This window comes from Paraburkholderia sp. GAS199 (genome assembly GCF_050436585.1).
In the GTDB taxonomy this organism is placed as follows: domain Bacteria; phylum Pseudomonadota; class Gammaproteobacteria; order Burkholderiales; family Burkholderiaceae; genus Paraburkholderia.
Genome location: NZ_JBNDMM010000008.1, coordinates 400387 through 456311, shown reverse-complemented (window position 1 = coordinate 456311; position 55925 = coordinate 400387). Strand labels below are relative to the sequence as shown.

Sequence of the window (55925 nt, the reverse complement as noted above, 5' to 3'; positions counted from 1 at the left end):
CGCACAACCACGCGCTCGACCTCGAACTGGCCGAGCGCATCCTGCGGCGTGGCGATTTCGCGTTCTTCGGCATGATCGGCTCGCACAGCAAACGCAAGCAGTTCGAGCATCGGCTGGCCGCGCGCGGCATCGATCCGTCGCAGATCGCGCGCATGAAGTGTCCGCTCGGCGTGGACGGTATCGTCGACAAGTCGCCGGAGATCATTGCGATCTCGGCGGCGGCCCAGGTGTTGCAGGCCGTGGAGGCGAATGCGCCCGCGCATACCGCGCAGGCGGTCTGATCCGCCACGCGCCGTCGCTCCAGCAAGCGGATCACGCTATCCGGCATCCGGCGCGAACGTACTCCAATGAACTCTTGACCGACCATGACTACAACGACCCTCACCCCACTACTGGAAAAAGCCGCACGCGCTCCGAAGGCCGAGTTGCATATTCACATCGAAGGCTCGCTCGAACCCGAGCTGATCTTCGCACTCGCCGAACGCAACGGCGTGAAGCTCGCCTACGACTCGATCGACGCACTGCGTGCCGCGTATGCGTTCACCGACCTTCAGTCTTTCCTCGACATCTATTACGCCGGCGCGAGTGTGCTGCTGCACGAGCAGGATTTCTACGACATGACCACCGCGTATGTCGAACGTTGCCTCGCCGATAACGTCGTGCACAGCGAGATTTTCTTCGACCCGCAGACGCACACCGAACGCGGCGTAGCGATCGCCACCGTGGTGGCCGGCATCGAACGCGCGCTGGCCGACGCGGAAAAGCGCGGCATGACCAGCAAGCTGATCCTGTGTTTCCTGCGCCATCTGTCGGAAGAAGATGCGCTCGCCACCTTCGACGAGGCGCTGCCGCTGTTCGAGCAGTACAAGCATCGTCTGATCGGCGTGGGCCTCGATTCGTCGGAGCGCGGCCATCCGCCGTCGAAATTCGAGCGCGTGTTCGCCAAAGCGCGCGCGCTCGGTCTGAAGCTGGTCGCCCACGCGGGCGAAGAAGGCCCGCCGTCGTACATCTACGAGGCGCTCGATCTGCTGAAGGTGGATCGCGTCGATCACGGCGTGCGCAGCATCGAAGACCCGGCGCTGGTCGCGCGGCTCGCCGATTCGCGCGTCGCGCTGACGGTCTGTCCGCTGTCGAACCTGAAGCTCTGCGTGTTCGACGACATGACCAAACACACGCTCAAGGATCTGCTGGATCGCGGCGTTGCCGTGACGGTGAATTCCGACGACCCCGCCTATTTCGGCGGCTACGTGAACGCCAACTATTTCGCCACCATCGACGCGTTGAAACTCGACGATGCCGAGGTCTACACGATCATCCGCAACAGCTTCGAAGCGTCGTTCGTGACGCCCGGACAACGCAGCGAACTGATCGCCAGGCTCGACGCGTACTGGCATCCACACGGCCCGCACTGACGGGCCGATAAAGAGCAGCCGGCGGCGGCAAACGGTTCCGCGAGGAACCTGCATCGAGCCGCCGTCTGCGCTGTTTAGCTTCCCCATATCGGAGACGGTTTCACCCATGACTCAATCGGCTTACCGCGCACAACTGCTGACCTTCAACGGCGATCCCGCGCAATCGTCCAACGCGGCGGTCTTCAACGAGGACGGCCTTCTGATCGTCGAAGACGGCCATGTCGTCGCCGCGGGCGCGTATGCCGCGCTGGCGGCGCAACTCGCGCCCGGCGTTCAGGTGCAGGACATGCGCGACAAGCTGATCGTGCCCGGCTTCATCGACACGCACATCCACTATCCGCAGACCGACATGATCGCGTCGCCGGCGCCGGGTCTGTTGCCGTGGCTCGATACCTACACCTTCCCGACCGAGCGCCGCTTCACCGATCCCGCCTACGCGCGCGACACGGCGAGCTTCTTCGTCGAGGAACTGCTGGCTTGCGGCACCACCACCGCGCTGGTGTATTGCACCGTGCATAAGGAATCCGCCGACGCACTGTTCACCGAGAGCGAAGCACGCAATCTGCGCATGGTGGCGGGCAAGGTGCTCATGGATCGCAACTGCCCCGAGTTCCTGCGCGACACCGCGCAGTCGGGTTACGACGACAGCGCCGAACTGATCGGCCGCTGGCATAACCGTGGGCGTCAGATGTACGCGCTCACGCCGCGTTTCGCGCCGACTTCGACCGAAGCGCAACTCGAAGCGTGCGGCGTGCTGGCAAGCCAGCATCCGGACATCTTCATCCAGAGCCACGTCGCCGAGAACACCGACGAAGTGAAATGGGTGGCCGACCTTTTCCCCGGCCATCGCAGCTATCTGGACATCTACGATCACTACGGCCTGCTGCGTCGCCGCGCGGTGTACGGTCACTGCATTCACCTCGACGAGGAAGACCGCAAGCGCATGGCGCAAACCGGCACGGTGGCCTCGCATTGCCCGACGTCGAATCTGTTCCTCGGCAGCGGCCTGTTCGATTTCGACAAGGCCGACGAAGCCGGCATGCCGATCGCACTCGCCACCGACGTCGGCGGCGGCACCTCGTTCTCGATGCTGCAAACCATGAACGAGGCGCACAAGGTCGCGCGTCTCACGGGCCATCATCTGACCGCGACGCGCATGTTCTACCTCGCCACCGCGGGCGCGGCCGAAGCGCTGGATCTCGCCGACAAGGTCGGCACGCTCAAGCCGAAGTCCGAAGCGGATTTCGTCGTGCTCGATCCGCAGGCCACGCCGCTGCTCGCGCGCCGCACCGCGCGCACCGAGTCGCTCGAAGAACTGCTGTTCGCGTTCGCGCTGCTCGGCGACGACCGCGCGATCTACGAAACGTACGCGGCCGGCAAGCGCGTGCATCGCCGTGACGACGTGCGCCAGCACGCGCCGCGCGCCGCGAAGATCGCGGCTTGATCGACCGGTCGATCCGCCGGCCGCACTGAGCGTTTTGCCCGGCGGCTTAAGCTCATCGAATTCGGACCCATAAAAAAACGGCGCTTCAGTACGAAGCGCCGTTTTTGTTTTCGCTCGACACACCGGTCAGCCGTGCGTGCAAACCTCGTGCAACGCGTTCAGCCGCCGCACGGGATCGGCCACATACGGATTCGATTCGTCCCACGCATACCCTGCCAGCACCGAACTGATCATGCGGCGAATCGACGGCGTCTGCTCGGGATAGAAGATGATGTCCTGCAATTCGCCCGTGTACCAACGCTCCACGAAGGCGCGGAACGTGTCGATGCCCTTGCGCAGCGGCACGTCGTATGCCGACGACCAGTCGACCTGCTCGCCGTCGAGTTGACGGTTCAGCGTTTGCACGGCGAGATGCGCCGAGCGCAGCGCGATGGTCACGCCGGACGAAAACACCGGATCGAGAAACTCGCCGGCGTTCCCGAGCAGCGCGTAACCGGGACCATGCAAACGCTCGACGTTCGCCGCATAGCCGCCAATGTGACGCACCGGCATCAGGAACGGCGCGTTGCCGATCAACGGCCCGAGCGTCGGTTCCTGCTGGATCAGCGCGCGCAGTGTCGCGTCGCGCTCCGCATCCGGCACGTCGAGGAAACTCGCCTCGGCCACACAACCCACCGACGAGCGGCCGCCCGCCAGCGGAATCATCCAGAACCACACGTCGCGACGTTCGGGATGCGTCGCCACGCAGATCTTGTTACGGTCGGTCCTGCCGGTCGGAATGCCGTCCAGCACGTGCGTGAAAATCGCGGCGCGCGTGGGCATGCGGGTCGGCGCTTCGAGATCCAGCAGACGCGGCAGCACGCGGCCGAAGCCGCTCGCGTCGAACACAAATCGCGCTTCGACCTCGTACGCGTTCTGCGCTTCGTCGAGTACGTCGAGCAGCGGAAGTTTGCCCGGCGCAGCGGGGTGCATCGCGCGGACCGTGTGACCGAAGCGCACGTCGGCACCCTGCGCGGCGGCGCAGCGTATCAGCAGATCGTCGAACACCGCGCGCTCGACCTGATACGTCGTGCCCCATCCCGCCGAATGCTTGTCGCGGAAATCGAACGCCGACGACTGATCGCGATACACGAAGTGAGCGCCGTTCTTGTACTGGAAGCCGGCCTCGACCACCGCCTGCAGCATGCCGGCCTCTTCGAGGTAAGCCATGCTTTGCGGCAGCAGACTCTCACCGATCGAAAAACGCGGAAAGTGCTGACGCTCCAGCACCAGCACCGAGCGGCCGGCCTTGCGCAAAAGCGCGGCGGCGACCGCGCCTGCCGGACCCGCTCCGATGATCGTCACGTCGACGGCGATGCGCATTGAATTTGTACTCACGTTTGCCTCAATCGTTTGCTTGCTCGGAACAGCAATACGCTGCATCCTTACGTCTCGTTACAATCACGCGCACATCAACTGGTGCATCAGTGCGCGTGTTACAGCACAGCACGACAGTCCGACGGGGAGCCCAGCGTGTCGCCATCCGAATCATCCAGTGTGCCTTTCGTGCCGGAAACGGCGTTCGGCATCTGGTTCCTGCGTACTCATACCTGGGAACATCATGTCCTGCGGGTCGCGATCAACGACCTCAAGCGCCTGATCGACGCACCGCTGCCCGCCGCACCGGTGATCGTCGACGCCGGCTGCGGTCAGGGCATTTCGTTTCGCCTGCTCGCCCAGGCTTTCGCGCCGCGCCGCATCGTCGGCGTCGATTTTCACGAGCCCTCGCTCGCGCTCGCGGCCAACGCAGCGCGCGCCTGCCGCGATGCGCTCGCGGACGTGGAACTGCTGCACGGCGACTGCGCGAACCTGCCCTTGCCCGATGCCAGCGCGGATATCGTGTTCTGTCATCAAACCTTCCACCACCTCGTCGAGCAGGACCGCGCGCTCGCCGAGTTCCGCCGCGTGCTCAAACCGGGCGGCGTCCTGCTGTTCGCCGAATCCACCGACGCGTACATCAAGTCGTGGGTAATCCGTCTGCTGTTCCGTCACCCGATGCACGTGCAAAAAAGCGCCGACGGCTATCTCGACATGATTCGCGGCGCCGGCTTCCGCTTCGGCCTGCGTAACGTCTCCCTGCCCTACCTGTGGTGGAGCCGCGCGAAAGACTTCGGCCTGCTCGAACGCATCGGCCTGTACCGTCCGCGGCCCGGCAAGCGTCGCGAGACGCTCGTCAATGTCGCGGCGGTCAAGGCCGATTGAGCCGGCTTACTTGCGCAACGTCACCACGTCGCCCTTCAGTGCAACGCCAGCAATCACCGCACCCGCGCCGCACGTGAACTCGGTCGCGCTCTCGCGCACTTCGTTCTTGTAGTTACTCTTGATGTTGATCACGGCGTTGCCGCCTTCCTTGCGCGCGCGTTCCTGCAATTCGATCACCGCCGAGAGGAACACGTGCTGGCACGCTTCCAGATCGCTCTTGCCGAACGCGTTGGTCTTCTTGTTGGTAGCGAATTCGCCGATCGTGTTCTTCACCGGCGGATGCTTCTGGCCCGCGAAATACAGATCGATATCGTCGCTGACCTTGCCCGGCTCGCTGTGCAGCGCCGGCTCGACCGGATAGTTGGCCACCGTGTCGCGCGCGAAGGCGGGCGCGCTGGCAAGCGTGGCAAAAGAAGCAAGCAGTGCAGCAAACATCAGGTGGCGTTTCATTGAGACTCCTTGGTGGTTTTTGTTGCTCTAGTGAGTTCTGTCAGTTACGGCTCGATTCTGCTTCGCGCACTTTGTCGCAATCCGGTGCGCCTACGTTTGCCTCAGTTCGCTTCCAGCACGACCAGTTTGCCGCTCACCGCGATCGCGGCGGCACTCGGGCTCACGCCGCAGGTGAAGTCGGTGGACGAATGGCTGTCCGTGCTGTGAAAACGCGTGGACACGTCGATCACCGCGTTCGCATGACGCTCGACGGCCGCGGCGCGCAGTTTCTGCACCGCCTCGCCGAGCGCTTCATGGCAGGCGTCTTCCGGACTCGACACCTTGCGCGCGATCCGCACCGAATACGACACATTGCCTATCTGACTCTGCACGGCCGCATGCGGCTGCTCGCCGAAGTACACCGGCACGCCGCCCCGCGACTGACCACCGGCGGCCGCGAGCGGCAACGATTTGACCTGCGTCGCGCACCCCGCCTGCGTCAACGCCACAACGACCAGCACGCCCAGCATTCCTGTTCTTTTCATTCGTAGTGCCCTCGATTTTTAGAATTGTCCCGCCCGGACGACGACCGCTTCAACGGTCCCGCCACCCTTCGAACATCAGGCTCGCGCAACTGCCGCCGAACCCGAATGAATTCGACATCGCCGACCCGATCTCGGCCTCGCGCGCCGCGCGCACGAGCGGCATGCCCGCGACGCTGTCGTCTTCCGTGCCGACCGGCGCCGTCGCCGCGATGAAACCGTCGCGCATCATCAGCAAGGTGTAAATGGCCTCGTGCGCGCCGCTCGCGCCGAGCGGATGCCCGGTCATGCCTTTGGTGGACGAAAACGGCGGCACGTTTTCACCGGCCACGGCGCCGAATATGTCGTTGATCGCGCGCAGTTCCTCGACGTCGCCGAGCGGCGTCGAAGGCGCATGCGTGTTGAGATAATCGGGCCGCCTCGTCGCGCCGTTCAGCGCGCCACGCATCGCGCGCGCGATGCCCGCCGCGCCTGGCGAGACCATGCCGGCCGCGTCGGTGCAGTCGCCGAAACCGGTCAGTTCCGCGTAGATGCGGGCGCCGCGCGCCAACGCATGATCGAGCGATTCGAGCACCAGCACGCCGCCGCCCGAGGCGATCACGAAGCCGTCGCGCGCGGTGTCGTAAGGACGCGAAGCCAGATGCGGCGTCTCGTTGAAGCGGCGCGACAAGGCGCCCATCGCGTCGAACATCAGGGTCATGTTGTCGTGCAGCGCTTCGGCGCCGCCGGCCAGCACGATCTGCTGACGGCCGGTCTGGATCAGTTGCATCGCCTGGCCGATTGCCAGCGCCGAAGTCGTGCACGCAGACGACGGCGAGTAGCTCGTGCCTTCGGTGCCGAACACCTGCGCGACGTTCGCCGAGGCGGTGCTGCTCATCGCCTGCGGCACGACATAGGGCGGTGTGCGATCGACGCCGCGCGCGTTGGCGATGGTCATGGCGGCGTCGTACGCGGACATCGTGCCGACGCCCGAGCCGATCACCACGCCCGCGTGCGGCGAACGCAGCGCGGCGGACGTGAGCGCGGCGTCGTCGATGGCCTTGCGCGCCGCGTGACAGGCAAAGCGCGCCGTGTCGCCCATGAAGCGCTCCAGCTTGCGCTCGAACGGCGTTTCGTTCGCCACCGACGCCACGCCCGCCACCTGCGTACCGAAGCCGCGCTCGCGCCACGCGTCGACACGCGTGATACGCGAGCGGCCCGCGCGCAACGCGGCCGAGACCTCGTCGAGCGTATTGCCGAGACAGGACACGATACCCATGCCGGTCACGACCACGCGTTGCAGCGTCACGCTCATCGAGCGCGCCGGAAAATCAGCGACGTGTTGATGCCGCCGAACGCGAAGTTGTTGCTCATCACATATTCGGCGTCGATCTCGCGCCCCGTACCGGTGATGTAGTCGAGCGGCGCGCAGGCCGGATCGACGTTCTGCAGATTCAGCGTAGGCGCGTACCAGTTGCGCTTCATCATTTCGATGGTCCACCAGGCTTCGAGCGCGCCGCATGCGCCGAGCGTGTGACCCACGTAACTCTTGAGCGAACTGATCGGCATGCGCTCGCCGAAGATCTGCGCGGTGGCGTGACTTTCGGCCACGTCGCCGCGATCCGTCGAGGTACCGTGCGCATTCACGTAGGCGATCGCTTCGGGCGCGAGACGCGCGTCGTCGAGCGCGAGGCGCATGGCGAGCGCCATGGTTTGCGCGGTCGGCTGCGTCATGTGCGCACCATCCGAGTTGCAGCCGAAACCGACGATCTCCGCGTGAATCCGCGCGCCACGCGCCACGGCATGTTCGTATTCCTCGAGCACCAGGGTGGCCGCGCCCTCGCCGACCACGAGACCGTCGCGCGCGGCGTCGAACGGACGCGGCGTGAGATGCGGCTCGTCGTTACGGGTGCTGGTGGCGTACAAGGTGTCGAACACGGCAACCGCCGGGCCGGACAGTTCTTCCGCGCCACCCGCCAGCATCAGCGTCTGCTTGCCGCTCTGGATCGCTTCGAACGCGTAGCCGATCGCCTGGCTGCCCGACGCGCACGCGCATGAGGTTGGGATGATGCGGCCTTTCAGATCCCAGAACAGGCTGACGTTGACGGCCGTGGTGTGCGGCATCATCTGCACGTAGCTGTTCGAGGTGACGTCGCTCATCGAGCCGGTTTCGAGCATCGTGCCGAACGCGCGGATCGGCTGCACCGAACCCGACGACGAACCGTACGCGACACCCATGCGGCCGTCCTTGATGCTGGCGTCGTCGGCGAGACCGGCATCGGCCAGCGCGAGTTCGCTCGCGCGCACCGAGTACATCGAGACCGGTCCCATCGACCGCGTCTTCTTGCGCGGATAGTGCGCGGGCGTGGCGAAGCCGGGCAGCGGACACGCGAGCCGCGTATGCAGCGACTCGAAGTAGTCCCACTCCGGCATGCGCCGCACGGCGTTCACGCCGCGCCTCAGGCGCGCTTCGATTTCGTCCCAGTGGTCGCCCAATGCGGTGACGCCACCCATGCCGGTAATGACGACGCGTTTCATCACACCATCCCGCCGTTGACGCCGATCACCTGACGCGTGACATACGAGGCCGCATCCGACATCAGGAAGCTGACCACGGACGCCACTTCGGCAGGCTGACCGACGCGGTTCATCGGCACCGTCTTCAATGCGTGTTCGAGCGGCATTTCGTCGAGCATGCCGGTTTCGATCAGACCCGGCGCCACGCAATTGACGGTGATGTTGCGCGTCGCCAGTTCGACGGCGAGCGCCTTGGTTGCGCCGATCAACCCGGCCTTGGCGGCGCTGTAGTTGACCTGACCGCGATTACCCATCACGCCGGACACCGACGCGATGGTGACGATACGTCCGCCCTTTTTCGCGCGCACCATCGGCATGGTGAGCGGATGAACGACGTTGTAGAAGGCGTCGAGACCGGTTTCGATCACGATGTCCCAGTCTTCCTCGCTCAGCGCGGGAAATGCGCCGTCGCGGGTCACGCCCGCGCTGCACACGATGCCGTAGTACGGACCGTGCGCCGCCACGTCCGCTTCGAGCACCTCGCGGCACACGGCACGCTCGCGCACGTCGAATTGCAGCACGCGCGCCGTGCCGCCCTGCGCGGCGATGCCCGTCGCGACCGCGTCGGCTTCGGCGCGTCCCGTGCGGCAATGCACGGACACCGCGAAGCCATCGGCGGCCAACTTGTACGCAATCGCGCGGCCGATGCCGCGGCTTGCGCCGGTAACGAGAACACGCCGGCTCATGAACTGAAACTCCCTTCGATGAAAGACTGGAAATTGGGCGGTTGAAAAACCTTGATGACGGCCTCGGCGCACCGCACGTCGCCATGCTGGATCGTGCATTCGTACGCGCCGTGACCTTCTTCGCTGCGCAGCAATTCGACGGTGCGGATCACCAGCGACGCACCCGCCGCGAACGACGGCTGCAAGGCCTTGTAGCTGCGCGAGCCGAGCAGCACGCCGGGCCGCGCCTGACCGCCGCCGCGCATCGCCAGCAACGCCACGTGCGCCGCGATGGCCTGCGCCATCAGTTCGATGCCGATCCACGCGGGCATCGCGCCCTGGGCGTCGGCATACCAGGCGTCGGCGCGGACGGTGGCGCGCGCGTCGAGCGTTTCGTCGTCGAAGCGGTCGATGCCGTCGATCAGCAGCATGGTGCCGCGATGCGGGATGATCGCTTCGATCGGCTGGCTCACGAGGTCCTGGACGGTTCGGGTCATGCGCGTCACCGTCCGAGGATCAGGCTGACATTGCTGCCGCCGAAGGCAAACGAATTGCTCATCACGTATTGCGGGCCGGCCGGCAAGATGCGCTCGCTTTCCACGAGGTCCAGCTTCGGCAGCGCCGGATCGGCGTCGCCGTCCCACACGTGACGCGGCAACGCGTGGCGTTCCTGCGCGAGCGTGAGCCACGCAAAGCCGAGTTCGGTCGCGCCCGCCGCGCCGAGTTGATGACCCGTCAGCGGCTTGGTGCCGCTCGTCGCCACGCCGTCGGGAAACACGCGCGCCATCAGATGCGCTTCCATCTCGTCGTTCTTGCGCGTGGCGGTGGCGTGCAGGTTCACGTAGCCGATCGCAGACGGCTCGATGCCGGCGTCGGCGAGCGCCGCGCGCAAGGCAAGCTCGCCGCCCGCGCCGGTCGGATCGGGCGACGAGATGTGGTGCGCGTCGCTCGATTCGCCGACGCCGGCGAGCCGCACCGCCGCTTCGTCGCGGCTCATCAGAAACACGGCGGCGCCTTCGCCGACGTTGATGCCGCAGCGATTGCGGCTCATCGGATTGCTGCGCACGTTGCTGGTCGATTCGAGCGAGGCGAAGCCCTGCACTGTCAGCTCGCACAGGGAATCGACGCCGCCGACCACCACCGCGTCGCACAGGTTCAGTTGCAACAGGCGCCGCGCGGACGCAAACGCCTTCGCACTCGACGTGCAGGCCGTCGAGATGGTGTACGCCGGGCCGTGCAGGTCGAGCGCGGCGGCGGCGAACGGCGCGGCCGTGCCGATCTCCATCTGACGGTAGTTGAAGCTGGCCGGCAAGCCGCCCGCCTGCGCCTGATAGACGAACGCGGCCTCGGCGGCTTCGATGCCCGACGTGCTGGTGCCGAGCACCACGCCGATCCGATGCGCGCCGTAGCGCTCGCGCGCGGCTTCGACTTGCGGCGCGATCTGCGCGAGCGCGGCGAGCAGCAGCCGGTTGTTGCGGCAGTCGTAGCGCACGAGTTCCGGCGACGGCGCCAGATCGAGCGGCGCAAGCACGCTGCCGACGAACGCCTCGCCGATACCGCTATGCGCGCTCGCCATACCCGGCGCGTGCGCGGCGGCCAGCGCCGGCACGATGCTTTGCAGGCCGCTGCCGAGCGCGTTGATCATGCCGAGCGCGTGCAAATAAACTGATGGCGCCTTCATGCGGCCCTCCTTGATTCCGATGGCATGCCGATCGGCGCGAGCAACACCGATACCGCGATGCCGAGCGCGAGCGTCGCGCCGAAACTCTTCAGCGCGGGCATGTCGCTCATGCCGAGCATGCCGAACGACAGCAGCGTGGTAGCGGCCGAAAGCAGCACGCCCGTCCACACTGCGCCGAGATCCGCGTCCGCGCGCAGGCAGCCTTCGCGCAGAAACACGGCATAGTTTGCGCCCACGCCGAGCACCAGCATCAGCGCAAGCCAGTTGAACAGATTGAGCGGTACACCCGCATAGCCGAATACCGCGAGCGTCACGCCCACCGCGAGCAGCACCGGCAATGTGACGGCCACGCCGCCGCGCACACGATCGAGCAACGCCGGGCGCGCGACGCGTTTCGGGGAATATCTCAGCGTCAGCAGCAACAGCACCAGCGCCAACGCGCCGCCCAGCCACCAGCCGCTATCCACGCGATATTCGCCGAACAGCTTCGACACGCTCGCCGCCTTGTCGACGAACGCCACGCCGGGCACCGAAGCGGCCATCGCGATCAGCGCCGGCTCGTTCTGCGGCGTCACGCCTTGCGGAATCACCACGGCTGCGTAAGCCTTGTTTTGCGGGTCGACGTCACCGCCAACCTCACCGAGCCAAAGATGGCGGTACGGTTGCGACCAGGATGCGGCCAGCCATCGGTCGACGGTGAACGGCGGTTGCGGCTGGGCAAACGCGGCAATCCAGGCGTCGGCGACGTCGTCCTTGAAACCGGCTTGCAGCAGCGTGGCGCGCAAAGCGGCGGGATCGGCGAAGACGTGCTGCGCGAGCAAGGCGCGGTCGCTCTGTTGCCGTTGTGCCGACGGCACGAACTGCGTCACCGACTGATAGCTGCCCACCTTGCCGGCTGTGTCGTTCAACGCATCCAGTTTCACGCCGAGCGCTTCCGCGCGCTGCAATACGTTCTCCGGCGTCTCGCCGCGCACTACGAAGAATTGCGCGCTGTTGTCCACGCCGACGGCGTCGCGCGCCTTGTCTTCCTGCGCCACCAGCGACGCATCGCGCTGGATCAGCAGGTGAACGTCGTCGTCGCTGGTCAGACGCAGCCAGCCCGGAATCGCGACCACCAGCAGCAGCGCGGCGACGAGCCACGCGCGCCGTCCGCCGATGACGCGATGCCACACATCGAGCAAACGCGCCGCAGCCGCGAACAGGCGACGCGGATTATGTTTCGGCGCACGCGTGAGCAGCGCGGGCAGCAGCCACAGCACGGAAGCGAAGGCGGTTCCGATACCGACCATCGCAAAGCACGCGATCTGCTTGAGCGCGGGGAACGGCACCCAGGTGAGGATCGCGTAACCGAGCAGGCTGGTGGCGAGCGCCACCGTCAACGCGGGACGCACCTCGCGCGCGCCGCGCCGTGCGTCCCAGTCACGCGCCGCGCCGAGATACACCACGAAATACTGAATCGAATAATCGACCGCCTCGCCGATCAGACTCGCGCCGAACACGAGCGTGAGCAGATGCAGCTTGCCGAACACGAGCAGCGTGGCGGCAAGCGCGCAGACAATGCCGAGCGCCGTCGAAACGAAGCCGAGCAGGATCAGACGCGGCGAGCGGAACACCCACAGCATCAGCAGCGCAATGCCGCACAGCGACGCGACGCCGATCAGATGTACCTCGTGCTCCGACGCACTGCGCGCGGCTTGCGCGTAAAACACCGCGCCGGTTCGCGCGACGCTGACATCGGGAAACGACTGCTTCAGCGCGCTTTCGCCGCGCGCCAGTGCATCGAGCACGGCACGCTGCGTTTTCGATTCATACGCCGAGCCCGGCAAGGTCGCGACGATCAGCACGCTGGTGTCGGCGCCGCGATGAGCGACCAGCAGGTTGTCTTCGAGTTCGAGATTCGAGGTGGCGAGCGGCAGGCCGCCGAGCCAGTGTTGCAGCCAGCCGAACGGGTCGTCGGCGAGCGGCGTGGTGAGACCGCCCTGCAACGGACTGTAGAGACGTTGCGCGAGCGCGTTCTTCAGATCGGCATTCGCGGCGTTCGCATCCGGCTTCGCCAGCGCGGCGCGGTCGGCGGACGCGAGCAGACCAAAGCGATACGGCAGATACAGCGCCGCGATCTGCGAAAGATCGAAGGGCGGCAATTGCGCCGTCACCGAGCCGAATGCCCCGCTCTTTTGCAGCGACGCGCCGAGCTGGATCGCAGCGGCTTTGGCGTGCGCGTCGTCGTGGCTGGTGACGAGAAACACCGTGCGGTCGCCGAGCGCGCTCGCCAGCGTATCGACCGCCTTTTCGGCGACCGGGTCCGCTTCCGTTGCGGGCAACAAGGCCAGCAGGTTGGTCTGCAACGGCGAAGGTCCGGCGAAACGCCAGCCGCAATAAAGCGCCGCGACCAGCGCGAGCGCGAGCCACGCCACGCGGATGCCCCACGTTTGCGCGACCCGGCGCTGTTGCAGCACCTGCATTACGGCGCTCCGAGCAGGCTGCGCTCGGCCGGCGTCGGTTCGGTCACGACCGCGCTTTTCGCAAAGTCGAGTCGGGTGATGTCGCCGTTCGCGAGCGTGATGCGCAGACTTTGCAGGAATTCGCCGCCTTCCATCTGCAGGCCTTTGATGGACTGCGCGATCTGCGGCTGATTCGGCGTGAGCTGCATGCGCCATTGCGCGGCGCTGCCTTCGGCCTGCACGTCGAATTGCGAATACAGCGCCGAGAGATCGCCTCCGAGCATGGCGCGCATCATCTTCGAGACTTGCGCGACGCCGCGCGTGCCCTGCGCGCCGTGCGTCGTCACACGATGACCGTTGGCGTCCGCTTCGCTCACACCCGCGTCGGTGATCACGTAGGTCGCCTTGTACGGCGTGTCGATCTGCCAGACCACGCCCCGTTCGCGAAAGAACAGCAGCGAGCCGGTGCTCACGAGCGGCTGCTTCATCGCGGCCAGCGTCTGCGTCTGCGTGAATTGCGCACGCACGCCCTTGGCCTGCGCGAGATGCGCGACGATCTGCGAGACCAGCGCGGGATTGCCGGCCGCGGGCGCGGCCTGCGCGGCTTGCACGTTGACGGGTAATGCACCAGCCAAGGCACCGCCCAACGCGCTCATCATGCTCAACGCGAACACGCCGCCCGACAGACGACGGCGCAGCATCAGCGTGACCATACGCGCTCCAGTTTCTCGAACACGACCGGCGGCGACACGAACTGCAATTCCTGGGTTGCCGCATGCACCGCGACCTGAATCGTGTAGCCTTTGGTGAGCCGCGTGCCGGAAGCGCAATCGACGATTTCGTAGCCTATTTTCAGGCGATTTTCGTGTTCCAGCAGTTGCGTGCGTACTTCGATTTTCTGGCCGTACGTGGCGGGCCGCACGTATTTCAGATGCGCCTCGACGATCGGCCAGAGATAGCCCGAGGCCTGCATCTCGCGGTAGTCGTAATCGAACGCGCGCAACAGCGCGGCGCGGCCGATCTCGAAGTACTTCAGATAGTGGCCGTGCCAGCACACGTTCATGGCATCGACATCGTGAAACGGCACCTCGACCTCGGCGCTCGCGCTCAACACCTGATGGGGCGCGCTCATGCATTCGCTCCGCTGCGGTAGTCGTCGAGCAGGTCGCACGCGGCGATGCGCGCGGTCAGTGCGCGCAGGTCGCTTTCGAGCGCGCGGTCTTCGTCCACGAAAGGCGAAGCGGCGCTCACGCTTTCAATGAACGACTGCAAGGGCGCGGGAACCGGCGTGGCGCTGTCGAGCTTCAGACGCAGACGCGCGGCCTGCACGGTGGCCAGCGTGTGCGCCGCCGCCACCTGTTCGGTCAACTCCAGCACGCGCAGGCAGTCGCGCGCGGCGATCGTGCCCATGCTGACTTTGTCCTGATTGTGCGCTTCGGTCGAGCGCGAAAACACGCTGGCGGGCATGGTGTTCTTCAACGCTTCGGCCGTCCATGCCGACGAGGAAATCTGCACGGCCTTGAAGCCGTGATTGATCGCGGCACGCGCCGGCGCCGCGCCCGACAGATTGCGCGGCAAGCCGTTGTTGAAGTTCACGTCGACCAGCAACGCAAGCTGGCGGTCCATCAGATCGGCGAGATTGGCGACGGCCACCTTCAGCGAATCCATCGCGAACGCGATATGGCCGCCGTAGAAGTTGCCGCCGTGCAGCACGCGTTCGTTGTCGGGATCGATCAGCGGGTTGTCGTTGGCGCTGTTCAGTTCGTTTTCGACGTCGCGGCGCACCCACGACAAGGCGTCGCGCGCGACACCGATCACATGCGGCGCACAACGGATCGAATAACGATCCTGCAAGCGATGCCCCGGCGTGTCGTCGCGACCGGCGAGATCGTCGCGAATCCATGCGGCGGCTTCGGCCTGGCCGGCGTGCGGTTTGACTTCGAACAGCATGGCGTCGAAATGCGCGGCGCGGCCGTCGAGCGCGACCGTGCACAAGGCCGTGAGACGCGCGGTGAGGCGCGTCAGGTGATCGGCACGCGCGAAGGCGAGACAGGCGAGGCCCGTCATCACGGCGGTGCCGTTCATCAGCGCCAGCCCTTCTTTGGGCGCCAGCGTGAGCGGCGCATGACCGAGTTCGCGCCACACGTCGCGCACATTGCGCAACTCGCCGCCGAACATCACGTCGCGTTCGCCGGCAAGCGCCGCCGCCACGTACGACAAAGGCGTGAGGTCGCCGCTCGCGCCCACCGATCCCTCGGCGGGAATGCGCGGCAACACGCGATGATTGACGAGGTCGGCGAGACGTTCGAGCAGCACGGTGCGCACGCCGGAAAAACCGTAGGCCAGCGAGTTGAGACGGGCGGCGATCACGGCGAGCGTCTGTGCGTCGTCGAGATACTGGCCCATGCCGCAGCCGTGGTAACGCGTCAGTTGCAAGGGCAGCGCTTCGACCAGTTCCATCGGCACGTCGACCACGCAGGAGTCGCCGTAACCGGTGTTGACGCCGTACACGGTTGCGCCGGATGCGAGATGGCGGCGCAGGAAATCGGCGCCGCGCTGGATGCGTGCGCGCCACGCCGGATCGGCACTGAGCGCGACCGGCACGCGACGCTGCGCGATCGCGACGACCTCTTCGATCGTCAGTTTGCGTCCGCCGATCACCACGGTTGCGGCAGTGTGTGCAGCACCGGCAGACGCGGTGGCAGACGCGGTGTCGATCAGATCATGTTCGGCCATGTGCGCCTCGCTTGGGGCTGGCCCAGAAATCGAAGAAATTGAACCATTGATAAGGAGCCTTGCGGCAATAGTGCTCGAGACGCGCGGCATAGCGCTGCGCCCACGAAGCCAGATGTTGGGCGCGCTCACGGCGCGGCAGTTCGATGCGCTCGGCGAACGGTTCGAAATACAGCTGGTAGCCGTCGCGCTCTTTCAGGCAAAAGAACAGGTAGACCGGACAGCCCAGCGCATGAGCGAGCACGTAAGGACCTTGCGCGAACGGTGCGTTCGAACCGAGAAACTGCGCCTCGGTGGTGCGGCCCGTCTCATGAGCCGGCACGCGGTCGCCGACGATCACCAGCAACTCGCCCGCGTCCACGCGCTCCTGCATCATCATCGCGGTCTCGGGACCGAAGTCGCGTACTTCGAGCAGATGCCGCGCGAACTCGCTATTCGCGGACGCCAGCACGCTGTTGAAGCGCCGCGCATGCTCGGTGTAGACCACCGCCGTGACCTTCGCCAGGCCGCTCTGCGCGGCCAGCGCGCGGGTCATTTCCAGATTGCCGAGATGCGCGCCGATCACGAGCGCGCCCTTGCCGCTCGCCACCAGCGCCTTGAACGCGGACGGGTCGTCGAAGGCGATGTCGGCGTTGTTCACGCGACCCGACCACGCGGCGAGTTTGTCGAAGCCCGACTGCGCGAACGCCAGCATGTGGCGGTACGCGGACAACCAGCCCGGACGCGGCGTGCCGCCTTGCGGCGCACTCTCGCGCAAATGCCGGAAATAGTTGCCCGACGCCTCGCGCGCGGCGCGTCCGGTCAACAGAAAATACGCGACGATGGGATGCAGCCACAGCGCCGTAAAACGCCGGCCGAACAGCTTGCAACTGAGTGCAAGCAGCGACATGCCGAGATGGCTGCCGCGCTCGGCGATACGCCACCAGTCCTGGGTGGACGCCGTACGGCGCGGCATGAACTTGTGCGCGAGCAGCAAGGGCAAGCGGCCGAGCATGCCGAACACGAGCCGCGTATGACAGCGGCTGATACGCACGTTGTCCCACAGCACGTCGAAATGCGACACGCCGTCGGCGGCGTACGTCACGCGCGTGGCGATGGAGCGGAACGCGGCGCGACGCCAGTAGAGCCGCACGAGGATCGCGATATCGAAGTCCATGCGGGTCGGCAGCTGCACGCTGTCGATCAGGCCGCAGGCCAGCGCGAGCGGATACATCCGGAAGCCGCACATCGAATCGCGGATGGTCAGCGAAAGCGTTTCGATCCAGACCCACACGTGCGTCAGATAACGGCCGTAGAGGCGCGCTTTGGGCACGCTCTCGTCGTACACCGGACGGCCGAGAATCACCGCCTCCGGCTCCGCCTGCGCGGCGTCGACGAAGCGCGGCACGTCGGCGGCGTCGTGCTGGCCGTCGGCGTCGATCTGCAAGGCGTGCGTGTAGCCCGCCGCGTATGCCGCGCGCAAACCCGCCATCACCGCCGCGCCCTTGCCGCCGTTGACGGCGAGACGCAGCAACGTGAGCTGGCCCGCGTACTGTTGCGCGAGCGCGGCGAGCACCTGCTGGGTCGGCGCGTCGCTGCCGTCGTCCACCACGAAAATGGGCAGGCGATGCACCGCCAGATTCGCGACGGTCGCGCCGATCGCGTCTTTATGGTTGTAGATCGGAATGACGATGCATGGAACGAAGCGCGTCATGCGGGCTCCCCATACACGATCACACCGGACGCGCACTCGCGTTCGCCCAGCCGGTAAGAGAACTGCACGCGACGGCGCGCGGCTTCGTGAGCCAGCGTGAGATTCATGAGCGCGCCGGGCGTGACGGGCGCCATGAATTTGAGGCGGTCGACCGAGGCGAGCGTGCGCACCGCCGGCAGATGCTCGGCCGCCAGACGCATGGCCCAATCGACCTGCACCACGCCCGGCAGGATCGGCAAGCCGGGAAAGTGGCCGGCGAAATGCACGAGCGTGGGCGGCACGCGCAGTTCGTAATGCAAGGTGTCGCCGCTACGGCCTTCGGCCAGCACTTCCATGCCTTCGCTACGCGGTTCGAACGCCGCGGCCACGGCGGCCACCGGCAGCTTGCCGCGCGCGTCGAACGGCAAGGCGATGCGGAACCGCCAGTGGCGCGGCAGCACGACCAAGTCGAAAAACGCGGCGAGGTGACGGCGCAGCGTTTGCGCGAGTTGCACGCGGCCTTCGTCGCGCAGCGCGGCGCTGCCCGCTTCCGTCAGCGCGACCACGGCGCCGACGCGCTCGCGCGAGGCGCCTTCCAGTGCGACGACCGCCGCCTGCGCGACGAACGGATGCAGCGCGAGACGCGCTTCCAGTTCCGGCAACGACACGCGTTTGCCGTCGAGCTTGAGCACGCGGTCGAGGCGGCCTTGCAAACGAAAACGGCCGTCGGCGTCGAACGCGATTTTGTCGTCGGTGCGATGCCAGCCTGTGTGATCCAGATGCGGCGAGCGCACGTTCAGGGCGCCGTCTTCGTCACGACGCACTTCGATGCCCGCGACCGGCTGCCACGCGTCGGTCTCGTCCTGACGCCGCCACGCGATTCCGCCCGTCTCCGTGCTGCCGTAGATTTCCAGCGGCGCGGCGCCGTAGGCCCGGGTGTATTCGAGCGCGGCGTCCAATGCGAGCGGGCCGCCCGACGAAAAGATCGCGCGCGGCCGCGGCACGAGCGCGGCGAAGCCGGGCAACGCGGGCCAGCGCGACAACTGCGCGGGCGTGGAGACGATCACCGCCGCGCCGCACTGTTCGATCTGCGTCTGCAGATGCAAAGGCTCGATGCTGACGGCGCGGTCGAACGCGCGGCCGGCGGCCAGCGGCCACAGCACGCGAAACAGCAAACCGTAGATGTGATGATGCGGCACGCTCGCGAGCATCGTCGCGTCGCCCACCAGCGCGCCCCACTGCTTTTCGAGCGTGTGCACTTCGGCGTTGAATTGCGCGAGCGTCTTGCGGATCGGCTTGGGTGTGCCGCTGCTGCCGGAGGTGTAGAGCGTCAGCGGCGCGTGCGGATCGATCGCGCCGGTGCGCGTCGCGAAGTCGCGTGTGCGCGCGGCGTCGCGCGAGAACGGCGGCAGATCGGCGTCGCTCAGAATCGTGTCGAAGGCGTCGGCGAGATCGGCCAGATAACCGGGCGTGGCGTTAGCCGGAATCACCGGTTCCTTGCCGCACACGAACAACGCGAAAAGCGCGCAGGCGAAGTCGAAGGGGTCGTCGATACACAGTGCGTAACGCTGCGCCGGTTGCGCACGCAATGTGTCGGCCAGCAGCCACACGCGCTCGCGAAACGCGGCGCGATCGAGTACGGCGGCGCCGTCGCGGCACACCGGCGCGTTGGCGACAACGTCAGCGCCGGGCAGCGACAGCAGATCGTGCAGCGCGATCATGCCGCCTCCGATCGCGCGGCCCGCGGCAACACCACCAGGTAACGCCAGATCACCTCGACCACCAGCAGCAGGCCGATCAATCCGTAGGCGATCGCGCCGTTGTAGAGCGACCAGCTGGCACGGCTCCAGTACAGCGCCGTGTACGCGGAAAAGATGCCGTTCAGCACGAAAAAACCGCACCACACCTGAGTGACGCGCCGCGTGTGGCGCACGGCGCCGGGCGGCAGATCCGGATTGCCGAGCCGCGCGAATTTTTCGATCATGGACGGCCCGCGCACCAGCGTCGCGCCGAATGCGATCAGCAGACCGAGATTGACGAGCGACGGATAAAGGCGCAGCAGCAGTTCGCTATTGGTCGCGACGATCGCGGCCGACGCGCAACTCAGCAGACCGACCACGGCCCAGTCGATCGAGGACAGTCTGCGCAGCGACGTGGCGACTGGACCGCTGCCGGCCCAGCGCTGCAGCCACAGAATCGCGAACAGCATGCAACCGACGTAGCGCGGCGTGTCCCACCGCCACGCGCACAGAATCAGCGCGGGATACGTGAGCTTCAACAGCACCTGCACGACGGTCTTGATCCAGCTGCGTTCAGCGCCGGCTTGCGTGACGGCGGGCTGCGCCGCTGCCGCCTGTATTCGCGAGCGCGCGGATGGCATCAGCCCTGCGCCGCCAGCAAGGACTCGACGGCACCGATCACATCGCCGACCGTGCGCACCGACTTGAATTCTTCCGGCTTGATACGGCGGCCAGTCATTTCCTGCAGTTTGATCGCGAGATCGACGGCGTCGATGCTGTCGAGATCGAGGTCTTCGAACAGATTCGCGTCGACGGTCACACGTTCCGGCTCGATCGCGAAGTTTTCCTGGAAAATGGCGCGGATACGCTCAAGAATCTCTGCCTCGGACACGGTTTATTCCCCCTTCTTGGTTTCGTTCGCAGCATGCGCCGCTTCGCGTTGACTCGCGACCAGCGCGGCCAGCGTGCTGATCGAGCGGAAGTGTTCGCGCGTGCGTTCGTCGTTGGCCGCGATGGTCAGTTGGTATTGTTTGCGCAGCACGATGCCGATCTCGAGCGCGTCGATCGAATCGAGACCGATGCCGTCGGTGTCGAACAGCGGCGCGTCGTCGTCGATATCGGCGGGACTCAGGTCTTCCAGATCGAGTGCTTCGATCAGAAGCTGTTTAATTTCCAGTTTTAAAGAATCCATAAGCGAACAGGTGCTCGGTAATGTGTGCTTCGATGGCGCTGGTTACGCTGCGCGCCGCGAGAGAAGGTGTCGAGTCATGGGCCGCGAGTTGCTCGATGCCAAGCGGCTCGAGCACGTTCACGCGCATCCGGAAAGCGCGCGCGGGCACGTCGTACCAGCGCATCTGTTTGGTGAAGGCCGGCGGATCGCAATCCATCAGCACCGGCACGATCGGCGCGCCGACCTTCAGCGCCATATGCGCGAAGCCGCGTGAAAACGCGTGCAGCCGGTTCGGCGCGGGACTGCGCGTGCCTTCGGGAAAAATGATCATCGTGTAGCCGGCCGCCAGCTGACGCGCGCCCGCTTCGACGAGTTGCGCGGGGTCGGCATTGCTCACGTATTCCGCCGAGCGCACGATGCCCCAGAAACACGGATTACCCCAGTGCGCGTTTTTCACGACGCAGCAGGCGCGCGGCGTGAGCGAGAGCAGCACCATCACGTCCAGATAGGTGGGATGGTTCGCCACCACGATCGACGGGCTGCCCGAGCGCAATGCCGCGGCGCCGGCCACTTCGAGTTCCATCACGCCGATGACGCGCAACACCGCCACCAGCGCGCGGAAAAACCAGTGAATCACGGTGGTCACCGCGAACTGACGCGAGGCCCGGTGCGGCCACAACCATGCGAACGGAAACACCAGCACCGAAAACAGCACGCCGCAAATGCCGAACACGACGAAGGCCATGCCGGTCGCGCAGAAACGCCAGGCGTAATCAAGCCGCGAGATCATGCCAGCTCCAATGCCACGTGGCGTTCGCGCCTTGCCAGACGGCGGGCTGGGCGGTGGCGAGACAATGCTGGAGCGCTTCGCTCTGGGTCGGAAAGCACTCGGCGCCGGCGGCTGCGTCGGCTGCTGCATGAGCCGTGCTGGACTGCGTGCAGGTCAGTCGGCCAGTTGCCGTGTCGTTCAGCAGAATCGCGAGCGCGCCGCCCTGCACTTCGTCTTCGATGGTGCCGTAGGCGGGATCGGCGGGTTCGTCGGCGTAGACGAACAACACCGGCGCGTCCGGCTGCTCGCTGTATTGCGCGTACGCTTCGAGCAACGCGTAGCCGAGCGTCTCGGCGCCGGCCGAGATTGCGCTGGCGGCGGAACGGTCGCCACGGGCAATGCCGAAGATGCCGGTCATGGCGTTCAGCACCGACAGGCTGAAGGCCGTAGGCGACACCGGTTCGCCCGCGCTGATGCTGCGCAGGATGTCGGTAGTGCGACGCAATTCGCCGTGACGCGACGCGAACACGACGCGCGCCGCGTCTTGCGCGACGCAATCGTGCGCGACCTTCAGTGCAACCTTGGACAAAGTGCTCAGACGACGCCGCACGATCGGCTCGATAAAGCCAATGTCGGGTGCGGCAGATGCGGCAGCAGGCCAGCTAGACCAGCGAGCGACCGGGATGGTCCAGTGCAGATCGGGCATTTCGGTGTTCGCGCGTAGAAGCGAGAAGAGGCTGAGGGCGCCTGACGGAAAACACAATCGCCATAACGTACGGGCGCCGTGCCGACGGCAATCTCAAGCCGCAGTCAATCCTATCTTCTTATAAGGGTCAGGATTTTAACGGCACTTGTCCCCGATTATTTAGGGTACCGGCACAAATTAATCGGAGGATTACCTGTGCGTCCTCAGGTCGCCGGAATCATACTGAATATTCTGGATTAAATCAGCCACAAAAGACGTATCCATCTGTATCCGTATCTGATAGGCGACGAATGCCGGAGCGGCCGGCCCGCACGGCTAAGCCTGGACCGGCAAGCCTCGACGTAACACCCCGAAATGAAACAAATTCCTTTCGAATTACTTTCACAAATGGCGGCGGGCAAGAGCCGTCCCAGAATGTAAAAAAGCCCGCCAGGGTGACCTGACGGGCTTTTTTTGCCCCACCGCTCGCGCCGGACGCGCGGCGCCGACGCGTTATTGCACGACCTTGGCGCCCGGCGCGGGAGCCGGCGCGGCCGCCGGCGCCCCGCCGGTTGCGGCCATTTCGTTCGGCGCACCGCCGTTCGGCTCGACCGGCAGCTTGACCGTATGCACCACGCCGTTGCCGAGCGGGAAATCGGATAGCGCGCTGCGCGCCAGATACGGCATGGCCCGCACCAGCGACGACTCGCCGCCCGAATTGCGCGCCGTCACGTTATAAACCTCCTTGCCCGACGCCCGTTCGGTAATACGCACTCCGAGCAAATGGGTGTAGACCGGATAGCTCTGGCTGACGTAACCGCCGCCGTACGGACCCCACGGTCCCCACGGATCGAAGGGGCGGCCCCATCCCCAGTAGGGAGCGGGCCACGGGTTGTAGTACACCGGCTCGGAGACCGTCACCATATCCGAACGAATGCCGTAGGAAAGACCCACGAGATAGCGGGCCTCGTTCGCGTCGACCTGACGGAACGCGTGCGTCGCGAGTTCGTTGGCGACCACGCGTTCATACGTGGAGAGTTCGAGATTGTTCTGCTGATCGGGCGCGCGCGTGAACGCGTAAGTACGGGTGGCGTCGCTGCCGCTCCAGTCGGAGAAAGCGGTGACCTGCGTGTTGACGTACGTCGTGCAGCCGGACAGCAGCACCGTCAGCGTCGCGAGCAGCAGCGCGGCGCGACGGGTCCATCGGTTCATGTTCATGGTCTACCTCGTAATGCCGGTCATCGCGGCCCGGCCGGCCGCTTCGCGGACCTGACGCGCTTCGTCCAGTCGCTTTGCTGAATAATACGCTGACCAGGCGAGCCGGTAAAAAGTTCGGGCCGCACGATCGGCCGAGGCTTTGTACAATGGCTCGACAAGCCCGCCTCGCGTGCCATGAGCGCGCGTGACGGCTCGAGTCCCATCACTACTGAACGCCATGGCCGATACCGCAACGCCCAATGTGATCCGCCGCGCCGACTACGCGCCGCCCGCCTTCCTGATCGACACCGTCGCACTGGAGTTCGATCTGGTTCCCGAACGCACGGTCGTCAGGAATACGATGCGCGTGCGCCGCAATCCGGACGCGTCGCGCGCCTCGAATCTCGAACTGATGGGCGAACAACTCGAGTTCGTCGGCGCCACGATCGACGGCGCGCCCTTCGCGGACGCCCACGCTCACGAGCACGGGCTGACGCTCGCGAACGTTCCCGATAATTTCGAGCTCACGCTCACCAGCATCTGCAATCCGGCGCAGAACACCACCTTGTCGGGCCTGTATGTGTCGGGCGGCAACTTCTTCACGCAGTGCGAGGCCGAGGGCTTCCGCCGCATCACCTACTTCCTCGATCGCCCGGACGTCATGGCGACCTTCACGGTCACCCTGCGCGCCAGCAAGGCCGATTATCCGGTGCTGCTGTCCAACGGCAATCTGCTCGAAGAAGGCGACTTGCCGGACGGCCGCCATTTCGCGCGCTGGGAAGATCCGTTCAGAAAACCGAGCTATCTGTTCGCACTGGTCGCGGGCAAGCTGGTCGCGCTCGAAGAACGCGTGAAAAGCGGCTCGGGCAAGGAAAAGCTGCTGCAGGTGTGGGTCGAGCCGCACGATCTGGACAAGACGCGTCACGCAATGGACTCGCTCGTCAACTCGATCCGCTGGGACGAGCAACGCTTCGGCCTCGAACTGGATCTGGACCGCTTCATGATCGTCGCGGTGAGCGATTTCAACATGGGCGCAATGGAGAACAAGGGGCTCAACATCTTCAACACGAAGTACGTGCTGGCGAACCCCGAGACCGCCACGGATACCGACTTCGCCAACATCGAGGCAGTGGTCGGCCACGAGTATTTCCATAACTGGACCGGCAACCGCGTGACCTGCCGCGACTGGTTCCAGCTGAGCCTGAAAGAAGGTCTGACGGTGTTCCGCGACCAGGAATTCTCCGCGGACATGGCCGGCGGCGCCACCGACGAAGCGGCGCGCGCCACCAAGCGGATCGAAGACGTGCGCGTGCTGCGTCAGATGCAGTTTGCCGAAGACGCGGGTCCGATGGCGCATCCGGTGCGCCCGGAGAGCTACGTCGAGATCAACAACTTCTACACGATGACGGTCTACGAGAAAGGCTCGGAAGTCGTGCGCATGTATCAGACGCTGTTCGGCCGCGACGGCTTCCGCAAGGGCATGGACCTGTACTTCAAGCGTCATGACGGACAGGCGGTGACGTGCGACGATTTCCGTCATGCGCTGGCCGACGCCAACGGCCGCGACCTGGCGCAGTTCGAACGCTGGTACAGCCAGGCCGGCACGCCGCGCGTCTCGGTGCGCACCGCGTACGACGCCGCGCAGAAGCGCTACAGCGTGACGCTCAAGCAAGGTTACGGCGACGCCGCCCCCGCCGCGCGCGAAACCCAGAAGGGACCGCTGCTGATTCCGTTCGCGATCGGTCTGATCGGCAAGGACGGCGCCGATCTGCCGCTGCAACTGGAAGGCGAATCCGCGCCGGGCGCGTCGACCACCCGCGTGCTCGAATTCACGCAGACCGAGCAGACGTTCACCTTCGTGAATGTCGCGCAGGAACCGCTGCCTTCGCTGCTGCGCAATTTCTCCGCGCCGGTGATCGTCGAGTACGACTACCCGGCGGAACAACTGGCCTTCCTGCTCGCTCACGACAGCGATCCGTTCAACCGCTGGGAAGCCGGTCAGCGCCTTGCCACGCGCGAATTGCTGACGCTCGCCGGGCGCGCCGCCACGGGCGTGCCGTTGCAACTGGACGATTCGGTGGTCGAGGCGTTCTCGCGCGTGCTGACCGACGAGTCGCTCTCGCCGTCGTTCCGCGAACTGGCGCTGATGCTGCCGTCGGAAGCTTATCTGGCCGAGCAGATGGCCGAGTCGAATCCGGCGGCCGTGCATGCCGCGCGTCAGTTCGTGCGCAAACGTCTTGCCAACGCGCTGAAAAACGAATGGCTCGCCGTGTACGAGAAGCACCGCACGCCGGGCGCGTACGAAGCCACGCCCGAGGCCGCCGGGCACCGCGCGTTGAAGAACCTGGCGTTGTCGTATCTGGCCGAGCTGGACGATCCCGCCGACACCGTGCGCCTCGCCTCGGCGCAATACGACGCGGCGAACAACATGACGGATCGCTCGGCGGCGCTCTCCGCGCTGCTCAACGCGTCGGCGGCGAACGGCGGCAGCGCCGAAGCACAGCGCGCACTCGACGACTTCTATCGCCGCTTCGAGAAGGAGCCGCTCGTCATCGACAAGTGGTTCGCGCTCCAGGCCACGCAGCGCGGCAGCGCGAAGCGTCCGGTGATCGACATCGTGCGCAAGTTGATGGCGCATCCGGCGTTCAACCTGAAAAACCCGAATCGGGCGCGCTCGCTGATTTTCAGCTTCTGCGCCGCGAACCCGGCTCAGTTCCACGCCGAAGACGGCTCGGGTTATGCGTTCTGGGCCGAACAGGTGATCGCGCTCGACGCCATCAATCCGCAAGTGGCCGCCCGCCTCGCCCGCTCGCTCGAACTGTGGCGCCGCTTCACGCCGACGCTGCGCGACGGCATGCGCGCGGCGCTGGAAAAAGTGGCCGCGCAGGTGAAATCGCGCGACGTGCGGGAGATCGTCGAGAAGGCGCTGGCGTAATGTTTTGCGACACGCTCGCCTGAACGCGTTTCAGGCCACCACGAAAGCCGGCACGCGTTGCCGGCTTTTTTCCATCGACGCAAACCGCACGCCTCGGCCGATTCCGGCAGCGCGGCGCACGGCCGGACCGCCTTTCGCGTGTTCGCGACGGCCCCCGTGGCGTCGTCCAGATCACGCCGGCGTCGCAAAAGCACGGAACCGACACGGCGAGCGGTTAAAATCAAAACATTCCTCAAGCCTCCCCGGAGTACAGCAATGGCTTTGCAACGACGTACCACTCTCACGAAGTACCTGATCGAGCAGCAGCGCGAGACGAACAACCTGCCGGCCGACCTGCGCCTTTTGATCGAAGTCGTCGCGCGTGCCTGCAAGGCGATCAGCTACCACGTCAGCAAGGGCGCGCTCGGCGATGCGCTCGGCACGGCGGGCAGCGAAAACGTGCAGGGCGAAGTGCAGAAGAAGCTCGACATTCTCTCGAACGAAATCCTGCTCGAAGCGAACGAATGGGGCGGCAACCTGGCCGGCATGGCGTCGGAGGAAATGGAACAGTTCTTCCCGATCCCGGCGAACTATCCGAAGGGCGAGTACCTGCTGGTGTTCGATCCGCTCGACGGCTCGTCGAACATCGACGTGAACGTGTCGATCGGCACGATCTTCTCGGTTCTGCGCTGCCCGGACGGCCAGCAACCCACCGAACAGTCGTTCCTGCAACCGGGCACGCAGCAGGTTGCCGCGGGCTATGCCGTGTACGGTCCGCAAACCGTGCTGGTGCTCACCACGGGCAATGGCGTGAACTGCTTCACGCTCGACCGCGAACTCGGTTCGTGGGTGCTCACGCAAAGCGACATGCGCATTCCCGTGGAAACGCGTGAGTATGCAATCAACGCGTCGAACGAACGTCACTGGTATCCGCCGGTCGAGCAGTACATCGGCGAACTGAAGGCAGGCAAGGACGGCTCGCGTCAAAGCGACTTCAACATGCGCTGGATCGCCTCGATGGTCGCCGACGTGCACCGTATCCTGAACCGCGGCGGCATCTTCATGTATCCGGCCGACAAGCGCACCCCCGACAAGCCGGGCAAGCTGCGTCTCATGTACGAGGCGAATCCGATGGCGTTCATCGTCGAACAGGCTGGCGGCGCCGCGACCAACGGCGAGAAACGCATCCTCGACATTCAGCCGAAGAGCCTGCACGAGCGCGTCGCAGTGTTCCTCGGCTCGAAAAACGAAGTCGACCGCGTCACCCGCTATCACCTCGAAGCAAAAAAATGAGATTAGGGGCTTGCCAAGTCGCTGATTAAGTCCATATAATCTCGTTTCTCCTGATGCCGGAATAGCTCAGACGGTAGAGCAGCGCATTCGTAATGCGAAGGTCGGGGGTTCGATTCCTCTTTCCGGCACCATCAAGATTCAAGCAAAAAGCCCAGTCCTTGCGACTGGGCTTTTTGCTTTTCGTCGTCTGCTTCTCGTCCGCCCATCGTCCATTTTTGTTCTGCGGGCAGCGCGGCCTTTGCGCAACCCGACTCAGGCGCCGAAACGCTGCCGGTCAAACGACGCGGTCACGCCGAGATTGTGTGCTACCACGGTATCTTCACGCGCCTCGCTTTTGGCCTGCGGTGCGCCATACGCGGCGATAGCTTCCTGCGGCGCCGACGAAAACCACGAGATCCGGCCAGCACATTCGATCCCGACCTGACGGCCGTTCCAGTAGACAGCGTTTTCCATTGCAAACTCTCCCAAGGGCAAAGACGCCATCTTCCGCGCTGGGATTCGTGCGTCCGTTGTCCAGCGCACGCTGCGCCGAGGTTGACGGTGTTTGCATCATAGGCGCTGGATTTCGTGCCGACCGAATCGGTTCGTCGCGCGTCTTGCACTTGTCGTCTACGGACGAAAGTCTGGCGCAATGTCGGGCAGCCACGTTTAGCCACAATGCCCGCGCTCGTCCGGACCGCACGATATTCGCCGATACTGACGAAACGCCCGAACGCGTCGACATCGACTCCGCTGACCGCTACGCCGAAGCGATGTGCCGCTGGCATGCTCCGTGCAACTTCATTCGCGTTCGCACGGCTCGTCCGGCTGCACATTTCCGCATTTTTCCGCCCTTCTTTCCGCCCCGCTATCGACACACATGGACGCCATCCGCAAGAAGCCCCGCTCGTCGTCGAGCAATCCTGCAACGCCTGCCTCGTCGGGCTTCGTGCGCGTTCGCGGCGCCCGTGAACACAACCTGAAAAACGTCGACGTGGATATTCCTCGCGACTCGCTCGTGGTGTTCACCGGCGTGTCCGGCTCAGGGAAATCGTCGCTGGCATTCGGCACGCTGTACGCCGAGGCGCAGCGCCGCTATTTCGAATCGGTCGCGCCCTACGCACGACGCCTCATCGACCAGGTCGGCGTGCCCGAGGTCGATTCGATCGAAGGTCTGCCACCGGCCGTGGCATTGCAGCAGCAACGCGGCACACCGAGCGCGCGCTCGTCGGTCGGCAGCGTCACGACCTTGTCGAGCCTCGTGCGCATGCTCTATTCGCGCACTGGCGACTACCCGCCGAAGCAGCCCATGCTGTTCGCCGAAGACTTCTCGCCCAACACCGTGCAAGGTGCGTGTCCGACTTGCCACGGACTCGGTCGCGTGTACGAGGTGACGGAAAAGTCGATGGTGCCCGACGATTCGCTGAGCATTCGCGAACGCGCCATCGCGGCGTGGCCGCCCGCGTGGCACGGACAGAATTTGCGCGACATTCTGGTGACGATGGGTTACGACGTCGATGTACCCTGGCGCGATCTGCCCAAAAAAGATCGCGACTGGATTCTCTTTACCGACGAGCAGCCGACCGTCCCTGTGTACGCCGGCCTCACGCCGAAGGAAACCCGGCTCGCGCTCAAGCGCAAGGACGAGCCGAGCTACATGGGCACGTTCACCGGTGCGCGTCGCTATGTCCTGCACACCTTCGCGAACACGCAGAGCGCGCTGATGAAAAAGCGCGTGTCGCAATATATGGTCGGCAGTCTGTGTGCAACGTGCCACGGCAAACGGCTCAAGAAGGAGGCGCTGTCGGTCAGGTTCGCCGGACTCGACATCGGCGAATTCGCGCAGCTGCCGCTTGCGCAACTCGCCGCGATGCTCGAACCGATCGCGCGCGGTGAGTGGCCCGATGCGAAGACAGGCGCCGGCGGCAAAGGCGGTGTGCTGAGCCGCAGTGCGATGCGCGACGCCGTCGACCAACGCGTCGCGGCGGGCGGCTCCGCGCACAAAGCGTCGCCCGATGTGCGCCGCACGCCGAACCTGTCCGAAGAAAAACGGGTCGCCGCCCAGCGCATCGCAGCCGAACTGCTCGAACGCCTGCGCACGCTGATCGACCTCGGCCTCGGCTACCTCGCACTGGAACGAAGCACGCCGACCTTGTCGTCCGGCGAATTGCAGCGCTTGCGGCTTGCGACGCAGCTGTCGTCGCAGTTGTTCGGCGTGATCTATGTACTCGACGAGCCGTCCGCGGGTCTGCATCCGGCCGACGGCGAAGCGCTGTTCACCGCCTTGCAGGCGCTCAAGGCCGCGGGCAACTCGCTGTTCGTCGTCGAACACGATCTGCAGATGATGCGCCGCGCCGACTGGCTGGTCGACGTGGGACCCGCGGCGGGCGAGGCCGGCGGTCATGTGGTGTACAGCGGACCGCCCGCGGGTCTCGCCAGGGTCGAAGCCTCGCAAACGCGGTTGCATCTGTTCGCCTCGCCCACGCCAACCGGCCAGCGCGCCCGCACGGCGCGCACGCCCGTCGGCTGGCTGCGTCTCGCGGATGTCACGCGCAACAATCTGCGCAACCTCGACGTGGCGTTTCCGCTCGGCTGCCTCACCACCGTCACCGGCGTGTCGGGCTCCGGCAAATCGAGCCTCGTGAGCCAGGCACTGCCCGAACTGGTTGCCGCCCATCTGGGGCGCGTCGTCGAGAGTCCGGACGAAGACGAGCAGGACCCATTGCTCGCGGGCGAAACCGTGCCGACCAGCGGCCACATCGCGGATGGCATGCAGTCGCTGCGGCGGCTCGTACGCGTCGATCAGAAACCGATCGGGCGCACGCCGCGCTCCAATCTCGCGACTTACACCGGCCTGTTCGATCACGTCCGCAAACTGTTCGCCGACACGCCGCTCGCCCGCAAACGCCGTTACAACGCCGGCCGCTTCTCGTTCAACGTCGCGCAAGGCCGCTGTCCCGTCTGCGAGGGCGAAGGCTTCGTCAGCGTGGAGTTGCTGTTCCTGCCGAGCGTCTACGCGCCCTGCTCGACCTGTCACGGCACGCGCTACAACCCGCAGACACTGGAAGTCACCTGGTGCGATAAAAACATCGCGCAAGTACTCGATCAGACCGTCGACGCTGCCTGCGCGCTGTTCGCCGACGAGCCGCAGGTCATGCGCGCGCTCGGCGTGCTGCGCGACATCGGGCTCGGCTACCTGCGGCTGGGCCAACCCGCTACCGAGCTTTCCGGCGGCGAGGCGCAACGCATCAAGCTCGCCACGGAACTGCAGCGCATACAGCGCGGCGACACGCTCTACATCCTGGATGAGCCGACCACCGGCCTGCATCCCGCTGACGTGGACCGGTTGATGGTGCAGTTGCAAGGTCTCGTCGACGCCGGCAACACGGTCGTGGTGGTCGAGCACGACATGCGCGTGGCCGCGCAAAGCGACTGGGTCATCGACGTCGGTCCGGGCGCCGGCGATGCGGGCGGCACGATCGTGGCGAATGGGCTTCCCGCTGAAGTCGCGCGCGCCAAAAACAGCCGCACGGCAGCCTATCTGCGAGAGCGTCTCGCCGGTTGAAAAGCGCGACGCTTGGCGCGTTTGTCCGGGTCGATTAAAAAACTATTGGAAATCGTCAACGAACTGGCGAAATGGTTCGTTTACAAAAGATCACGAGCGATTTTAATTGCCTGAACAAAGCGGTATTAAACGAACGTTCGGACGCGCATCGATAAAATCCGGGCGATGACGCAATGCACAATAAACGCGTTGCCGCATGTGTATCACCAGATGCAAACCACTGGTATTGAACTGGATTGCGGATTAATACCTGGAAGGCATGCGAGCCAAGGCTCGGCGGGGAACGAAGGGAGTTAAGACAGGCGAGAACAGGCAGGAAACAGCGGCTGGAAAATATCGGCACCAATTGCAGACAGGCCAAGGTCAACCGGTAAATTCTATTTAAACATTCCGCGTTCGGGTTGACCTGTTCCGTTAAAGCAACACACGACATGCTATCTGCGTTGGATGCTGGTGCAAAACAGGGACCGAGGCAGATAATCGGTTTGTAAAGGAGAGAGATCATGGATGCCAAACCAACGAAAATTCCGACCCCGGATAAAGTCTTTTGCCCGGATCCGGAACCCGCTGGCGTCGAATTTTTGGGTGCGGAACTGCCTGAGCACGTACGCGCTTTTTTCGACGAACAACGTAAGTCGTGCGACTCGAAGTAACGGTGTTGCGGCGCACCCTGTTTGAGGCGTCCGCGCGTCCCGCGCGCGGCGGTTGCAGGCACGCGCCCGAGCATTTCTACTGCGGTCGCGCCGACGAACCGATTCGTTCCGCCTGACGGCGGCGCCCGGCCAGACGGCCCGGCGTCAGAGTGCGCGTGCCCGTCGCGCAAGTTCAAACACGGTTTCCGCTCGACAGAAGTCATCGCCTGCTCATACTGTATTGCGTTGGATCGCGTCTGAATAACGGCGCTTCGTCTATTCTTCTGCCTTTCCCCTTCCGCTGCGCTCCTCTTTCATGACCCGTTCGTTTCGCTTCACCGCGTCGTGTGCGCTCACGCTCGCCCTATTCGCTTCGTTCGCGCTTGCGCCCAAGGCGGCTCGCGCCGACGGCGACGATACCGCGCTTACCAATCTGATCGCGCTGGCTTCGCAGCGGCTCGCACTGGCCGAGCCCGTCGCGCGCTGGAAGTGGGCAAATCATCAGGCCATCACGGACACGCCGCGTGAGAACGCCTTGCTGGCCGACGTCGGCAAGCGGGCAGCGGCCGCGAACGTGGACCCGGCGTTTGCGCGCGCCTTCTTTCAGGATCAGATCGACGCCAGCAAAGACGTGCAGAACGCGCTGTTTGCCAATTGGCGCGCCACGCGACCACCCGAAGGGCCCGCGCCCGATCTGGCGACCAGCACGCGACCGCAACTGGACCGCCTGACGCAATCGATGGTGGCAGGACTTGCACGCGTGCAGCCGCTGCGCGACGCGGCGGATTGTCCGTCGCGCGTGGCGCAGTCGTTGGCCAACTGGAAATCGCTGACCCGCTATGACGCGACCGGTAGCGCGGCGCTGACGCGCGCGCTGGGTCATGTCTGCGAAACGGGTGGAGTGGGCGCGACCGGCTGAGCAGCGGCGCGCGCAATTCAAGGATCAGGCGGGCGTTGCCGCCACGGACGACGCCGCCGAAACGCTCAGCGGCAGTACGCGCAGGCCCCGCGCGAGGTGACTCTGCAGAATCCGGTAGGTCGACAATTCGAACAGGCCGACGACGCTCGTCGCGTGCAGCGCGCTGGCCTGCGCGAGCGTAGGCGCGTGACCGAGATAACACCAGCGGTCGATGACATGAAACGCGCGCGCCTGTGAGGCCTCTTCACGCTCTTCGAAGACGATCGGACCGTCGAACGGCCACGGCGCATCTTTCGGGTCGCTTTTCGACACACGGGGCACGCGATTGTGACCGGGCCGCAAGCTCGCGATCCATTGCGATTCGGTGAGCATGGCGCCGAGTTCGCCGCCCGTCTCGCGCCATTCGACCCGCCGCACCTGCTGCGCCAGCCGCATGTCTTTGGACGACCGCCGCTCGCCTGTCAGATGCGCGCGCAAACGCTGACGCACTCGCACGCTACGCCCTACGAAGAGCGGCACGTCGTCGTCGCCATAAAACGCGTAGACGCCACAGCCCGCAGGCGCGGTGTCGAGCAGATCTTCCGTGATATCGCCGGCCAGCCGGTAACGCCGCGTCGTGCGCTCGATCTGCGCGCGCAACACATCGATCGGCACGAGCCCATGCAGACGCTGCCAGAACTGCCAGATCAGATCGGCGTCGGCGAGCGCGCGGTGGCGATCCGACGGGACGAGCGCGTGACGTTCGACCAGCGCGTCGAGCCCGTGGCGCTTTTCCGCCGGAAAGAGCGCGCGCGACAGGCGGACGGTGCACAGGACATCCGGATCGAATGCGAAGCCCGCGCGGCGGAATTCGCCACGCAGGAAGCCGCGGTCGAAGCTGGCGTTGTGCGCCACGAACAACTTGCCCTGCAGACGCTCGAACAGCTCCGGCGCGACCGCGTCGAAGGTCGGCGCGCCGCGCACCATGGCGTTGGTGATGCCGGTCAGTTGCTGGATGAACGAGGGAATCGGCTGCTGCGGGTCGACGAGCGTGCTCCAGCGCGATACGCCGGAAGGACCGACTTCGACTACACCTATTTCGGTAATGCGATGCTCGCTGGTTGAACCGCCGGTCGTCTCGAGATCGACAAAAGCGATCGGGACGTCGAGGGCCGATTCCGGCAGAAACTGTTCAGACATGGAAAAAGAGACTTTGGACGCGTGATTTGGCTGCAAGTATGCACCAGTTGACGCTTGCGCACGCGGATTGCCTTGTCATCCGGCGCGGTTATCGGCATGGCGTAGCTGGCTATGCGGAGTTTCCCTTTGCAGCGAACGCTTTTGATCGGAGAAGCGGATAGTCAGGCAAACAGCCGCGATCGATAACTCCGCAATTGGATTAACGCGGAAAAACGTAACTGTCTGGTTAATTCAGATGAAATGCATTTCAAATAAAAAACCCCCGCACGAAGCGAGGGTTGTTTGAGCGCGGCGCAACCTGCAGGCAATGCAAGTCGACGCGGCTTCGTATGGCTTTACAGCGGCTGAATGTTGGCCGCCTGTTTGCCCTTCGGGCCGGCCTTCACGTCGAAAGAGACGCGCTGGTTCTCTTTCAGCGACTTGAAGCCTTCGGCGCGAATTTCCGAAAAGTGGGCGAAGAGATCGTCGCCACCCGAGTCCGACGTAATGAAGCCAAAGCCCTTAGCATCGTTGAACCATTTGACGATACCAGTTTCCATGTTCCAGTTTCCCTCGAAATTTTTATCAAAATCGGGCGACGCCCACGCGCTTTTTTCTCTGCGAAGAGATGGTCTTCATGCGAGAGAAAATCAGCTTTGCCGTTATACGGGGAACGAAGAATTATCGTCAAGAAAAATCTTGTTATGTATTTATCACCGACGCCGATTAAGCGAGGTGAATAAATCGGCAGAATTCACCTACATCTAGATAAGCACTTTGTTAATTACGAGGTCATATTTACTTGTGCACACAGCGCTATGTCTTGCGACGGGAAATATTGCCTATTGGTCAATAAAACTGTAACAAATAATGATTTTAGTAAGTGTTTGTCCGAGTTGTTGCAGTGCATTCATGGCGGGATCATGGGTATTGCGAGCACGTCGTAGTACGCATCAGGAGATTGCCATGCTGTTCAATGAATTCCGCCGTTTCGTCACCTGGCTCACGCAGTCGCACGCAAAAGACGCTTCCGAACCCGCCACCACACCCGCGCCGTCGGCCTTTGATTTCGATCCGATGTGGCACGGTGACCACTGGCAGAATCTGCTGTCGTCGCCCATGGACGCACGCCGCTACGTGATGGAAGACTGGAGCATTCCGACCGAGACCGACTGGGGCGCCGCGGACGGCATCGCGCCGGCGCACTAAAGCCGGTTCGGCGACACGACGCCCGCGGTCGTTCCGGCCGCCAGGCGAAAAAAAAGCGCGACTGGGAAGTCGCGCCGACAAAGGTTTGGAGATCTTTTTCGTCAACGAAAAAGTCTGCTTCGAAAAGCAGAAATTTCAGTATAGCGTCTCAACGAATTTCCATTATTCGCACAATTAACAATCATCTATTGCCGCAATAACAACAATCGAGATTTAGGATTATTTGCGTTGTTTTTTTGCGTCGATTACTGTCGCAATTGAGCAACGCCAATGTGTCAAGATTGCTTGGCAATTCACCCCAACCTGCCTGAAAGCCTTTATCAGCAAGGCTTAAGCGGCATTCAATCATCGTTTCGAATCGCGTAATACTTTATTGCGAGAATCGGAATGCCCATTGGCGCAAGCGCCTCTCTACACTCTGCCTAACCGGAAACCAGCGTGTCCGACCACGACGCGCACATCACGCGGTATCGCCTCTCGCAGCGACCGCGTGAAGGTCTCCTAAGCCTGGGTTCAACGCCCACTCTCGCTCTCGGAGTTAGAAAATGAAAAAGACTCTCATGGTCGCTGCCCTCACGGGCGTTTTTGCAACGGCTGCTCACGCACAAAGCAGCGTTACGCTGTATGGCTTGATCGACGCCGGCATCACCTATACGAACAACCAGCACGGTCACAGCAACTGGCAAGAAACCAGCGGTTCGGTGAACGGCAGCCGTTGGGGCCTGCGCGGCGCTGAAGATCTGGGCGGCGGTCTGAAGGCCATCTTCACGTTGGAAAACGGCTTCGGCATCAACGACGGCACGCTCAAGCAAGGTGGCCGTGAATTCGGCCGTCAAGCGTTCGTCGGTCTGACGAGCGACCAGTTCGGCGCCGTCACCCTCGGCCGTCAATACGACAGCATGGTCGACTACGTCGGCCCGCTGGCTCTGACCGGCACGCAATACGGCGGCACGCAGTTCGCCCACCCGTTCGACAACGACAACCTGAACAACTCGTTCCGCGTGAACAACTCGGTCAAGTATCAGAGCGTCAACTACGGCGGCTTCAAGTTCGGCGGCATGTACGGCTTCTCGAACCAGGCAGACGGCTTTGCGAACAACCGCGCATACAGCGCAGGCGCATCGTATAACTGGGGCGGCCTGAACCTCGCAGCGGCTTACCTGCAACTGAACAGCAACGGCGCGACCGGCGCAGCTGCAGCGTTCAACTCGGGCGGCGCAGTGTCGAGCGACAACACGTTCTTCGCACAACGTCAGCAAACGTGGGGCGCAGGCGCGAACTACGCGTTCGGTCCGGCAACCGTCGGCCTCGTGTACTCGCAAACCAACCTGACGGGTCTGGCAGGCATCGGTGCAGGCGCATCGGGTCAATCGGCAGGCATCGGCGGCTTCGGCGGCAGCAGCGCACACTTCCAGAACTTCGAAGCAAACGCTCGCTACGCACTGACGCCGGCAGTCAGCATCGCCGGTTCGTACACGTACACGCGTGCAAGCCTGGCCGGTACGCGTCCGCACTGGAACCAGTTCAACCTGCAAACGGCATACGCGCTGTCCAAGCGTACCGACGTGTATCTGCAAGGCGAATACCAGCAAGTCAACGAGAACGCGATTGTCGATGCAGACATCAACGGTCTCGGCGCTTCGGGCAACAACAAGCAAGTCGCTGTCACGGCAGGCCTGCGCCACCGCTTCTAAGCGTCTGGCAGCATCTGCAGTATCGAAAGGCGCCGTTCGCGGCGCCTTTTTTCATGCTGCAGCAAAACAAAACCAACAGAGAGGAGAATTCGATGGACCGTCTGTCGGACGCCGAATGGGAGCGCGTCGGGCACCTGTTCCCCGCCGCGCGCGCGAAAAAGTCGACTGGCCGGCCGACCGCCGACTCGCGAGCCGTGCTCGACGCCATTCTCTGGATTGAACGGACGGGCGAGCGTTGGCTTTACCTTCCCGCTGAATTCCCGCCGCAGCAGACCTGCTACGCCCGTTATCTGCAGTGGAAACGCGACGGCACGCTGGAGCAGGTCCATGCGTTGCTGGCCGACCGGCAAGGCGCAGGCGCCCGCGAAATGGCTACTGAAGCGAACGAAACTGTCGAGACAGACTGAAGCGGTCGAACCTTTCCCGACCGGAACGACCGAGTCCGCCAGCCTGGTGCCAATGACCGCCTAGCCGCCGGTATCGGGCTGCGGATATTTGACGTCGAGAATTTCGATCGGCTGCGGGCCGGCCGGCGTGAACAAGGTAACCGTATCGCCGATCTTCGCCTTGAGCAAAGCGCGGGCGATCGGCGAAATCCAGCTCACGTGACCCACGTCGAGATCGACCTCGTCGACACCGACGATCGTTACCGCATGCGCCTCGCCGTCTTCCGTCTCGTACTCGACGGTCGCGCCGAAGAAAACCTGGTCGACGTTTTCCTGTTTGCTGCTGTCCACCGGCTCGGCGAGGTCGAGACGTTTGGTCAGAAAGCGGATGCGCCGGTCGATCTCGCGCAGACGGCGTTTGCCGTAGATGTAATCGCCGTTCTCAGAGCGGTCGCCGTTCGACGCCGCCCACGACACGAGCTTGACGACTTCCGGCCGCTCGTTGTCGATCAGATTCAGCAGTTCATCGCGCATGCGCCGAAATCCGGCGGGCGTAATGTAGTTTTTCGTGCCCGGAGGAATCTCCGGCTGTACGACGTCGAGGTCGTCGTCATTCTCTTCACTCGACTCTTTGACAAAGGCCTTGTTCATGATGGTCCGTTAACCGCAGCAAGCGACTGCCTAACAAGGGTACACGATCAGGGGAATGAGACAAATCGCAGTTACATGCTTCCCTTTTGCAAAACCTTTGCTATAATCTCGTTTCTGCGTGCGGCTGTAGCTCAGTTGGATAGAGTACTTGGCTACGAACCAAGGGGTCGTGGGTTCGAATCCTGCCAGCCGCACCACTTATTCGAGGGCCTCCCTCCCGGGAGGCCCTTACGTTTTACCCGGTTTTACTGCAGTATCATTGCAAGCGTCACCTGTTTTAGCGTGCGGCTGTAGCTCAGTTGGATAGAGTACTTGGCTACGAACCAAGGGGTCGTGGGTTCGAATCCTGCCAGCCGCACCACCTATGAAGGGCCTTCCGATCGGAAGGCCCTTTGTTTTTCCAGCGCCGCTTTTCAGAAAATGAATCGCCGCTCGGGCGACTCACCGCGGCGGCGACTGAATATCGCCAATCTGTCCGTCGGGCGTCGGCATATCGCCGATCGAAAAACCCGCCGACTGTTCACCTATCGCCTGCACCCGCTCGCCGATCACGGCCTGTGCCTCGCGTATCACCTCGTCCACCTGCTCGCCAAACCGGCTTTCGACAAACGCCCGCAGCAGCGCAATCCGCAACGACTCGCCCCGCCCTTCCACGGTCCGATGTGCTCCATGGAATTCCGCGACGCAGTGCGCCGCGTTTCGCTCGACCTGCTCGCGCAGTTCGAATCGCTGGGCGCGCTCCAGCACCGTTGCGGCCGCTTCCCATGACGTCGACGGCGTGAAGCGGCCATCCCACGGACGGCCGCGGTCGTTGCCGCGAATCGAGACCGTTTCGCCGCTGTCGGTAAAGTGAATTTCACGCACGAAGTCGTGCAGGCTGCGGGCGACCCAGTAGTCGAGCGCCACGCCGTTGAGGTCAGCTACTTTCATGTGCGTTCTCCCTGTCGATCAGGTGAGACTAGCGGGCGAGCGCCGCGTTCAGATTGAAGCGTGAAGCACTGCGCGACTGCGCGGCCCCGCGACGCTTGAGCGACGCGAGGTGATTCGCGCCGCAGACAGGATCAGTAATCGGCCCGTTCGCGATCGATCCGCATCCCGCCGTCGTGACGATGATGTCCTTCGTCGCTCGGCCGTTCGCGCGCGATCCGCATGACGTCCTGGTTGGTCCGCACGCGACGCATGACGTTGGCGAGATGAACGCGGTCGCTGACCTGAATCACGAAGCGCAGTATGGTCGATTCCTGCGACAGGTCTTCGTCCATTGCGATGTGAACGATGTTGGCGTCCGCCGACGTGATGTCCGCCGCCACGCGCGCGAACACGCCCTTGGTGTTCTTCACGAGCACCTTCACGGCGACGTCGAAAAGACGGCCAGGCTGCGGCGCCCAGGCGACGTCGATCCAGCGGCCCGGATCGCGCCGGTGAATACGTTGCGCGACGCGGCAATCCGTCGTGTGGATTGCCATGCCGAGGCCGATGCCGATGTAACCCATGATGTCGTCGCCCGGAATCGGGCGGCAGCATGCCGACAACTGCACCGACATACCCTCGGTACCGGTGATGACGACCGGCGGCGCATGCGGATGGCTGCCATCGGAGCGCGAGCCGTCGTCGTCGGCATCGCGGCCGCTCATCAGCACCTCGATGCGCTTCGCCATGACGGCCGCGACGCGCCGGCCGAGGCCGATGTCCGCGAAAATTTCCTGACGGTTCTTGTTGCCGGTCCACTGAACGAGCTTTTCCCACGCTTCCGGCGTGACGTCCGACAGCGCAAAGCCGTAACCCTTCAACGACTGATCGACCAGCCGCTCACCGAGCTGCACGGATTCGTTCAGACGCATTGTCTTCAGATAGTGGCGGATGGCCGAACGCGCCTTGCCGGTGCGCACGAAGCCGAGCCATGCCGGATTCGGTTTCGAGTACGGCGCGGTAATCACTTCGACGATGTCGCCGCTCTTCAGCTCGGTACGCAGCGGCAGCAATTCGTTGTTGATCTTCACCGCGACACACTGGTTGCCCAGGTCGCTGTGGATCGAATACGCAAAGTCGAGCGCCGTGGCGCCGCGCGGCAACGCCATGATCTTCGACTTCGGCGTGAACACATATACCGCGTCCGGGAACAGGTCGATTTTGACGTGTTCGAGGAATTCGCTCGAATCGCCTGCTTCGCTCTGAATGTCGAGCAGCGATTTGAGCCACTGGTGGGCGCGCTTCTGCACGTCGTTCAGATCGGCGCCGCCGTTCTTGTACAGCCAGTGCGCGGCAACCCCCGCCTCGGCGATCTCGTGCATCTTGCGCGTGCGCACCTGGAACTCGATCGGCGCGCCGAATGGGCCGACCAGCGTGGTGTGCAACGACTGATAGCCGTTCACCTTCGGGATCGCGATGTAGTCTTTGAACTTGCCCGGCACCGGCTTGTAGAGCGCATGCAGCGCGCCGATGCAGGTGTAGCACTCCAGCGCGCTGTCGACCACCACGCGGAAGCCGTACACGTCGAGCACCTGCGAGAACGACAGCTGCTTGTCGCGCATCTTCTTGTAAATACTGAAGATGGTTTTTTCGCGGCCCGTTACTTCGGCGTCGAGCTTGGCGTCCGCAATGGCGCGCTGCACCGATTCCAGAATCTTGCCCACCACTTCGCGCCGGTTGCCGCGCGCAGCCTTGACGGCTTTTTCGAGCGTGGCGTAGCGATGCGGATTGAAGTTCGCAAAGCTCAGATCCTGCAGCTCGCGGTAGGTATTGTTCAGGCCGAGACGGTGCGCGATGGGCGCGTAAATATCCAGCGTTTCGCGCGCCACGCGGCGACGCTTTTCCGGCGGAACCGCGCCGAGCGTGCGCATGTTGTGCAAACGGTCGGCCAGCTTGACCAGAATCACGCGGACGTCGCGCGCCATCGCGAGCAGCATTTTGCGGAAGTTTTCCGCTTGCGCCTCTTCGCGATTGCGGAACTCCATCTTGTCCAGCTTGGACAGGCCGTCGACCAGTTCCGCGACTTTCGGCCCGAAGCGCTCCGCGAGTTCGGCCTTGGTGACGCCCTGGTCTTCCATCACGTCGTGCAACAACGCCGCCATCAAAGCCTGGGCGTCGAGGTTCCAGCCGGCGCAGATTTCCGCGACGGCGACAGGATGCGTGATGTAGGGCTCGCCACTCTGGCGGTACTGCCCGAGGTGGGCTTCGTCGCTGAAATGGAAGGCCGCCTTGACCTCCTTGATTTCCTCCGGCTGCAGATAGCCGGAAAGAACGGAGGTCAGCTTGGCAATGGAGACGACGTCATGCCGGCGCGGTTGCTCCGGCGTGGCGGTGGGCCCGAACAGATGGCGGAACGACTGTTCGAGGACCGCGTCGATGTACTTGCGTGCAGACGAGGGTGAATCGGCGTCGTGGTCCGCTTCCGTGGCGGTGGGCGGGGTAGCACTCATGGTCGCCTCCGTTAGCGGTTAGGGTTGGACGCCGGTCTGCACGATGATGCAACTACTGTGGCAACGAAGTGTTGCGAATACAGGTAAATCGAAAACGGAAATGCGCGCCTTAGACAGGCACCTTCTTCAGCATTTCGACGCCGACCTGGCCGGCTGCGATTTCGCGCAGTGCGACGACGGTGGGCTTGTCGCGGCTTTCGATCTTCGGCGTGTGGCCTTGAGCGAGCTGACGCGCGCGATAGGTTGCGGCAAGCGCGAGTTCGAAACGGTTCGGGATCTGTTTGAGGCAGTCTTCGACGGTAATGCGGGCCATGTTGGGTTCCTTCTCAGTATGTAGCTTATTCTACCTTATGTGCTCGGTACACCGCCGCGCTCACGCGTGCGGCAGGTGAATGCCGAGCTGCACGAAAAGCTGCGTGTGGCGCGCGTATTGCGAGGCGAAGCGCGAACGCGTCGCCGCCACGAGGCACTGCAGTTCGCTGAGCGCGCGATCGAAGTTCTCGTTGATCACCACGTACTCCGCTTCCGCCGCGTGCGCCATCTCGCTGCCCGCTGCCAGCAGACGGCGCGTAATCACGTTCGGCTCGTCCTGGCCGCGCTTTTTCAGACGCTCTTCGAGCGCTTCCAGCGACGGCGGCAAGATGAAAATTTCCACCGCGTTGTGAAACTGCTTCTTCACCTGCTGCGCGCCTTGCCAGTCGATTTCGAGCAGCACGTCATGGCCGCTTTTCATCTGCTCCTCGATCCACACGCGCGACGTGCCGTAGTAGTTGCCGTGCACTTCGGCGCTTTCCAGAAACTCGCCTTCGTCGTGACGCTTCATGAAATCGTCGACGGTCGTGAAGTGATAGTGCTCGCCGTCCTGTTCCTTCGGACGCGGCGGACGCGTCGTGTACGAGATCGACAGACGGATCGCGTCGTCGCCCGCGAGCAGCGCGTTCACGAGCGTCGACTTGCCGGCGCCCGACGGCGCGACGACCATGAACAGATTGCCGGGGTAAGCGCCGGCGTAGGGATTGCGCGGTGCGCCGTGATCGCGTGAGTGGTCGGTCATGTTCGTGTTGCTCCAGCTTTATTCCAGATTTTGTACTTGCTCGCGCATCTGTTCGATGAGCAGCTTCAGGGTCATCGACGAATCCGCCAGTTCCTTGGCGGCCGCCTTCGAGCCGAGCGTATTCGCTTCGCGGTTCAGTTCCTGCATCATGAAGTCCAGCCGCTTGCCGACCTTGCCGCCCTTCTGGATCACGTGACGCGTTTCGTTCAGATGCGCGGTGAGGCGCGACAACTCTTCGGCGATGTCGATACGGATGCCGTACATCGTCACTTCCTGGCGAATCCGTTCGTTGATTTCCTCGCGCGAAACGATTGTCGCGGCCGTGTCCGGCGCGGCGATGCCGAGCGCTTCCTGCAGACGCTCGACGATCTTCTGCTGATGCTTCGTGATCAACTCCGGCACGAGCGGCGTGATCTTCGTGACGATCGCTTCCATTTCGGTCACGTTGGCGAGCAGCATGGTCGCTAGTTGCGCGCCTTCGCGGGCGCGCACGTCGATCAGATCGGTGATGGCCTGCTTGCCGCACGCGAGCACCGCGTCACGCAACGTTTCGGGCGCGACGCCGGTTTCGGCCAGCACGCCCGGCCAGCGCAGAATTTCGCCGGTGCGCAGACGCCCGGCTTCCGGGAACGTGGACAGCACCGTGCGTTCGAGCAGCGCGAGTTGCGTGAGCGCATCGCGATTGATCGAACCGGCGTTGGCCGACTGTTCGCTGCGTTGCAGGTTGATACGGATATCCACCTTGCCGCGCGAGAGCTTGTTCATCAGCATTTCGCGCAGCGTGGGTTCGCAGACGCGCACGTCTTCCGGCATACGGAAGTTGAGGTCGAGAAAGCGCGAGTTCACCGTGCGCAGTTCGACCGACACGCTCACGCCGCCCGTGCCCGAAGCCGCGACGAGTTCGCGCGTGGCGCTCGCATAGCCAGTCATGCTGTAGATCATCGTATTTCTCGCGATTGTGGCCATGCATCGACGATGGCCGGAGAGTCGAATCGCCCGGCGTGTACGAGACGCGGGGCGGAGAATCCGCATTATCCCATTTTTACCGGCGGCACTCCTTGTCGAGCCCCGGCCGATGCGGCCGGACGCGCGCGTACGCGCCTCACACGATCGGCGGTAAAATTGCGGTTTCCCTCAGCTTTTCTTCGACACCGATCCCAACATGACCAACACCACCCAACGCCCCAGCGGCCGTCCGGCCAATCAGCTGCGCGACGTGCGCATCACGCGCCACTACACGAAGCACGCGGAGGGCTCGGTGCTGGTCGAATTCGGCGACACCAAGGTCATCTGCACGGCCAGTATTGCGGAGAGCGTGCCGTCGTTCCTGCGCGATCGCGGCCAGGGCTGGCTGACCGCCGAATACGGCATGCTGCCGCGCGCCACGCACACGCGCAGCGACCGCGAAGCCGCGCGCGGCAAGCAGACCGGCCGCACCCAGGAAATCCAGCGCCTGATCGGCCGCGCGCTGCGTTCGGTGTTCGATCTGGAAAAACTCGGCGCACGTACCCTGCATATCGATTGCGACGTGATCCAGGCCGACGGCGGCACGCGCACGGCGAGCATCACCGGCGCGTTCGTCGCCGCACACGACGCGGTCGCCAGACTGCTGGCTACCGGCCGCATCGAAAGCTCGCCGATCACCGACTACGTCGCGGCGATTTCCGTCGGCGTGTACGACGGCCTGCCGGTCCTCGATCTCGATTACGACGAAGACTCGCAGTGCGACACCGACATGAACGTGGTGATGACCGGTTCCGGCGGCTTCGTCGAAATCCAGGGCACCGCCGAAGGCGTGCCGTTCTCGCGCGACGAAATGAACGCGCTGCTCGATCTCGCCAGCGACGGCATCAATACGCTGATCGCGAAGCAGAAAGCCGCGCTGGAGCAGAAGGGTGAGTAACGCCGTCCCGACGAGCGGCGCGGCAGCGGCTTCGCCGTTGACGAAAGTCGTGCTCGCGTCGAACAACGCGGGCAAGCTGCGCGAGTTTGCGGCGCTGCTCGGCGCGGCCGGCATTGAACTGATCGCACAGGGCGAACTGAACGTGCCGGAAGCGGAGGAGCCCTACCCGACCTTCGTCGAAAACGCGCTGACCAAGGCGCGCCACGCGTCGAAGCTCACCGGACTGCCCGCCCTCGCCGACGACTCCGGCCTGTGCGTGCGCGCCTTGCATGGCGCACCCGGCGTCTATTCCGCGCGTTACGCACAGCTGGCCGGCGGCGAGAAAAGCGACGCCGCGAACAACGCGCGCCTCGTCGCCGCGTTGCAGGGCGAAGCCGATCGCCGCGCCTATTATTTCTGCGTGCTGGCATTGGTGCGTCACGCCGACGACCCCGAGCCGCTGATTGCCGAAGGCCGCTGGCATGGTGAAATTCTCGACACGCCGCGCGGCGAGCACGGCTTCGGCTACGACCCGCACTTCTTCCTGCCGCAACTCGATGCCAGCGCCGCGCAACTCGAACCGGCGGTGAAAAACGCCAGCAGCCACCGGGCGATTGCCCTGCGTCAGTTGCTCGCGCGTTTGACGGAGGAAGCGTGATCCCCATCAAGCCCGTGCCGGCCGATATCGGCAACGGCGTCATCAAGGCATTCACGTCGCCGGGCAGCATCCGCCTGACGTCGCTGCCGCCGCTCGCGCTCTACGTGCATTTTCCGTGGTGCGTACGCAAGTGTCCGTATTGCGATTTCAACTCGCACGAGTGGAAAGGCGACACCTTTCCCGAGGCCGATTACCTCGACGCGCTGCGCGCCGACCTCGAGATGGCCTTGCCGCTCGTGTGGGGGCGTCAGGTGCATACGGTGTTCATCGGCGGCGGCACGCCGAGCCTGCTGTCGGCGGCCGGACTCGATCGCATGCTGTCCGACATTCGCGCGCTGCTGCCGCTCGACGCCGACGCGGAGATCACGCTCGAAGCCAATCCCGGCACGTTCGAGGCCGCGAAGTTTGCGCAGTTTCGCGCGAGCGGCGTGAACCGTCTGTCGGTCGGCATTCAGAGTTTCGACGAAGCGCATCTGAAAGCGCTCGGCCGTATTCACGACGCCACGCAGGCGCGCCATGCCGTCGAGGTCGCCGCGAGCACGTTCGAGAACTTCAATCTCGATCTGATGTTCGGCTTGCCGCAGCAAACGCTCGCGCAATGCCAGGCCGACGTGGAAACGGCGCTGTCGTACGCGCCGCCGCATTTGTCGCTGTATCACCTCACGCTCGAACCGAACACGCTGTTTGCGAAATTCCCGCCCGCCCTGCCCGACGACGACGAATCCGCCGACATGCAGGACTGGATTCACGAGCGCACCTCGGCTGCCGGCTACGGTCGCTACGAAGTGTCGGCGTATGCGCAGCCGCATCGTCAAAGCAAACACAACCTGAACTACTGGCGTTTCGGCGACTACCTCGGCATCGGCGCGGGTGCGCACACCAAGCTGTCGTTCCCGAACCGCGTGCTGCGTCAGGCGCGCTACAAGCATCCCACTACGTTCATCGAGCAGGCGAAAGCCGGCACGGCGGTGCAGGAAGAGCACGAGGTCGGTCCGCGCGATCTGCCCTTCGAGTTCATGCTGAACGCGCTGCGACTCGTGGAAGGTTTCCCGGTGCATCGCTTCATCGAACGAACCGGCCTGTCGATGACGTCCATCGAACCGGCGCTGCAGGAAGCGGAACGGCGCAAGCTGATTACGCGCGACCACGAAAAGATCGCACCGACTCCGCTCGGTCAGGCGTTTCTGAACGATCTGCAGGAGCTCTTTCTGAAAGATCCGCAGTAATTGCGCCCCGACCGCACGCCGCGGAGTGCCGCATCGCGTGTTTTTCAGGTTACAATTTAGGGCTTGGAGGTGTGGCCGAGTGGTTTAAGGCACCGGTCTTGAAAACCGGCGAAGGAGTGATCCTTCCGTGAGTTCGAATCTCACCGCCTCCGCCAGATACACAATGCAAAACGGGCCTCTCGGCCCGTTTTGCATTTCTATCGCACTTCTCTTACTTCCCTGTCCCCTCACCAACCCTTCCCTTTCACAAACCCCGCCACTTCCTGCGCCACGATCTTGTAACCGCCAGCACTCAAATGCTGGTTATCCACCCGCAACGATCCCGGCACGACATCGGCCGCACGATCCGCCTGATCCGTCGGCGATGCGTTTGCGTGCGTCACGAGCGCCGTGCGCACGTCGACAAAATTGTGGGGAAACCGCGCGGCGAGTTGCCGGTTCAGCGCGACCACCGTGTCGTATTTCGCGGTGCCGCGGCCCTCGCCTGCGCCGTTCAGAATCGCCAGCACGATGAACCGGTCGTGGCCGACATGCACGGTCATCCGCTCGATATTGCCTAAGGTCATGCCGGTCCGATTCGTGTTGACATCGTTGCGACCGGCCCAGATCACGTTGATATCGCGACGGTAATCGTCGACGAGAAACGGGCTGCCGGACGGTACGTTCACCGGCGCGCCCGCTGCGTCGCGGTCGAAAACCTGAGCGCCCGACGCCGTGTAAGCCAGCTTGCCGGGCGTGCCGAGCAAGGTGCCGTGAACCTCGCCGAGACCGGCGCCCGGAATCGAAACGCCATTCGTTATCGCGACCACGACGCTTCCGTTCGACGGCAAGCGGTTATCGGCGACACGCAACTGCGGCACGAGCGCGCCCTCGCGCGCGGCGATCGAATCCGATGTCTGTCCCGACACGCCGAAGTTGCGCACCTCGCGGCCGTCGAGCAACGCCGACAACTGATACGGCCACGTGCCCGGCAAACCGCCGATGCCGGGCGTGCCGGTGGTCAACGAATCGCCCCATGCGTCGATGGCTTGCGCGGCCGGCCGGGTCTGCGCCGACGCCGTATGAAGCACGAAGCCCGTCGACGCCAATAGCGTCATCGAGGTGGTCAGCATGACGGCCAATCCACGAGTCCGGCGCGAAGGCAATCCACTCATGATGTCGTCACGACACGTCGATGCCGGCCGCGCCCTGCACCGGCGCACGGGCCGCCGTCAGCTTGCGCGCCAGCAGACTGCCGAGGCGCATGCCGGGACGCTCCAGACCGACATAGGCAAGATAGCTCACCGGCACGATCAGCACGGCCGCGAGAATCAGTGAAGACGTGGGTCCGAGCCAGCTATGCGTTGCATGCACCACGGCAAGCAGAACGACGGCATGAAAGAGATACAGGCTGTACGAAATTTTGCCGAGAAACGGCAACGGCCAGACGAGCAGCAGGCGCGCGAACGGCGCGACCGATATCGCCGACGCAATCACGCCGCACACCGCAAGCAGCACGAGCCAGTCGAACAGATAATCGCTGACCACGCCGGACGCGAGAAAGGAAATGGGCCGCGCCGCCACGTACAGCAGCAGCGAACCGGCCAGCACGGCATAGCCGAAGCGCCGGGCCGCGGGCGTGCCGCTCAATCGCGCCATGAGTTCGCGACGATGTTTCGCCAGCGCGGCGCCGGCAACGAACATCAGCAGGTAATGCAGCGTAGGCAGCCATTCGGTCGAGACGCTGGCCTGGATAACGGGATGCGCGGTACGAACGGCATAGACACACACGGCGAACGAAGCGAGTGCTGCGCCGAGCAATGCACGCCGGGTCGGCACGTGACGCATGAAAAGTACGACCGGCATGAAGATGAGCGAGATGCGCATTTCGTACACGAGCGACCACACCACGGGGTCCAGCCGGTCCGATTGAAACGGCAGTACGAAGAGCACATGCCGAAGCATATCGACATCGGCAAAAGACGATTGCCAGCCGCCGTTGAACCACGGTCCCGCCCAATCGACGACACCGTCGTAGGTCAGCGCATAGCACGCACAGGCAAACGCGATCGCGCCGGCATAAGGCAGATAGATGCGGCAGATGCGCCGCACGGCGTATTCGGCATAACCGAGCTTGCGCGCGCCGTCGATCTGCAGCGTCAGTACGAAACCGCTCAATGCAAAGAACAGGATGACCGCTTCGTGGCCGCCGAGCAGCAGCCGCAACGGCGTGTGTCGCAAGCCGAGCAACGGCGCCAGCAATGTGAAATGCGAGAACACGACGGTCAACGCGGCCACGCCACGCAAGGCGTCGAGTTGTGCATAGCGCCCGTCGCGATCCATTGAAGCTCCTTGTCGTCGATCGCCCGGCGTCGCGCGCGAAATGCGTCGGCGAACCTGGGCGGGAGCTTCGATTGTTATGAGGTTTCACTGCCCAGTCTGTGCCCTGTCCAACTTTCGGCATGGATTCGCAGCGCATCAGGTCGGCCTTACAGCGTCTTAGTTGCAGCGCCTCGGTGAAAGCCCTGTCTCAACTTCGACGATGGCGGGTCGATATCCCGGATAGTCGTCCGTCGTGGACGCGTCCGGGAGAGGCTCATGACAATCCGTTCTTCAGCTTTCGTGGTGGTGGGAATCGTGCTGGGCGCAAGCGCGTTTGCCGCGCATGCGGAGACGTCGCCGGCGAGCGCCGCGGACGATACGCTCGCCCTCTTCGGCGCGACCAGGCTCTCGGTCACGCAGGATATCGGCGGTAACGTGAAGGTGGGCGCGACGCCGCTCACGAGCGCAGCCGCAGTCGGCTCGGACGCGTTGCGCAACGTAAGCGGCAACGTCGGCGTGAATCTCGCCGCGGGCGCGCTGAACGCGCAGACGAACGACATCGCGTTGAACCAGGCAGCGCAGGTTTCGATCGCGACGGAACAGCGCGTGCACGTCGTTGCCACCCAGGCCAGCGGCAACGCCACGGCCACACTCGGCGCAGGCGCGTTATCCGGCGCGAGCGGTAATGTCGGCGTGAACATCGCGGCCGGCGTGGGCAACGCCCAGCTCAACGCGCTCGCGATTCACTGACTCCGCAAGCCGTACCCGCCGGCACACTGAACGCCGGCTTACACGCTAAGCGCATCCAGTTTTTCGCGTGCGTCCGCGCAGCGACGATTCAGGTCGCGATGCATCAACTGGCTGTCGAGCAGCGCCGACACATCGGACAAACCGTAATCAAAGCGCAAGACGTATTCGATATCCGTGTAATCGTGATAGGCGCCGCTGTCTGCCAGCTTCTGCGCTTCGACGAATGCGGCATGTTGCCGTTCGCCGTTCATCAAGTCTCTGATCGCCATGATTGCCGCTCCGAGGAACAGTGGCTCCCATCATAGCAATGCAAATTCAAACGCACGGTAGCGCGCGCGCAACACCTGGTGTTTTCCGTAGACGCCGCCGCGCTGTCATCACGCGGTCACGACGGGCGCCTTGGTGCCGTGCCATCTGACGACGAGGATTCGTCCGACATAACACAACGTACCGGCCACGCCGACCACCACGCCCATGCCGGTCGGCGAATTGCCCTGCCACAAGCCGACGGCGAGGCTCGACACCGCGCCCAGCGCGAGCTGCATGGCGCCGAACACGGCGGCCGCGGCGCCGGCATTCATCGGATAACGGTGCATCAGGTCGGTCGTGCAGTTCGCGGACAACAACCCCACGACACCCACCACGAAAAACAGCCCCGCCACGATCGACCACAATCCGCCCCAGCCGGTCAGCGAGACGAGGCACACGAACAGCGACGCAACACAGCTGACGGTTGCCGCAAACGAAATGATCGGCAGCGGCCCGAGCCGCCCCACGAGCCGCGTGTTCATGAAATTGCCGAACATGATGCCGACGATGTTCAGCCCGAACAGAAACCCGTAATGCTGCGCGGACACATGGAAGTATTCGATGTACACGAACGGCGTGGCCGTGATGTACGCGAACATCGACGCGAACGCCATGCCGCCGCACAGCATGTGGCCCCACGCAACCGGATCGCGCAGCAGCTTGCCGTAGGCGCCGAACGATTTCAGCAACGCGGACTCCGCACGCTTCTCGCGCGGCCAGGTTTCCGGCACCTTCAGGAATGCGGTGACCGCGCATATCGTGCCGAACAGCGTCAACACCGCGAAGACCACGCGCCAGCCGCCGAGCAGCAACAGCTGCCCCCCGATCAGCGGCGCGAGCAGCGGTCCGATCGACGTCACGATGGCGAGCATGGAGAGTACGCGCGCGGCGTCGGTCGGGCCGTGCGCGTCGCGGGCAATGGCGCGCGCCAGCACGGAAGCCGCGCCCGCACCGAGCGCCTGCACGAAGCGGAACGTCACCAGCGAGCCGATCGAAAACGACATGGCGCAGGCCACGCTGGCGAGCGCATACATGATGATGCCGCCGAGCAGCACCGGACGGCGGCCATACGTATCCGACAACGGCCCGTACAGCAGCATGCCGATCGAGAAGCCGAACATGAAACTGGTCAGCGTGGTTTGCGCCGCGCCGGTGGTGATGGCGAACGCCTGCGCGATGGTCGGCAGGCTCGGCAGGTACATGTCGATGGAGATCGGCCCGCACGCGGCCAGCGCGCCGAGCAACAGAATCAGCCGGCCATCGGGCCGGCTTCTGGTGACGTAAGACATGGGAATCCAGATGAAGCCCCGCGCCGTGGCCGGCAGCGGAACAGGTGAGACGGAAAGCGCGGATACAGCCCCGATTGTACGCGACGCCCGATGCGTCAACGACGCCGGCAAGCCGTCGGATACCGCCTCGCGTATAGCTTGCAGGCGCCAGGGCGGGTGCGTCACCAATCGGTTAAGCTGCCGCCTGAACGGCGCTCGACCGGCGCACGCCATTCGCCGGCGTCTCGCCGGCGCCCCCGTAATTTGCCTTTTTCGACCATCCCATGACCGCATTCCTGCTGATCTGGAGCCCGAAGAAATGGCCGTGGCCCGAGTTGCCCGAGGTGGCCAAACGGGTCGCCGCGGGCGTGGCCGTCGCCGATGTGTGGGGCTGCGGATTTGCCCGCGGCATTCTGCCGGGCGATCGCGTCTTTCTGCACCGTGTCGCGCAGGAACCCAAGGGCATATTCGGCTCGGGCTACGTGACCCGCGCGCCGTACGAAGTCCCCGATCCGGCGACCAAACGCGGCTACCGCCTGTGCATCGACTTCGTGTACGACTGGCTGGTCGACGCGCATGAGGAAGTCGTCATCTCGCGCGAGGCGTTGCGCGTGCATCCGTTTTCCGTGCAGACCTGGGATGCCCAGAGTTCGGGCACGGTCATCAAGCCGATTGCCGAAGGCGCGCTGGAGAAGCGCTGGGCGGAACTGACGGGCAAGCGCAAACCGCCGCCGCTCGATCCGCCCAAAGGTCCGACGCGTTCGAGCAAGGTCACGGCTCACGCCGCCGCAGCGGGCCGGGCTACGACGCGTGGCCGGGGCTAAAGCCTGTTCACGCCGACTCCGGTACAATTTCCGCACCTTCCCAGCGCCGCACCGAGCGCGACACATCAGCCCTTCGTGCCGCTGCGCAACCCGTTCCAGTCACACACCATGTCCAGAAACCAGACCCTTTTCGACCGCGCCCAATTGACCATTCCCGGTGGCGTGAACTCTCCCGTGCGCGCTTTCCGTTCGGTCGGCGGCACACCTCGCTTCATCGAACGCGCGCAAGGCCCGTACTTCTGGGACGCCGACGGTCAACGCTACATCGACTATATCGGCTCCTGGGGACCGATGATTCTCGGCCACGTCCATCCGGAAGTGCTGGAGGCCGTTCAGCGTGTGCTGGGCAACGGCTTCTCGTTCGGCGCGCCGACCGAGTCCGAAGTGGAAATCGCCGAGGAAATCTGCAAGCTGGTGCCGTCGATCGAACAGGTTCGCATGGTGTCGAGCGGCACCGAGGCGACCATGAGCGCGCTGCGTCTTGCGCGCGGCTTCACGAATCGCAGCCGCATCGTCAAATTCGAAGGCTGCTATCACGGTCACGCGGATAGTCTGCTGGTCAAGGCCGGCTCGGGCCTGCTCACGTTCGGCAATCCGACTTCGGCGGGCGTGCCGGTGGATATCGCCAAACACACCACCGTGCTCGAATACAACAACGTCGCCGAACTCGAGGAAGCGTTCAAGGCGTTCGGCAACGAGATCGCCTCGGTGATCGTCGAGCCGGTGGCGGGCAATATGAACCTCGTGCGCGCCACGCCGGAGTTTCTGCAGGCGCTGCGTCGTCTGTGCACGCAGTACGGCGCCGTGCTGATTTTCGACGAAGTGATGTGTGGTTTCCGCGTCGCACTCGGCGGTGCGCAAGAGGTCTACGGCATCACGCCGGACCTGACCTGTCTGGGCAAGGTGATCGGCGGCGGCATGCCGGCCGCGGCGTTCGGCGGACGGCGCGACATCATGGCGCATCTCGCGCCGCTCGGCGGCGTCTACCAGGCGGGCACGCTGTCGGGTAATCCGATTGCGGTCGCGGCGGGGCTCAAGACGCTGCAGCTCATTCAGGCACCCGGCTTCTACGACACACTCGCCGCGCGCACCACGCGCCTCGCGCAGGGTCTCGCGAATGTCGCGCGCGAAGCGAACGTGCCGTTTGCGGCGGATTCGCTCGGCGGCATGTTCGGTCTGTACTTCACCGAATCGATCCCGACCAGCTTCGCCGAAGTCACGAAGAGCGACGTGCCGCGCTTCAACGCGTTCTTCCACAAGATGCTCGACGCGGGCGTGTACTTCGCACCGTCGGCGTACGAGGCGGGCTTCGTGTCGATCGTTCACGACGACGCGATCATCGACGCCACGATCGAGGCCGCGCGCCGCGCGTTTGCCGAACTCGCCGCCTGAGCGGACGTCCCTTCAACCACGGCTACTGCACCCGACCGGACACCGATGTTTTCGCAAACCGACTTCGTCCATATGGAACGCGCGCTGGCTCTCGCCAAACGCGGCATGTACACCACCGACCCAAATCCGCGCGTGGGTTGTGTGCTCGTCAAGAACGGCGAGGTGATCGGCGAAGGCTTCACGCAACCGGCCGGACAGGACCACGCCGAAGTGCGCGCGCTCAAGGACGCGCGCTCGCGCGGCCATGATCTGCGAGGCGCCACCGCCTACGTGACGCTCGAACCGTGCAGCCACTTCGGCCGTACGCCGCCCTGTGCAAACGCGCTGATCGACGCGCAGATGGAACGGGTGGTCGCCGCCATGGAAGACCCCAATCCGCAAGTCTCCGGACGCGGCCTGAAGATGCTGCGCGACGCCGGCATCGAAGTGCGCTGCGGCCTGCTTGCCAGCGAAGCGCAGGAACTCAACATCGGTTTCGTGTCGCGCATGACGCGCGGCCGCCCGTGGGTGCGCATGAAGGTCGCGGCCTCGCTGGACGGCCGCACCGGTTTGCCGTCTGGCGCAAGCCAATGGATCACCGGCGAAGCGGCGCGCGCCGACGGTCATGCCTGGCGCGCGCGCGCCTCGGCCATTCTGACGGGCATCGGCACCGTGCGCGAAGACGATCCGCGTATGACCGTGCGTGCCGTGGATACGCCGCGTCAGCCGCAACGCGTGCTGATCGACAGTCAGCTCGACGTCTCGCCTCAGGCGCAGATTCTGGCGGGCGCGCCCACCTTGATTTTCTGCGGCAATCTCGACGAACGTCACACCGAACGCGCCGCCGCACTGCGCGATCGCGGCGCGGAGATCGTGCAACTCGCCAATGCTGCCGGCAAGGTGGACCTGCCTGCCCTGATGAAGATTCTCGGCGAGCGCAGCGTCAACGAACTGCATGTCGAGGCGGGCAACAAGCTGAACGGTTCGCTGCTGCGCGAGGGCTGCGTGGACGAACTGCTGGTCTATCTCGCGCCGAGTCTGCTCGGCATGGACTCGATGAGCATGTTCAGCCTGCACGCGCCGCATAATCTGGCCGAGCGCATGCAGCTGAATTTTCATTCGGTGGATCGTATCGGCGAAGACGTGCGGATCCTCGCGCGCTTCGTGCCGTCGAGCGGCGACGAGCCCGCTCCCCAACCTACTTCGAATTGATCAAGGAATAGCACGATGTTTACTGGAATCGTCGCGGCAGTGGGCCGCATCGAATCGGTCAATCCGCTGGGCAACGACGGCGACGCGGGCGTGCGCCTGAACGTCGAAGCCGGCGGCCTCGATCTGGCAGACGTGCAACTCGGCGACAGCATCACCATCCAGGGCGCCTGCATGACCGTGGTGGAGAAGACCGCGCATTCGTTCGAAGTGGACGTGTCGCGGGAAAGCCTCAACTGCACGGTCGGACTCGGCGAGCCGGGCGAAGTCAATCTGGAAAAAGCGCTGCGCGCCCACGACCGGCTCGGCGGCCACATCGTCTCCGGTCACGTCGACGGACTCGGCACGGTCACGCATTTCGCGCCGGTCGGCGAGTCGCACGAACTGCGCATCCTCGCGCCGCGCGAGATCGGGCGCTATCTGGCATTCAAAGGCTCGATCACGGTCAATGGCGTGAGCCTCACGGTCAACTCGATCAAGGATCGCGACGACGGCTGCGAGTTCTCGATCAACCTGATCCCGCACACGGTTCAGGTCACATCGCTCAAGAATTTGCGCGCGGGCTCGCAGGTGAATCTGGAGATCGATCTGATTGCGAGATACGTGGAGCGGATGCTGTCCGCGTCACACGAAGGCCAGCAGCCGGCGAAGTAATCGCGCGGTCATCACGTGGTCATCGCGCAGCAATGAAAACGGGCGGCGTCTTTGCAGACGCCGCCCGTTTTTTACGGCTCGCATTTTCACGAGCCGCCGCTTGGTGCTCTAGCGCGATTTCACTTGCGCTTCAGTTGCGACAGATCGCGCACCGCGCCACGATCGGCCGACGTAGCGAGTGCCGCGTAAGCCTGCAGCGCCTGCGACACCACGCGCTCACGATTCACCGGCAACCACGCCGCATCGCCGCGTGCTTCCATCACCTCACGACGACGCGCCAGTTCCTGGTCCGAGACCGCGAGGTGCATCTTGCGCTTCGGAATGTCGATCTCGATCACGTCGCCGTCTTCCACCAGACCGATCGTGCCGCCTTCCGCCGCTTCGGGCGAAGCATGTCCGATCACGAGGCCCGACGAACCGCCCGAGAAGCGGCCGTCCGTGAACAGCGCGCAGTTCTTGCCCAGACCCTTCGACTTCAGGTACGAAGTGGGATACAGCATTTCCTGCATGCCCGGACCGCCCTTCGGACCTTCGTAGCGGATCACGACCACGTCGCCCGCGACGATCTTGTCGCCGAGAATCGCGTCGACCGCGTCGTCCTGGCTCTCGAACACGCGCGCGCGTCCCGAGAAAATCCACTGCGATTCGTCGACACCCGCCGTCTTGACGATGCAGCCCTTCTCCGCGAGGTTGCCGTACAGCACGGCGAGACCGCCGTCTTTCGAATACGCGTTCTGCTTGCTGCGAATGCAACCGCTCTTGCGGTCGGTATCGAGCGAGTCGAAGACGGCTTCCTGGCTGAACGCCACCGTGGTCGGAATGCCGCCCGGCGCCGCGCGGAAAAATTTCTGCGCGTCTTCGCCCGCGTCGCCCGCGACGTCCCATTGTGCAATTGCATTGCCCAGCGTGCCGCTGTGCACGTTACCGCACGACAGATCGAGCAGTTCGGCGCGCGCCAGCTCGCCCAGAATGCCGAGGATGCCGCCGGCGCGATGCACGTCTTCGATATGGTATTTATCGGTTGCGGGCGCCGCCTTGCACAGACACGGCACGTTGCGCGAGATGCGGTCGATGTCGGACATCGTGAAATCGACGCCGGCTTCCTGCGCTGCTGCCAGCAGGTGCAGCACGGTGTTGGTCGAACCGCCCATCGCGACGTCGAGCGCCATGGCGTTCTCGAAGGCCTGCTTGGTGGCGATGCTGCGCGGCAGAACCGAAGCGTC

The 55925-nt window shown here is 64.3% G+C and carries 54 protein-coding genes and 4 tRNA genes (2 of these 58 only partly in view); 24 read left to right on the top strand and 34 right to left on the bottom strand.

Annotated elements, in window-relative coordinates:
* The 3 genes from xdhC to guaD form a co-directional block, all read left to right on the top strand.
* Positions 1–281, top strand: the 3' end of a protein-coding gene (xdhC, locus tag P3T18_RS28990) for a xanthine dehydrogenase accessory protein XdhC (RefSeq protein ID WP_429303375.1). Its footprint begins 733 nt before the window's first position; only the last 281 of its 1014 coding nucleotides appear in the window; its start codon lies beyond the left edge, outside the window; the stop codon is at positions 279–281.
* Positions 282–365: 84 nt separating this feature from the next.
* Complete coding sequence (locus P3T18_RS28985) at positions 366–1412, top strand: adenosine deaminase (protein WP_429303374.1); 1047 nt, start codon at positions 366–368, stop codon at positions 1410–1412.
* A gap of 106 nt (positions 1413–1518) precedes the next feature.
* Complete coding sequence (gene guaD, locus P3T18_RS28980) at positions 1519–2856, top strand: guanine deaminase (protein WP_429303373.1); 1338 nt, start codon at positions 1519–1521, stop codon at positions 2854–2856.
* Positions 2857–2982: 126 nt separating this feature from the next.
* Here the strand turns inward: guaD and P3T18_RS28975 are convergent, their stop codons facing one another.
* Positions 2983–4218: an NAD(P)/FAD-dependent oxidoreductase gene (locus P3T18_RS28975; protein WP_429303423.1), complete on the bottom strand. Its 1236-nt coding sequence runs from the start codon at positions 4216–4218 to the stop codon at positions 2983–2985.
* Between the two features lie 150 nt (positions 4219–4368).
* Between P3T18_RS28975 and P3T18_RS28970 the strand changes: the two genes are divergently transcribed.
* The gene (locus tag P3T18_RS28970; RefSeq protein WP_429303372.1) at positions 4369–5097 is read left to right on the top strand and encodes a class I SAM-dependent methyltransferase; all 729 of its coding nucleotides are present in this window, start codon (positions 4369–4371) and stop codon (positions 5095–5097) included.
* A gap of 6 nt (positions 5098–5103) precedes the next feature.
* Here the strand turns inward: P3T18_RS28970 and P3T18_RS28965 are convergent, their stop codons facing one another.
* The 19 genes from P3T18_RS28965 to P3T18_RS28875 all read right to left on the bottom strand — a co-directional run bounded on the left by P3T18_RS28965 (position 5104) and on the right by P3T18_RS28875 (position 23398).
* Positions 5104–5547: an excinuclease ABC subunit A gene (locus tag P3T18_RS28965; RefSeq protein ID WP_429303371.1), complete on the bottom strand. Its 444-nt coding sequence runs from the start codon at positions 5545–5547 to the stop codon at positions 5104–5106.
* 101 nt (positions 5548–5648) lie between these two features.
* Positions 5649–6071 (bottom strand): signal peptidase, encoded by a 423-nt coding sequence (locus tag P3T18_RS28960; RefSeq protein ID WP_429303370.1) that lies wholly within the window; start codon positions 6069–6071, stop codon positions 5649–5651.
* Between the two features lie 49 nt (positions 6072–6120).
* Positions 6121–7362 carry a beta-ketoacyl synthase N-terminal-like domain-containing protein gene (locus P3T18_RS28955; protein WP_429303369.1) on the bottom strand — a complete coding sequence of 414 codons (1242 nt, stop codon included), beginning with the start codon at positions 7360–7362 and terminating at the stop codon, positions 6121–6123.
* Positions 7359–8585: a beta-ketoacyl-ACP synthase gene (locus P3T18_RS28950; RefSeq protein WP_429303368.1), complete on the bottom strand. Its 1227-nt coding sequence runs from the start codon at positions 8583–8585 to the stop codon at positions 7359–7361. Before P3T18_RS28950 ends, P3T18_RS28955 begins: the two co-directional genes overlap by 4 nt.
* A complete protein-coding gene (locus tag P3T18_RS28945; RefSeq protein WP_429303367.1) occupies positions 8585–9310 on the bottom strand; it encodes a 3-ketoacyl-ACP reductase FabG2 in 726 nt (241 codons plus the stop codon). The genes P3T18_RS28950 and P3T18_RS28945 overlap by 1 nt, the downstream gene beginning before the upstream one ends.
* Positions 9307–9786 carry a hotdog family protein gene (locus P3T18_RS28940; RefSeq protein WP_429303366.1) on the bottom strand — a complete coding sequence of 160 codons (480 nt, stop codon included), beginning with the start codon at positions 9784–9786 and terminating at the stop codon, positions 9307–9309. Before P3T18_RS28940 ends, P3T18_RS28945 begins: the two co-directional genes overlap by 4 nt.
* Before the next feature lie 5 nt (positions 9787–9791).
* Positions 9792–10970 carry a beta-ketoacyl-[acyl-carrier-protein] synthase family protein gene (locus P3T18_RS28935; protein ID WP_429303365.1) on the bottom strand — a complete coding sequence of 393 codons (1179 nt, stop codon included), beginning with the start codon at positions 10968–10970 and terminating at the stop codon, positions 9792–9794.
* Positions 10967–13432, bottom strand: a complete 2466-nt coding sequence (locus tag P3T18_RS28930; protein WP_429303364.1) for an MMPL family transporter — start codon at positions 13430–13432, stop codon at positions 10967–10969. The genes P3T18_RS28935 and P3T18_RS28930 overlap by 4 nt, the downstream gene beginning before the upstream one ends.
* The gene (locus tag P3T18_RS28925; protein ID WP_429303363.1) at positions 13432–14124 is read right to left on the bottom strand and encodes a LolA family protein; all 693 of its coding nucleotides are present in this window, start codon (positions 14122–14124) and stop codon (positions 13432–13434) included. The genes P3T18_RS28930 and P3T18_RS28925 overlap by 1 nt, the downstream gene beginning before the upstream one ends.
* Entirely contained in the window at positions 14112–14543 is a 432-nt protein-coding gene (locus P3T18_RS28920; protein ID WP_429303362.1) for an acyl-CoA thioesterase, read from the bottom strand. Before P3T18_RS28920 ends, P3T18_RS28925 begins: the two co-directional genes overlap by 13 nt.
* Complete coding sequence (locus P3T18_RS28915; protein WP_429303361.1) at positions 14540–16147, bottom strand: HAL/PAL/TAL family ammonia-lyase; 1608 nt, start codon at positions 16145–16147, stop codon at positions 14540–14542. The genes P3T18_RS28920 and P3T18_RS28915 overlap by 4 nt, the downstream gene beginning before the upstream one ends.
* Positions 16134–17837, bottom strand: a complete 1704-nt coding sequence (locus tag P3T18_RS28910; protein WP_429303360.1) for a glycosyltransferase family 2 protein — start codon at positions 17835–17837, stop codon at positions 16134–16136. Before P3T18_RS28910 ends, P3T18_RS28915 begins: the two co-directional genes overlap by 14 nt.
* Positions 17834–19537, bottom strand: a complete 1704-nt coding sequence (locus P3T18_RS28905) for an AMP-binding protein (protein WP_429303359.1) — start codon at positions 19535–19537, stop codon at positions 17834–17836. Before P3T18_RS28905 ends, P3T18_RS28910 begins: the two co-directional genes overlap by 4 nt.
* Positions 19534–20196 carry a hypothetical protein gene (locus P3T18_RS28900; protein ID WP_429303358.1) on the bottom strand — a complete coding sequence of 221 codons (663 nt, stop codon included), beginning with the start codon at positions 20194–20196 and terminating at the stop codon, positions 19534–19536. Before P3T18_RS28900 ends, P3T18_RS28905 begins: the two co-directional genes overlap by 4 nt.
* Positions 20196–20447 (bottom strand): acyl carrier protein, encoded by a 252-nt coding sequence (locus P3T18_RS28895; RefSeq protein WP_429303357.1) that lies wholly within the window; start codon positions 20445–20447, stop codon positions 20196–20198. Before P3T18_RS28895 ends, P3T18_RS28900 begins: the two co-directional genes overlap by 1 nt.
* Before the next feature lie 3 nt (positions 20448–20450).
* Entirely contained in the window at positions 20451–20747 is a 297-nt protein-coding gene (locus P3T18_RS28890; protein ID WP_429303356.1) for a phosphopantetheine-binding protein, read from the bottom strand.
* Entirely contained in the window at positions 20722–21516 is a 795-nt protein-coding gene (locus tag P3T18_RS28885; RefSeq protein WP_429303355.1) for a lysophospholipid acyltransferase family protein, read from the bottom strand. The genes P3T18_RS28890 and P3T18_RS28885 overlap by 26 nt, the downstream gene beginning before the upstream one ends.
* Complete coding sequence (locus tag P3T18_RS28880; protein ID WP_429303354.1) at positions 21500–22201, bottom strand: beta-ketoacyl synthase chain length factor; 702 nt, start codon at positions 22199–22201, stop codon at positions 21500–21502. The genes P3T18_RS28885 and P3T18_RS28880 overlap by 17 nt, the downstream gene beginning before the upstream one ends.
* 492 nt (positions 22202–22693) lie before the next feature.
* Entirely contained in the window at positions 22694–23398 is a 705-nt protein-coding gene (locus tag P3T18_RS28875) for a DUF4136 domain-containing protein (protein ID WP_429303353.1), read from the bottom strand.
* Positions 23399–23615: 217 nt separating this feature from the next.
* On the opposite strand from P3T18_RS28875, the gene pepN reads away from it, so the two are divergent.
* The 3 genes from pepN (at position 23616) to P3T18_RS28860 (ending at position 27715) form a co-directional block, all read left to right on the top strand.
* Positions 23616–26312 carry an aminopeptidase N gene (gene pepN, locus P3T18_RS28870; protein ID WP_429303352.1) on the top strand — a complete coding sequence of 899 codons (2697 nt, stop codon included), beginning with the start codon at positions 23616–23618 and terminating at the stop codon, positions 26310–26312.
* Positions 26313–26567: 255 nt separating this feature from the next.
* Positions 26568–27584, top strand: a complete 1017-nt coding sequence (locus tag P3T18_RS28865; protein WP_091799881.1) for a class 1 fructose-bisphosphatase — start codon at positions 26568–26570, stop codon at positions 27582–27584.
* A gap of 55 nt (positions 27585–27639) precedes the next feature.
* Positions 27640–27715: transfer RNA gene (locus P3T18_RS28860), tRNA-Thr, on the top strand.
* 121 nt (positions 27716–27836) lie between these two features.
* Here P3T18_RS28860 and P3T18_RS28855 read toward each other — a convergent pair.
* The gene (locus P3T18_RS28855) at positions 27837–28037 is read right to left on the bottom strand and encodes a hypothetical protein (protein ID WP_429303351.1); all 201 of its coding nucleotides are present in this window, start codon (positions 28035–28037) and stop codon (positions 27837–27839) included.
* Positions 28038–28443: 406 nt separating this feature from the next.
* Between P3T18_RS28855 and P3T18_RS28850 the strand changes: the two genes are divergently transcribed.
* From P3T18_RS28850 to P3T18_RS28840, 3 genes are all read left to right on the top strand, one after another.
* The gene (locus P3T18_RS28850; RefSeq protein WP_429303350.1) at positions 28444–31128 is read left to right on the top strand and encodes an ATP-binding cassette domain-containing protein; all 2685 of its coding nucleotides are present in this window, start codon (positions 28444–28446) and stop codon (positions 31126–31128) included.
* Positions 31129–31631: 503 nt separating this feature from the next.
* Positions 31632–31781, top strand: coding sequence for a hypothetical protein (locus tag P3T18_RS28845; protein WP_042321669.1), 150 nt, complete (start codon positions 31632–31634; stop codon positions 31779–31781).
* A gap of 295 nt (positions 31782–32076) precedes the next feature.
* Positions 32077–32679, top strand: a complete 603-nt coding sequence (locus P3T18_RS28840) for a chorismate mutase (RefSeq protein WP_429303349.1) — start codon at positions 32077–32079, stop codon at positions 32677–32679.
* 24 nt (positions 32680–32703) lie between these two features.
* Here P3T18_RS28840 and P3T18_RS28835 read toward each other — a convergent pair whose 3' ends face one another.
* Positions 32704–33858, bottom strand: a complete 1155-nt coding sequence (locus P3T18_RS28835; protein ID WP_429303348.1) for an exonuclease domain-containing protein — start codon at positions 33856–33858, stop codon at positions 32704–32706.
* 335 nt (positions 33859–34193) lie between these two features.
* Positions 34194–34397, bottom strand: a complete 204-nt coding sequence (locus P3T18_RS28830) for a cold-shock protein (RefSeq protein ID WP_175151016.1) — start codon at positions 34395–34397, stop codon at positions 34194–34196.
* Positions 34398–34803: 406 nt separating this feature from the next.
* On the opposite strand from P3T18_RS28830, the gene P3T18_RS28825 reads away from it, so the two are divergent.
* The 3 genes from P3T18_RS28825 to P3T18_RS28815 all read left to right on the top strand — a co-directional run bounded on the left by P3T18_RS28825 (position 34804) and on the right by P3T18_RS28815 (position 37147).
* The gene (locus P3T18_RS28825; RefSeq protein ID WP_429303347.1) at positions 34804–35046 is read left to right on the top strand and encodes a hypothetical protein; all 243 of its coding nucleotides are present in this window, start codon (positions 34804–34806) and stop codon (positions 35044–35046) included.
* Positions 35047–35591: 545 nt separating this feature from the next.
* The gene (locus P3T18_RS28820; RefSeq protein ID WP_429303346.1) at positions 35592–36740 is read left to right on the top strand and encodes a porin; all 1149 of its coding nucleotides are present in this window, start codon (positions 35592–35594) and stop codon (positions 36738–36740) included.
* 92 nt (positions 36741–36832) lie between these two features.
* Positions 36833–37147, top strand: coding sequence for a transposase (locus P3T18_RS28815; RefSeq protein ID WP_429303345.1), 315 nt, complete (start codon positions 36833–36835; stop codon positions 37145–37147).
* Between the two features lie 60 nt (positions 37148–37207).
* Here the strand turns inward: P3T18_RS28815 and greB are convergent, their stop codons facing one another.
* On the bottom strand, positions 37208–37777 hold the full coding sequence (gene greB / locus P3T18_RS28810) for a transcription elongation factor GreB (RefSeq protein ID WP_429303344.1): 570 nt from the start codon (positions 37775–37777) through the stop codon (positions 37208–37210).
* 120 nt (positions 37778–37897) lie between these two features.
* Here greB and P3T18_RS28805 point away from each other — a divergent pair.
* A tRNA-Arg gene (locus P3T18_RS28805) sits at positions 37898–37974 on the top strand.
* An 87-nt stretch (positions 37975–38061) separates the two neighbouring features.
* Positions 38062–38138, top strand: a tRNA-Arg gene (locus P3T18_RS28800).
* A gap of 80 nt (positions 38139–38218) precedes the next feature.
* Here the strand turns inward: P3T18_RS28800 and P3T18_RS28795 are convergent.
* The 5 genes from P3T18_RS28795 to P3T18_RS28775 form a co-directional block, all read right to left on the bottom strand.
* Entirely contained in the window at positions 38219–38707 is a 489-nt protein-coding gene (locus P3T18_RS28795; RefSeq protein WP_429303343.1) for a phage protein NinX family protein, read from the bottom strand.
* 131 nt (positions 38708–38838) lie between these two features.
* Positions 38839–41196 carry a RelA/SpoT family protein gene (locus P3T18_RS28790; RefSeq protein ID WP_429303342.1) on the bottom strand — a complete coding sequence of 786 codons (2358 nt, stop codon included), beginning with the start codon at positions 41194–41196 and terminating at the stop codon, positions 38839–38841.
* Positions 41197–41305: 109 nt separating this feature from the next.
* Positions 41306–41509, bottom strand: coding sequence for a DNA-directed RNA polymerase subunit omega (rpoZ, locus tag P3T18_RS28785; protein ID WP_006025620.1), 204 nt, complete (start codon positions 41507–41509; stop codon positions 41306–41308).
* 60 nt (positions 41510–41569) lie between these two features.
* Positions 41570–42250 (bottom strand): guanylate kinase, encoded by a 681-nt coding sequence (gene gmk, locus P3T18_RS28780; RefSeq protein WP_429303341.1) that lies wholly within the window; start codon positions 42248–42250, stop codon positions 41570–41572.
* 18 nt (positions 42251–42268) lie between these two features.
* Entirely contained in the window at positions 42269–43192 is a 924-nt protein-coding gene (locus P3T18_RS28775) for a YicC/YloC family endoribonuclease (protein ID WP_429303340.1), read from the bottom strand.
* Between the two features lie 220 nt (positions 43193–43412).
* Here P3T18_RS28775 and rph point away from each other — a divergent pair, with 220 nt between their 5' ends.
* From rph to P3T18_RS28755, 4 genes are all read left to right on the top strand, one after another.
* Positions 43413–44153 carry a ribonuclease PH gene (gene rph / locus P3T18_RS28770; protein ID WP_429303339.1) on the top strand — a complete coding sequence of 247 codons (741 nt, stop codon included), beginning with the start codon at positions 43413–43415 and terminating at the stop codon, positions 44151–44153.
* Complete coding sequence (gene rdgB / locus P3T18_RS28765; protein ID WP_429303338.1) at positions 44146–44790, top strand: RdgB/HAM1 family non-canonical purine NTP pyrophosphatase; 645 nt, start codon at positions 44146–44148, stop codon at positions 44788–44790. Before rph ends, rdgB begins: the two co-directional genes overlap by 8 nt.
* Positions 44787–46016 (top strand): radical SAM family heme chaperone HemW, encoded by a 1230-nt coding sequence (gene hemW / locus P3T18_RS28760; RefSeq protein ID WP_429303337.1) that lies wholly within the window; start codon positions 44787–44789, stop codon positions 46014–46016. Before rdgB ends, hemW begins: the two co-directional genes overlap by 4 nt.
* A 65-nt stretch (positions 46017–46081) precedes the next feature.
* Positions 46082–46171 (top strand) — tRNA-Ser (locus tag P3T18_RS28755).
* 72 nt (positions 46172–46243) lie between these two features.
* Here the strand turns inward: P3T18_RS28755 and P3T18_RS28750 are convergent.
* Together P3T18_RS28750 and P3T18_RS28745 are read right to left on the bottom strand one after the other, a co-directional pair.
* Complete coding sequence (locus tag P3T18_RS28750) at positions 46244–47128, bottom strand: hypothetical protein (RefSeq protein ID WP_429303336.1); 885 nt, start codon at positions 47126–47128, stop codon at positions 46244–46246.
* 49 nt (positions 47129–47177) lie between these two features.
* Positions 47178–48338: an acyltransferase family protein gene (locus P3T18_RS28745; RefSeq protein WP_429303335.1), complete on the bottom strand. Its 1161-nt coding sequence runs from the start codon at positions 48336–48338 to the stop codon at positions 47178–47180.
* 255 nt (positions 48339–48593) lie between these two features.
* Between P3T18_RS28745 and P3T18_RS28740 the strand changes: the two genes are divergently transcribed.
* Positions 48594–49067, top strand: a complete 474-nt coding sequence (locus tag P3T18_RS28740; RefSeq protein ID WP_429303334.1) for a hypothetical protein — start codon at positions 48594–48596, stop codon at positions 49065–49067.
* Between the two features lie 38 nt (positions 49068–49105).
* Here the strand turns inward: P3T18_RS28740 and P3T18_RS28735 are convergent, their stop codons facing one another.
* Positions 49106–49336 carry a hypothetical protein gene (locus P3T18_RS28735; protein WP_429303333.1) on the bottom strand — a complete coding sequence of 77 codons (231 nt, stop codon included), beginning with the start codon at positions 49334–49336 and terminating at the stop codon, positions 49106–49108.
* Positions 49337–49444: 108 nt separating this feature from the next.
* Positions 49445–50665, bottom strand: coding sequence for a Bcr/CflA family multidrug efflux MFS transporter (locus P3T18_RS28730; protein WP_429303332.1), 1221 nt, complete (start codon positions 50663–50665; stop codon positions 49445–49447).
* Positions 50666–50928: 263 nt separating this feature from the next.
* On the opposite strand from P3T18_RS28730, the gene P3T18_RS28725 reads away from it, so the two are divergent.
* The 4 genes from P3T18_RS28725 to P3T18_RS28710 all read left to right on the top strand — a co-directional run bounded on the left by P3T18_RS28725 (position 50929) and on the right by P3T18_RS28710 (position 54702).
* The gene (locus P3T18_RS28725; RefSeq protein ID WP_429303331.1) at positions 50929–51468 is read left to right on the top strand and encodes a hypothetical protein; all 540 of its coding nucleotides are present in this window, start codon (positions 50929–50931) and stop codon (positions 51466–51468) included.
* Positions 51469–51576: 108 nt separating this feature from the next.
* Complete coding sequence (gene hemL / locus P3T18_RS28720; protein WP_429303330.1) at positions 51577–52860, top strand: glutamate-1-semialdehyde 2,1-aminomutase; 1284 nt, start codon at positions 51577–51579, stop codon at positions 52858–52860.
* A gap of 45 nt (positions 52861–52905) precedes the next feature.
* Complete coding sequence (ribD, locus tag P3T18_RS28715; protein ID WP_429303329.1) at positions 52906–54051, top strand: bifunctional diaminohydroxyphosphoribosylaminopyrimidine deaminase/5-amino-6-(5-phosphoribosylamino)uracil reductase RibD; 1146 nt, start codon at positions 52906–52908, stop codon at positions 54049–54051.
* Positions 54052–54066: 15 nt separating this feature from the next.
* Entirely contained in the window at positions 54067–54702 is a 636-nt protein-coding gene (locus tag P3T18_RS28710) for a riboflavin synthase (RefSeq protein ID WP_429303328.1), read from the top strand.
* Between the two features lie 119 nt (positions 54703–54821).
* On the opposite strand, the gene ilvD is transcribed toward P3T18_RS28710, so the two are convergent.
* Positions 54822–55925: the 3' portion of a dihydroxy-acid dehydratase gene (gene ilvD / locus P3T18_RS28705; protein ID WP_429303327.1), read on the bottom strand. It continues 759 nt past the right edge of the window; the window shows 1104 of its 1863 coding nt (coding positions 760–1863); the start codon falls outside the window, past its right edge; it ends in the stop codon at positions 54822–54824.

What these genes read in the sequence shown, in the direction of transcription:
- P3T18_RS28985 (WP_429303374.1), top strand. Translation starts at nt 366, where the DNA reads ATGACTACAACGACCCTCACCCCACTACTGGAAAAAGCCGCACGCGCT.
- guaD (WP_429303373.1), top strand. Translation starts at nt 1,519, where the DNA reads ATGACTCAATCGGCTTACCGCGCACAACTGCTGACCTTCAACGGCGAT.
- P3T18_RS28975 (WP_429303423.1), bottom strand. Translation starts at nt 4,218, where the DNA reads ATGCGCATCGCCGTCGACGTGACGATCATCGGAGCGGGTCCGGCAGGC.
- P3T18_RS28965 (WP_429303371.1), bottom strand. Translation starts at nt 5,547, where the DNA reads ATGAAACGCCACCTGATGTTTGCTGCACTGCTTGCTTCTTTTGCCACG.
- P3T18_RS28960 (WP_429303370.1), bottom strand. Translation starts at nt 6,071, where the DNA reads ATGAAAAGAACAGGAATGCTGGGCGTGCTGGTCGTTGTGGCGTTGACG.
- P3T18_RS28955 (WP_429303369.1), bottom strand. Translation starts at nt 7,362, where the DNA reads ATGAGCGTGACGCTGCAACGCGTGGTCGTGACCGGCATGGGTATCGTG.
- P3T18_RS28950 (WP_429303368.1), bottom strand. Translation starts at nt 8,585, where the DNA reads ATGAAACGCGTCGTCATTACCGGCATGGGTGGCGTCACCGCATTGGGC.
- P3T18_RS28945 (WP_429303367.1), bottom strand. Translation starts at nt 9,310, where the DNA reads ATGAGCCGGCGTGTTCTCGTTACCGGCGCAAGCCGCGGCATCGGCCGC.
- P3T18_RS28940 (WP_429303366.1), bottom strand. Translation starts at nt 9,786, where the DNA reads ATGACCCGAACCGTCCAGGACCTCGTGAGCCAGCCGATCGAAGCGATC.
- P3T18_RS28935 (WP_429303365.1), bottom strand. Translation starts at nt 10,970, where the DNA reads ATGAAGGCGCCATCAGTTTATTTGCACGCGCTCGGCATGATCAACGCG.
- P3T18_RS28930 (WP_429303364.1), bottom strand. Translation starts at nt 13,432, where the DNA reads ATGCAGGTGCTGCAACAGCGCCGGGTCGCGCAAACGTGGGGCATCCGC.
- P3T18_RS28925 (WP_429303363.1), bottom strand. Translation starts at nt 14,124, where the DNA reads ATGGTCACGCTGATGCTGCGCCGTCGTCTGTCGGGCGGCGTGTTCGCG.
- P3T18_RS28920 (WP_429303362.1), bottom strand. Translation starts at nt 14,543, where the DNA reads ATGAGCGCGCCCCATCAGGTGTTGAGCGCGAGCGCCGAGGTCGAGGTG.
- P3T18_RS28915 (WP_429303361.1), bottom strand. Translation starts at nt 16,147, where the DNA reads ATGGCCGAACATGATCTGATCGACACCGCGTCTGCCACCGCGTCTGCC.
- P3T18_RS28910 (WP_429303360.1), bottom strand. Translation starts at nt 17,837, where the DNA reads ATGACGCGCTTCGTTCCATGCATCGTCATTCCGATCTACAACCATAAA.
- P3T18_RS28905 (WP_429303359.1), bottom strand. Translation starts at nt 19,537, where the DNA reads ATGATCGCGCTGCACGATCTGCTGTCGCTGCCCGGCGCTGACGTTGTC.
- P3T18_RS28900 (WP_429303358.1), bottom strand. Translation starts at nt 20,196, where the DNA reads ATGCCATCCGCGCGCTCGCGAATACAGGCGGCAGCGGCGCAGCCCGCC.
- P3T18_RS28890 (WP_429303356.1), bottom strand. Translation starts at nt 20,747, where the DNA reads ATGGATTCTTTAAAACTGGAAATTAAACAGCTTCTGATCGAAGCACTC.
- P3T18_RS28885 (WP_429303355.1), bottom strand. Translation starts at nt 21,516, where the DNA reads ATGATCTCGCGGCTTGATTACGCCTGGCGTTTCTGCGCGACCGGCATG.
- P3T18_RS28880 (WP_429303354.1), bottom strand. Translation starts at nt 22,201, where the DNA reads ATGCCCGATCTGCACTGGACCATCCCGGTCGCTCGCTGGTCTAGCTGG.
- P3T18_RS28875 (WP_429303353.1), bottom strand. Translation starts at nt 23,398, where the DNA reads ATGAACATGAACCGATGGACCCGTCGCGCCGCGCTGCTGCTCGCGACG.
- pepN (WP_429303352.1), top strand. Translation starts at nt 23,616, where the DNA reads ATGGCCGATACCGCAACGCCCAATGTGATCCGCCGCGCCGACTACGCG.
- P3T18_RS28865 (WP_091799881.1), top strand. Translation starts at nt 26,568, where the DNA reads ATGGCTTTGCAACGACGTACCACTCTCACGAAGTACCTGATCGAGCAG.
- P3T18_RS28855 (WP_429303351.1), bottom strand. Translation starts at nt 28,037, where the DNA reads ATGGAAAACGCTGTCTACTGGAACGGCCGTCAGGTCGGGATCGAATGT.
- P3T18_RS28850 (WP_429303350.1), top strand. Translation starts at nt 28,444, where the DNA reads ATGGACGCCATCCGCAAGAAGCCCCGCTCGTCGTCGAGCAATCCTGCA.
- P3T18_RS28845 (WP_042321669.1), top strand. Translation starts at nt 31,632, where the DNA reads ATGGATGCCAAACCAACGAAAATTCCGACCCCGGATAAAGTCTTTTGC.
- P3T18_RS28840 (WP_429303349.1), top strand. Translation starts at nt 32,077, where the DNA reads ATGACCCGTTCGTTTCGCTTCACCGCGTCGTGTGCGCTCACGCTCGCC.
- P3T18_RS28835 (WP_429303348.1), bottom strand. Translation starts at nt 33,858, where the DNA reads ATGTCTGAACAGTTTCTGCCGGAATCGGCCCTCGACGTCCCGATCGCT.
- P3T18_RS28830 (WP_175151016.1), bottom strand. Translation starts at nt 34,397, where the DNA reads ATGGAAACTGGTATCGTCAAATGGTTCAACGATGCTAAGGGCTTTGGC.
- P3T18_RS28825 (WP_429303347.1), top strand. Translation starts at nt 34,804, where the DNA reads ATGCTGTTCAATGAATTCCGCCGTTTCGTCACCTGGCTCACGCAGTCG.
- P3T18_RS28820 (WP_429303346.1), top strand. Translation starts at nt 35,592, where the DNA reads ATGAAAAAGACTCTCATGGTCGCTGCCCTCACGGGCGTTTTTGCAACG.
- P3T18_RS28815 (WP_429303345.1), top strand. Translation starts at nt 36,833, where the DNA reads ATGGACCGTCTGTCGGACGCCGAATGGGAGCGCGTCGGGCACCTGTTC.
- greB (WP_429303344.1), bottom strand. Translation starts at nt 37,777, where the DNA reads ATGAACAAGGCCTTTGTCAAAGAGTCGAGTGAAGAGAATGACGACGAC.
- P3T18_RS28795 (WP_429303343.1), bottom strand. Translation starts at nt 38,707, where the DNA reads ATGAAAGTAGCTGACCTCAACGGCGTGGCGCTCGACTACTGGGTCGCC.
- P3T18_RS28790 (WP_429303342.1), bottom strand. Translation starts at nt 41,196, where the DNA reads ATGAGTGCTACCCCGCCCACCGCCACGGAAGCGGACCACGACGCCGAT.
- rpoZ (WP_006025620.1), bottom strand. Translation starts at nt 41,509, where the DNA reads ATGGCCCGCATTACCGTCGAAGACTGCCTCAAACAGATCCCGAACCGT.
- gmk (WP_429303341.1), bottom strand. Translation starts at nt 42,250, where the DNA reads ATGACCGACCACTCACGCGATCACGGCGCACCGCGCAATCCCTACGCC.
- P3T18_RS28775 (WP_429303340.1), bottom strand. Translation starts at nt 43,192, where the DNA reads ATGATCTACAGCATGACTGGCTATGCGAGCGCCACGCGCGAACTCGTC.
- rph (WP_429303339.1), top strand. Translation starts at nt 43,413, where the DNA reads ATGACCAACACCACCCAACGCCCCAGCGGCCGTCCGGCCAATCAGCTG.
- P3T18_RS28750 (WP_429303336.1), bottom strand. Translation starts at nt 47,128, where the DNA reads ATGCTGACCACCTCGATGACGCTATTGGCGTCGACGGGCTTCGTGCTT.
- P3T18_RS28745 (WP_429303335.1), bottom strand. Translation starts at nt 48,338, where the DNA reads ATGGATCGCGACGGGCGCTATGCACAACTCGACGCCTTGCGTGGCGTG.
- P3T18_RS28740 (WP_429303334.1), top strand. Translation starts at nt 48,594, where the DNA reads ATGACAATCCGTTCTTCAGCTTTCGTGGTGGTGGGAATCGTGCTGGGC.
- P3T18_RS28735 (WP_429303333.1), bottom strand. Translation starts at nt 49,336, where the DNA reads ATGGCGATCAGAGACTTGATGAACGGCGAACGGCAACATGCCGCATTC.
- P3T18_RS28730 (WP_429303332.1), bottom strand. Translation starts at nt 50,665, where the DNA reads ATGTCTTACGTCACCAGAAGCCGGCCCGATGGCCGGCTGATTCTGTTG.
- P3T18_RS28725 (WP_429303331.1), top strand. Translation starts at nt 50,929, where the DNA reads ATGACCGCATTCCTGCTGATCTGGAGCCCGAAGAAATGGCCGTGGCCC.
- hemL (WP_429303330.1), top strand. Translation starts at nt 51,577, where the DNA reads ATGTCCAGAAACCAGACCCTTTTCGACCGCGCCCAATTGACCATTCCC.
- ribD (WP_429303329.1), top strand. Translation starts at nt 52,906, where the DNA reads ATGTTTTCGCAAACCGACTTCGTCCATATGGAACGCGCGCTGGCTCTC.
- P3T18_RS28710 (WP_429303328.1), top strand. Translation starts at nt 54,067, where the DNA reads ATGTTTACTGGAATCGTCGCGGCAGTGGGCCGCATCGAATCGGTCAAT.